We start from the raw sequence: 56,738 nt of genomic DNA, 5'->3' as shown, positions 1-56,738 counted from the left end.
ACCTGATCCGCGAGCTCAAGCGGGAAGGGCGGCACACCATCCTGCTGGTGGAGCACAAGATGGACGTGGTGCGCGAGCTGGCAGACCGGGTGATCGTGCTGCACCAGGGCGCCCTGGTGGCTGACGGAAAGCCGGCGGAGGTCATGGCCCTGCCGGTGGTGCAGGAGGCCTACCTGGGGGTGGCTGCGGATGTGGTGACGGATGGCCCCGAGGAGGTCGTGGCATGAAACCCCTGCTCGAACTGCGCGGGGTGCAGACCCACATCGGCGCGTACCACATCCTGCATGGCGTGGACCTGGTCGTGCCCGAGGGCGAGCTGACCCTGCTGCTGGGCCGCAACGGCGCCGGCAAGACCACCACGCTGCGCAGCATCATGGGCCTGTGGCAGGCGAGCCAGGGTCAGGTCTTGCTGGACGGGCAGGCCATAGGCGGCCCCGGCGCACAGTTGGCCACGCCGGAGATTGCCCGCCACAGCATCGCCTACGTGCCCGAGAACATGGGCATCTTCGGCGCACTCAGCGTGGCGGAGAACCTGCTGCTGGCGGCCCGCGAGGCCCGCCGCATCGAGCAGCTGGACGCCGAGCGCCTGGACTGGCTCTTCGGCCTTTTCCCGGCGCTGAAGAAGTTCTGGCACTACCCGGCGGGCAAGCTCTCGGGCGGGCAGAAGCAGATGCTGGCCATCGCCCGTGCCCTGATCGAGCCGCGCCGCCTGCTGCTGATCGACGAGCCCTCCAAGGGCCTGGCCCCGGCCATCGTGCAGAACCTGATCGAGTCCCTGAAGGAGCTCAAGCGCAGTCGCACCACCGTGCTGCTGGTGGAGCAGAACTTCCACATGGCCCGCCAGCTGGGCGACAGCGTGGCGGTGATGGACGACGGCCGCGTGGTGCACGCCGGCCGCATGGCCGACCTGGCCGCCGACGAGGCCCTGCAGCAGCGGCTGCTGGGGCTGTCGCTGGCGGCGCATCAATGAGGAGGGGCTCATGAGCATCCCCATGACGACTTCCGGCGTGCCCGCCCGCGCGGCCGGCCTGCGTCTGAGCCTGGACTGGCAGCCGCTGGCGCTGCTGCTGGGCCTGATGGCCCTGGCCCTGCCGCTGATGGGCAGCGCCTCCAGCTGGGCCACCCTGACCCTGGCCGGCCTGGCCATGGGCCTGATCATCTTCATCATCGCCTCGGGCCTGACCCTGGTCTTCGGCCTGATGGACGTGCTGAACTTCGGCCACGGCGTGTTCATCGCCCTGGGCGCCTTCATGGCCACCACGGTGATGGGCGGCATGAGCGCCTGGACGGGCGAGGGCAGCAGCCTGGCCGCCAACCTCGTGGCCGTGGGCCTGGCCTGCCTGGCCGGCATGGCGGTGGCCGGCGCGGTGGGCCTGGTCTTCGAGCGGGTGCTGGTGCGGCCGGTGTACGGCATGCACCTCAAGCAGATCCTCATCACCATGGGCGGCATGATCATCGGCGAGGAATGCATCAAGCTGCTGTGGGGCGCGCAGCTGGTGCCCCTGCCCGTGCCCGAGGGCCTGCGCGGCTCGCTGCTGATGGGTGACGTGGCCATCGAGAAGTTCCGCCTGCTGGCCGTGGTGCTGGGCCTGGTGGTCTTCGCGAGCCTACTGTGGGTGCTCAACCGGACCAAGCTCGGCCTGCTGATCCGAGCCGGCGTGCAGGACCGCGAGATGGTGGAGAGCCTGGGCTACCGCATCCGCCGGCTCTTCGTGGCGGTCTTCGTCGCGGGATCGGCCCTCGCCGGTCTGGGCGGGGTGATGTGGGGGCTGTACCAGCAGGGCGTCACGCCTCAGATCGGGGCGCAGGTCAACACGCTCATCTTCATCGTCATCATCATCGGCGGCCTGGGCTCCACCCTGGGCTGCTTCGTGGGCGCGCTGGCGGTGGGGCTGATGGCCAACTACTGCGGCTTCCTGTTCCCGAAGGCGGCGCTGTTCTCCAACATCGGGCTCATGGTGGCCGTCCTGATGTGGCGGCCCCAGGGTCTCTATCCCGTGGGGGCACGATGACCCACCCCCTACGCGCTTCGCGCGCCCCCTCAAGGGGGCGAGCCCGATGGCCCGGCAAAGCCGGATCCACGGACTCCGCATGGTTGCGTTGGCGCCGTGCAGATGATCGACTCGGAGTACAGGCATGAGCCTCATTCACGCGCTGCTTTCCCATGACCTGCCGCGCAGCCGCCTGCTGGCCGTGCTGCTGGCGGCCTGCGTGCTGGGCCTGCTGCTGACGCCCTTCCTCTTCCCCGGCATCAAGGCGCTGAACGTGGCGGCCAAGATCCTCGTGTTCATCGTGCTGGTGGCCAGCTACGACCTGCTGCTGGGCTATACGGGCATCGTGAGCTTCGCCCACACCATGTTCTTCGGCATTGGGGCCTATGGCGTGGCCATCGCCAGCAACCAGATGGGGCCGGGCTGGCCGGCGTTGGCCGCGGGCGTGGGCACGGCCCTGGGCCTGAGCCTCGTGCTGTCTCTGCTGATCGGGCTGTTCTCGCTGCGGGTGAAGGCGCTCTTCTTTGCCATGATCACCATGGCCGTGGCCTCGGCCTTCCTGGGCCTGGCCTCGCAGCTGTCCGAGTTCACCGGCGGCGAGGACGGGCTCAGCTTCCAGGTGCCAGAGCTGCTGCAGCCGGGCACGGAGTTCCTGGAGGAGCCCTTCCTGGGGGCCAGCATCGACGGGCGTTTCGCGGCCTACTACCTGCTGTGCATGTGCACGATGGCGCTGACCCTGCTGATGCTGCGCATCGTCAACTCGCCCTTCGGCCGCGTGCTGCAGGCCATCCGAGAGAACGATTTCCGCGCCGAGGCCATCGGCTACCGGACCGTGGTCTACCGCGTCTGCGCCAATGTGCTGGCAGCCCTCTTCGCGACCTTGGCCGGCGCCATGCTGGCCGTCTGGCTGCGCTACAACGGGCCGGACACGTCGCTGTCGATGGAGCTGATGCTGGACGTGCTGCTGATCTGCGTGATCGGCGGCATGGGCAGCCTCTACGGCGCGGTGGTGGGCAGCGTGCTCTTCATGGGTGCGCAGGCCTATCTGCAGGACCTGATGCGCCTGGGCGCCTCGGCGGTGGAGGGCGTGCCCCTGCTGGCCGCGCTGATCTCGCCGGACCGCTGGCTGCTGTGGCTGGGCCTGCTCTTCGTGCTGGCGGTCTATCACTTTCCGGCCGGCATCGTCGGTGGCCTGCGGCTGCGCGCCGCGCGCCGCGCGCTGGCGGCCCTGAGCAAGGAACAGGCATGAGCTTCACCTTCCAGGGATTCGCCTCCCACTACCTGCGCTGCGCCGGCCGCGAGATCCACTACACCGACTGGGGCCCGGCCGACGCGCCGGTGGTGATCGCCTGGCACGGCCTGGCCCGCACAGGGCGGGACATGGATGCGCTGGCGGACTTTCTCAGCGGCAGCTACCGCGTGATCTGCCCCGACACCATCGGCCGCGGCCTCTCCCAGTGGAGCCCCGACCCCGACCGCGAGTACTGCCTGGACTTCTACGTGCAGCTGGCCACCGCGCTCGTGGACCAGTTGCAGCTGCCGCGCTTCCACTGGGTGGGCACCTCCATGGGCGGCGCCATCGGGACGCTGGCCGCGGCGACCACGCTGCGCGGCCGCATCGTGCGCCTGGTGCTCAACGACATCGGTCCCTCGCTGGCCGCGCCGGCCATCGCGCGCATCCGCGCCTATGCCGGCAACCCGCAGGCCTTCGACACCATCAGCGAACTGGAGCAGTACTTCCGCCAGATCTACAAGCCCTACGGCTGGCTCAGCGACGCTCAATGGCGACTGCTGACCGAGACCTCCATGCGCCGCCTGCCCGACGGCCGCGTGACGCCGCACTACGACCCGGCCATGGTGCGCCAGTTCGTCACCCGGCCCGATGACTACGAGCGCTGGAGCGAATGGGACAGCCTCAGCCTGCCCGTGCTGTGCCTGCGCGGCGAGGACTCCGACCTGCTGCTGGCGGAGACCGCCGAGGCCATGCGGGTGCGCGGCCCCTGCGCGGCGGTGGCCAGCATCCCGGGCTGCGGCCATGCGCCCGCGCTCAACGTGCCGGCGCAGATGGAGCTGGTGCGGCGATTCCTGGAGGGCAGCTGAGGCTCAGCCGCCGTTGACGCTCACATGGCCCTCGCGCTCGCAGCGCTGCACGGGCTTGGGGAGGTCGGGCCCGAAGTCGGTTTCCCAGCATTCGTCGAAGACCGAGCAGTAGCAGCCTGCAACGCTCATCCTGCCGCGCTCACGATCCACCGCCTTGTACAGGGCTTCCACCTGCTTGTCCTGCACGTCCTCTCCGCGCCAGCTGAACAGCATCTGGCGTCGGCCTGGCGTCAGCACATCGCCGGCAATGGAGCCGCTGCGGGTGTAGACGTGCGCGTCCTTGGGCACGCTCAGCTGCTGGGTGCGCGCCACCTCGGCAGGCAGGGCATGGCTGCTCCTGAGCAGCTTGCCGTCATAGCGCATCTCCAGCCAGACCACGCGGGCCGGGCCGGTGCCGACGTTCTCCACGGCGAGCTGGAGTTCGGACTTGTCGCTCGCGTTGATGTTGGCGGCGTAGTACTGGAGGATGGGCGTGGAGCCCGCCTTCACCAGGCGCGCGTTCTGCTCGACCAGGGCCTGCATGGTGGCGCTGGTCTTGAGCGCCGACACCAGCGCGGCGCCGGCGCTCAGCAGCATGCTCAGGGCTACGGCCACATGGAACCAGCGCGGCGCCTTGTCCTCGCCCGCGGGCTTGCTCAGCTTGGGAATCTCGATCACGGCCTCTCTCCTTGGCCGCGATTATGGCGAGCCGATGGAGGGCTGGCGCGCGATCGCGACGAAACGCCTATTGCGCGGGCAGGCGGCCCAGCCAGTGGTCCAGGCGGCCGCGCAGGGCGGTGAAGTCCAGGGGCTTGGTGAGGTGCTCGTCCATGCCTGCGGCCAGGCTGGCCTTCACGTCGCTCTCCAGCGCATGGGCGGTCAGGGCCAGGATGGGGAAGTGCGGCAGCTCGGCACGGGCCTGCAGCTCGCGCAGGCGGCGGGCGCATTCCAGGCCGTCCATGCCGGGCATCTGGATGTCCATCAGCACCAGGTCGGGGGCGGCCTGCATGCAGGCGTCCACGGCCTCCAGGCCGTTGCTGGCCAGGCGGCTGCGCAGGCCCATGAGGGACAGGAATTCCAGGGCCACGACCTGGTTGATGGGGTTGTCCTCGACTAGCAGTACCTGCACGTGCGAGGACTCTGCACCGATGGCGCCTCTGGAAAGACTGTTCGTGCCCGTTGTCATCATGATGAAGTGCCCACCTGCTGTTGGCCTAGACTCACTTGCCTCGCGCTGTGCTCGGCGGATGCCCTGCCTCTGGAGCCTGACTTCCGTGTGCCGTCCAGCGCGTCGGCACCTCCCTGAGGGCAGGATGGACATCCCCGCGCCAGCAGGTGAACGACCCTCGGGTCAACCCGCATTCTTGATTTGCGGCTCGTTCGGGGCGTGATGTTGCACCCGGATTCGCGGCGGCGCAATGGTTGGCGGTGTCATTTGCGACTTTGAGCCCTCCGGGGTGGTGCCAGGTCTTGATGCATCGCAATCCATTGCTCCCGCGGCCCGCTGCCGGATGCCCCATCAGGGCCTTCGGCGCCTGCTGACAGATTCTTGTCATCGCGCTCCCTAGAATGACCGCCTCCTTCAGCCAGAGACCCGCCAAGATGTCCGACGGTCATATCAAGATTCGCGGTGCCCGCCAGCACAACCTCAAGAACCTCGATCTGGACATCGCCACCCATGAGTTGACGGTGGTCACGGGCCCCAGCGGCTCGGGCAAGTCCAGCCTGGTCTTCGACACCCTGTATGCCGAGGGCCAGCGCCGTTACGTGGAAACGTTCTCAGCCTATGCGCGCCAGTTCCTGGACCGCATGGACCGGCCGGCGGTGGACAAGGTGGAGGGTGTGCCGCCGGCCATCGCCATCGACCAGACCAACCCGGTGCGCACCTCGCGTTCCACGGTTGGCACGATGACGGAGCTGAACGACCACCTCAAGCTGCTGTTCGCCCGTGCCTCGCAGCTCTACGACCGCCAGACCGCGCAGCCGGTGCGCCATGACACGGCGCAGACCATCTTCGCGGAGCTCAAGGCGCGCACCCTGGCCGATGATCCGCGGCTGGTGCTGACCTTCCCGGTCGAGCTGCCCGCCAACACGAGTGCCGAGCAGGTGCAGCAGTGGCTGGCGGCCAGCGGCTTCACGCGGATCCAGGCGGAGCGGGAGGCCGGTGAGCGAAAGGTTCTGGATGTGGTCGCCGACCGCTTCCGCATGCAGAGGGTGGACACCCAGCGCGCCATGGAGGCCATCGAGCTGGCCCTCAAGCGCGGCAGCGGCCGCCTCAATGTCTACGCGGGCGGCAGCGAGGAACAGGCGCCGGAGATCTGGCGCTACTCCACCGGCCTGCACTGCCCTGACAGCGACCTGCGCTACCAGGACCCGCAGCCGGCGCTGTTCTCCTTCAACTCGGCCATGGGGGCCTGCGAGACTTGCCGCGGCTTCGGTCGCGTGATCGGCGTGGACCTGGGCCTCGTGATCCCCGACGACAAGAAAACCCTGCGCGCTGGCGCCATCAAGCCCTTGCAGACGCCGGCCTGGGCCGAGTGCCAGGACGACCTCATGCGCCATGCGGGCGATGCCGGCATCCCGCGCGACACCGCCTGGAGCCAGCTGACGCCTGCGCAGAAGGACTGGGTCATCAACGGCTCGCCCAACTGGAAGGGCAAGTGGAACCAGCAGTGGTACGGCGTGCACCGCTTCTTCGAGTACCTGGAGAGCAAGGCCTACAAGATGCACATCCGCGTGCTCTTGTCCAAGTACCGCAGCTACACCGAATGCCCGGACTGCCGCGGCGCGCGCCTCAAGACCGAGGCCCTGCTGTGGCGCGTGGGCTCGGCCGTCCTGGCCGACGCCGCCCTGCCGCGCGAGCAGCGCTTCCTGCCCAGCGGCACGGCCTGGAGCCGCGCGCAGCTGGAGTCCCTGCCGGGCCTGCACCTGCATGACCTGATGCAGCTGCCCATGCACCGCCTGCGCCGCTTCATGGACGAGCTGCAGCTGCCCTCCACGATGCTGGACGAGGCGCTGAAGCTGCTGCTGGAGGAGATCCGCAATCGGCTCAAGTACCTCTGCGACGTGGGCCTGGGCTACCTCACCCTGGACCGCCAGAGCCGCACGCTCTCCGGCGGCGAGGTGCAGCGCATCAACCTCACCACGGCCCTGGGCACCTCCCTGGTCAACACGCTGTTCGTGCTGGACGAGCCCAGCATCGGCCTGCACCCGCGGGACATGAACCGCATCGTGCAGGCCATGCACCGCCTGCGCGACGCGGGCAACACGCTGGTGGTGGTTGAGCACGACCCAGCCGTCATGCTGGCCGCCGACCGCCTCATCGACATGGGCCCCGGCCCCGGCGAGAAGGGCGGCAGCATCGTCTTTGATGGCACGCCCGAGGCCATCCGCACGGCGGACACGCTCACCGGCGCCTACCTGGGCGCGCGCAAGCAGGTGGGCATGGGGCTGAAGCGCCTGGTCGATGCCTCGACGCCGCGGCTCATCCTCGAAGGCGCGCGCGAGCACAACCTCAGGAACGTCAGCGTGGAGTTCCCGCTGCAGCGCATGGTGGTGGTCACCGGCGTCTCGGGATCGGGCAAGAGCACGTTGATGCAGGACGTGCTCTACCCGGCCCTGGCGCGCCACTTCGGCCAGGCCACCGAGGCTCCCGGCGCGCACGACCGCCTGCTGGGCGCGGACTGGCTGTCCGGCGCGGTCTTCGTGGACCAGTCTCCCATTGGCAAGACCGCGCGCTCCAATCCGGCCAGCTATGTGGGCGCCTTCGACGAGATCCGCAAGCTCTTCGCCGCCACGCCCATGGCGCAGGAACGCAGCTACGGCCCGGGCATGTTCAGCTTCAACGCGGGCGACGGCCGCTGCCCCACCTGCGGCGGCTCGGGCTTCGAGCATGTGGAGATGCAGTTCCTCTCCGACGTCTATCTGCGCTGCCCGGACTGCGACGGCCGACGCTTCCGCGCCGAGATCCTCGACGTGAAGATCATCCGGGACGAGCGCGAGCTCTCGGTCTCCGAGGTGCTGGAGCTGACCGTCAGCGAAGCCGTGCATCTCTTCCGCTACGACCGCGAGGTGCTGCTCAAGCTGCAGCCCATCCTCGACGTGGGCCTCGAGTACGTGCGCCTGGGCCAGCCCGTGCCTACGCTGTCCGGCGGCGAGGCCCAGCGCCTGAAGCTGGCCGGCTTCCTGGCCGAGGCGGCCACCAGCGCCAGCAAGAGCCGCCAGGCGCTCGCCAAGAAGGGCACGCTCTTCCTCTTCGACGAGCCCACCACCGGTTTGCACTTCGACGACATCGCCAAGCTCATGCGCGCCATGCGCAAGCTGCTGAGCGCGGGGCATTCGCTGATCCTGATCGAGCACAACCTCGACGTGATCCGCGCGGCCGACTGGCTGATCGACCTCGGCCCCGAGGGAGGCGAGGACGGCGGCCTGCTCGTCTGCCAGGGCACGCCGGAGGACGTGCGCGAGCATCCCACCTCCCACACGGCCGAGGCCCTGCGCGAGTACGCCCTTCACATGGACCGCCCGGCGGCCAAGGTGGAGGAGGGCCGCCCGCTGCAAAGCGTGGTGCGTGCCCGCCGCGCGCAGGCGGAGGAAGCCATCCGCATCGTCAATGCACGCGAGCACAACCTGAAGTCGGTCGATGTGGCCATCCCGCGCGGCAAGTTCAACGTCATCACCGGCGTCTCGGGCTCGGGCAAGTCCACCCTGGCCTTCGACATCCTCTTCAACGAGGGCCAGCGCCGCTATCTCGAATCGCTCAACGCCTATGCCCGCTCCATCGTGCAGCCGGCGGGGCGGCCGGAGGTCGATGCGGTGTGGGGCATCCCGCCCACCGTGGCCATCGAGCAGCGCCTCTCGCGCGGCGGCCGCAAGAGCACGGTGGCCACGACCACCGAGGTCTGGCACTTCCTGCGCCTGCTCTACGTGAAGCTGGGCGTGCAGCACTGCCGGCACGATGGCACGCCGGTCAAGCCGCAGAGCCTGGAGTCCATCCTCGCCCAGCTGATGCGCGACTACCGCGGCCGGCACATCGGGCTGCTCGCGCCCCTGGTGATGAATCGCAAGGGCCTTTACACCGACCTCGCCAAATGGGCCAAGGGCCGCGGCCACAGCCATTTGCGCGTCGATGGCGAGTTCCTGCCCACGGCGCCCTGGCCCAAGCTGGACCGCTTCAAGGAGCACACGCTGGAGCTGCCGGTGGGCGACCTCGTCGTCGCGCCGGAGAACGAGGCGACGCTGCGCGAGCTGCTGCTCAAGGCCCTGGACCATGGCAAGGGCGTGCTGCACGTGCTGAGCCCGCTGGACGGGCTGGAGCGCGCATTGAAGAGCGGCGCGTCCACGGCCGGCCTGGGCGCGGTGCGGGTCTTCTCCACCAAGCGTGCCTGCCCCACCTGCGGCGAGAGCTACCCCGAGCTGGACCCGCGCCTGTTCAGCTACAACTCCAAGCACGGCTGGTGCAGCAGCTGCGTGGGCACGGGCCTGGCGCTCAGCAAGGAGCAGCGCAAGCTGCTGGACGATTCCCAGCAGGACAAGGACAACCGCGGCCGCGAGCAGAGTTTCAACGCCGAGGTGGAGGTCGAGGGGCTGGCCGACGAGGCCTGCCCCGACTGCCACGGCGCGCGCCTGAACCCCACGGCACGCGCGGTCACCTTCGAGGGCGAGGGTATTGCGGCGGTGGCGAGCTGGAGCGTCAGCCAGGCGCGGGAATGGGTGTCAGGTCTTGCCCTGAGCGGGCGAGATGCCGAGATCGCCCGCGACGTGGTCAGCGAGATCCGCGGCCGCCTGGAGTTCCTGGAGCAGGTGGGCCTGGGCTACCTCACCCTGGAGCGCGCGGCGCCCACGCTCTCGGGTGGAGAGGCTCAGCGCATCCGGCTGGCGGCCCAACTGGGCAGCCATCTGCAGGGCGTCTGCTATGTGCTGGACGAGCCCACCATCGGCCTGCACCCGCGGGACAACCAGATCCTGCTCGATGCCCTGGCCACGCTGGGCGACAAGGGCAATACTCTGGTGGTGGTCGAGCATGACGAGGACACCATCCGCCGCGCCGACCACATCATCGACATCGGCCCGGGCGCCGGCAAGCGCGGCGGTCGCGTGATCGCCCAGGGCACGGCGGCCGAGCTGGCGCTGCATGCCGACTCGCTGACGGGCCGCTTCCTCGCCCACCCCCTGCGCCATCCGTTGCAGGAGCGCCGGCCCTGGACGGGCGATGGCCCCAGGCTGAGCGTGCACGGGGCCACGCTGCACAACCTGCAGGGCGTGACGGTGGACGTGCCGTTGCAGCGCTTGGTCGCGGTGACGGGCGTCTCGGGCTCGGGCAAGTCCACGCTGGCGCGCGACGTGCTGCTGGCCAATATGGCCATGGCCGTGCCTCTGCGCAAGTCGCCCTCGCGCTGGATCGGTTGCGAGTCAGTGAAGGGCCATGAGCAGGTGGACCGCGTGCTGGAGGTTGACCAGACCCCCATCGGCAAGACCCCGCGTTCCTGCCCGGCCACCTACATCGGCTTCTGGGACGCCATTCGCAAGCTCTTCGCCGAGACGCTGGAAGCCAAGGCGCGCGGCTACGCCGCCGGCCGCTTCAGCTTCAACACCGGCGAGGGCCGCTGCCCCGGCTGCGAGGGCCAGGGCATGAAGACCATCGAGATGAGCTTCCTGCCCGATGTGAAGGTGCTGTGCGACCAGTGCCACGGCCAGCGCTTCAACCCGGAAACCCTGGGTGTGAGCTGGCGCGGCAAGAGCATCGGCGATGTGCTGGCCATGGAGGTGGATGAAGCCGTCGAGTTCTTCGCGGCCATGCCCTCCATTGCCCACCCGCTGAAGCTGCTTCAGGACGTCGGCCTGGGCTACCTCACGCTGGGGCAGCCCAGCCCCACGCTGTCGGGTGGCGAGGCGCAGCGCATCAAGCTGGTCAGCGAGCTGGTCAAGGTGCGGGACGATGTCACGCGGCGAGGCCAGAAGGCGCCGCACACGCTCTATGTGCTGGACGAGCCCACCGTGGGCCTGCACATGGCCGATGTGGAGAAGCTGATCCGCGTGCTGCACCGGCTGGTGGCGGGCGGGCATTCGGTGGTGGTGATCGAACATGACCTCGACGTGATCGCCGAGGCCGACTGGATCCTGGACCTGGGCCCCGAGGGCGGCACCGGCGGCGGCCGTGTCGTGGTGGCGGGCACGCCGGAGGCGGTGGTGGCTTCGGGCAGCCACACGGGCCGGGCGCTGGCGCCGGTGCTCCACCGTGCTTGAGGCCTCGCTGCCGGCCGCCCTGCTGCAGCATGCGGCTGAGCTGGTCGAGCAGGCGGACCTGATCGTGGTTGCCGCTGGGGCCGGCATGGGCGTTGACTCCGGCCTGCCGGACTTTCGCGGCCGCGAGGGCTTTTGGCAGGCCTACCCGGCCCTGGCGCGCAGCGGCATCGATTTCTACGAAGCCGCCAACCCGGCGCGCTTCAGCGAAGCGCCGCGCCAGGCCTGGGGCTTTTATGGCCATCGCCTGGCGCTGTACCGGCGCACGGTCCCGCACGAGGGCTTCGCCCTGCTGCAGCGCTGGATGGCGCGGACCGATCTGGGCGGCGTGGTCTACACCAGCAATGTGGACGGGCAGTTCCAGCAGTCCGGCGTCGATGAGGCCCTGGTGTGGGAATGCCATGGCTCGCTGCGCCACCTGCAGTGCAGCCGGCCGTGCAGTGATGCGGTCTGGTCCGCGGACGACTTTCTGCCCGACATCGACGAAGCCCGCTGCGAGCTGCGCAACACCTGGCCCCTGTGCCCGCACTGCGGCGCGCTGGCACGGCCCAATGTGCTGATGTTCGGCGACGACGCCTGGATGGACACCCGCGAGCGCGTGCAGGCGAATCGCGTGGCCCCCCACCTGGCCGCCGCGCGCCGGCCCCTGGTGATCGAGCTGGGCGCCGGCACGGCGGTGCCCTCGGTGCGGATGTTCAGCCAGCACGTGCTGCAGCGGCTGAAAGGACGGCTCTTGCGCATCAACCCGCGGGAATGGCAGGTGCCGGGCCGGCTGGATGTGGGCCTGGCCTGCGGCGCGCTGGAAGGCCTGCGAGCCATCGACTCCCTCGTCACGGGAGAGCGGCAGGATCGAATCGATCAGCTTTGCTGAACTGCCGGCAGCGAGGCGCTGCGCTTCGGCGCCCCCAGCAACCGCAACCGGGCGTCAGCGCGTTGCGCCCCCGCAGGGGCCGCTGATCCGGCTCCGCCCCCCTGGGGGGCTGAGGTCGGACACCAACAGCGAGCCGTTTGTGCCTACCGAAGGGCCAGGCCTATGGCCTGGCGCGGCCTGCAAGGCCGGCGAAGCCGGTAGGGGGGGTCATTTTTTGGGTTTCTCGAATTTCTTGGGCCGGTAGACGTTGCCTTCCCAGAGGCCATCGTCATTGGCGGCCCGCTTGGCGCGCTGGATGGCGCCCAGGGCTTCCTCGCGGGCCAGGCGTCGGCGTTCGCGGGTGTTGAAGCGCCACAGCAGATAGCGCTGCAGCCAGCGCCAGCTGGCGCGGGGCCAGCGTTCCAGGGCCTGTCGCTGGCGGGCGCCGAGCATCATGTGCGCTGCCATCCACAGCACGCAGAGCAGTCCGAACGCAGCGATGATCTTCTGGAGCGTGACAGCCACGATGGGCCCCTGGTTGCCTTGCGCAAGGCTTGACCCTGGCGCACCGGTAGTCTGATGGTAGCGCAGGCCCCGTCATTGCGGTTTCGAACAAAACCCGAATTTCCGCGCATTCCTGTGCTTTTGACCGCGTGCCGCACCGCGCTTGGAGGGCCGGATTCCGCCGTCCAGCGCATCGGCGGCATCGGCGCTGACGCAAGCCCGGCCTGCCTCCCTAGAATCCCGCCGCCTCCAGTACCCGGAGGCGTTGAGGAGATCCCCTTGAAAGCCTGGAAACCCGCCTCTGTCGCCTGCGCCCTTGCGCTGGCCCTCAGTGCCGCCGCGACCAGCCTGCAGACGCAGGCCGCCCCCGCCACCCCGTCCGTGGCCGCCCCCTCGCTAAGCCTGGAAAGCCTGTTCCGCGCCCAGCCCTACCGCGGTGAATCGGCGCGTGAGCTCCAGTTCAGCCACAGCGGCCGCTACCTGGCCTATCTGTGGAATCCCTTTGGCGAACCGGGCACCGATCTCTATATCCATGACACCCAGACTGGCAAGACCGTGCGCGTGACCTCTCCGGCCGTCATGGCCGCCTTCGAGGCGCCGGAGGACCTGGCCCGCTTCGCCCGCAAGGCCCTGCAGCGCCAGACCGAATGGAACGAGCGCCAGCAGCGCGAGGAGCTGCAGCAGGCCTATCTGCGCGGCGAGAACGTGGACCTGGGCCAGTTCGAAGCCCGCGCCCTGGAGCAGCTGAAGAAGGAGCTGGCAGAGAAGAAGGCGAGAGACGAAGCCGAGAAGACCGCCGAAAAGGCCGAGGCCGAGGCCGAGAAGAAGGCTGCCGAGGCACTGGCCGCCAAGCGCAGCGGCAAGCCTGTGGCCGAGGCTGCGGCCCCTGCTGCGTCGGCGGCCTCCGCTGCGAGCGTCGCCACCAAGTCCGCAGAAAAGGACAAGGAAAAGGAACTCTGGGAGCTGCGCGACGAGCTGAAGAAGAAGGAAGCCAAACACAAGCTCAAGCCCGGCGACCTCTACCCCGGCGTGAGCCAGGTGGTCTGGGCCAACCATCGCGAGGAACTGGTCTTCCAGTACCGCGGCAGCCTGTTCCGCTGGCAGGTCGCGGACGGCAAGGTCCAGCCCCTGCTGGGCACGCAGCGATCGCTGCGCATGGTGGCCTACACGCCCGATGACCAGGGCTTCATCTACCAGGACGAGACCCGCGTGCTGCGCAGCCGCTTCAACACTGCGGGCGTGCAGGTGCTCAACCGCGAGCTGATCCATGACGATGATGCGGAGAAGAAGTACCGCATCAGCGACACCCGCCTCAGCGAGAACGGCCGCTGGATGTCCCTGCTGGCCCAGGCGCCGCTGAGCGCCGCCGACGGCAAGGGGCCGGCGCCCAAGCCTGGCCGCATGGTCGAGATCATGGACTACAACACCCGCTTTGCCACCGCCAAGAAGGTGGACCGCGAGGTCTCGGACGACAAGCGCATGGAGCAGCCGCTGGCGCTGTACATCCGCAAGGTGGCGGCCGAGGGCGCGGCGCCCACGGCCCAGCCCCAGCCGGTGTTCACGAACAAGGGCGGCGACGTCTGGTTCGAGATGAGCCCCGTGGCCTGGGCCCGCGATGGCAGCCACTACGCCTTCGTGACCTTCGAGCGCGAGAAGGAGCTGCTGCGCGTCTACCTGGGCAAGGCCGACGAGACCGCCAAGCCCGAGATGATCCTGGAGCGCCGAGGCGACCTTCACCATGAGCTGGTCAACGTCATGGCCCCGGACTTCACGCCAGACGGCAAGACCCTGGTCCTGGTCCTGGCCGACCACGACTGGCGCCAGCCCTATGCCTACGACCTCGCCAGCAAGCAGCTCAAGCGCTTGGTGACCGGCGAGTTCGAGGCCCACCGCGTGCTGGGCTTCACGCCGGACTCCAGGCAGATGTTCGTGGTCAGCAACAAGGACGACCTTGCCGCCATGAACCTCTGGCGCGTGGACATGGCCAGCGGCCGCATGCAGGCCCTGGGGCAGTCGCCCGACTACCACCGCAATGCCGTGGTCTCCGAGGACGGCCGCTGGCTGGCGGCCAATGCCGGCCACTGGTCGCAGCGCCCCGAGCTCAAGCTGATCGCGGGCCAGGGGGAGGTCAAGGCCCCCAAGGCGCTGACGCAGAGCTATGACCCGGCCCTCGACGCCGTGCATGTGCTGCGCCCTGAGCGCTTCAGCTTCAAGAACCGCCATGGCGATGTGCTCAGCGCCTACGTCTTCAAACCCAAGGGCTGGCAGGCCAGCGACCGCCGCCCGGCCGTGGTCTACGTCTACGGCGGCCCGCTGAACGACCGCCACACCATCGAGACCGACAGCTTCCAGCCCACCGGCTATATGTTCGGCATGTACATGGCGGCCAAGCATGGCTACGTGACCGTGTCCATCGACACCCGCGGCCATTCCAACTACGGCCGCCGCTTTGCCGACGCCAACTGGGAGCAGGTGGGTCTGCCCCAGACCGAGGACCTGCTGGACCTCGTGGCCCACATGAAGGCCAACTTCGGCGTGGACGCCCAGCGCATCGGCCTCAACGGCTGGAGCTTCGGCGGCTTCCAGACGCAGTACACGATGTACACCCAGCCCGATGTGTTCGCCGCCGGCATCGCCGGTGCCGGCCCCACCGAATGGGAGAACTACAACAGCTGGTACAGCGGCCGCACCATCGGCAAGGTGGACCGCAGCAAGCCCGTGCTGCGCAAGTACTCCCTGCTGCCAATGGCGAAGGGCCTTCGCAAGCCGCTGATGCTGGTGCACGGCATGATGGATCCGAACGTGCTGTACCAGGACACGGTCAACGTCTACCGCGCCCTGCTGGATTCGGGCAAGGAATCGCTGGTCGAGCTCTTCCTGGATCCGGACGGTGAGCACGGCATGGGCGGCGTGGTGAAGACTGCCGGCTGGCATCGCAAGTACGAGGCCTTCTGGCTGCAGCACCTGGGCCGTGTGCAGCAGGCGCAGTAAGCGCGTGCCACAAGAAGAAAGGCGACCCGCGGGTCGCCTTTTTTTTCGTGGAGTCGAGGCTTGCTTCAGCCGTGCCCGGCTAGGGCCAGCACGGCGTCGGGGATCTCACGGCTGAGGGCGTCCTTGAGCTGGGCGTTGGCCAGCTGTGCCAGGTCTTGCGGGTCCTGCTGGCTCTCGTCGCCACCCAGCAGGGCGATGGGGGAGAGCAGGGCGCCCTGGGTTTCGTCCTCGAAGCGCGCGGCCCATTCATCAGCGGCCAGGTCCACGCCCAGCATGAAGCCGATGCACCAGTCCTCGGCGTCGGTCATCTCCGCGCCTTCCTCATCGACGGCGATGCTGAAGATCGGCTCCCAGGCGTCGGGCCGATTCTTGAGCTGTACGGCGATGCTGTGCAGGTGGCGCAGCACCAGCATCATCACGCGCTTCTTTTGCTTGCCGCTGACGAAGGGGGCGATGCCGTCGGCGCCGTCGCCACCCCATATCTCGGGCAGCCAGGCGGCGCCGGGCTGCGCGGCCAGGGGCTGCGGGCTCAGCAGCAGGGCGGTCAGGTAGCCGTCCAGGGCCTCGATGTTCATCGCGGCGTCGCTGGGCAGCTTGCTCAGCATGTCGTCGAGCATCGACAGTTCCTCGTCGCTGAGCGGCAGGTAGTCGGAGGCGGGGTTGTAGCTGGGATATTCCATGGGGTGTCTTTGTTCAGTGCTCAGCCGTGGCGGCCGTGCCGGCTCTTGGGTTTCTTGGTGTCCAGCTCGGCGATCTGCGCCTTCAGCAGCGACATCAGCACGCGGGCGTTCGCCTCGGTCAGGCTCAGGATGGAGCTGGGCTCGATACCCTCGACATTGGACTTGGGAGCGACCAAGGCGTCCACCTTGAGCATGATCAGGCCGTGCGCGTTGCCGGCGGCCTTGAACTTCTGGACTTCGATGGTGTGTGTCTTCATGGGCTGATTGTCCCTCGTCGCGGGGCTGCAGCAGGCCCTAGACTGGCCGGATGATGCATCCTGCCCCTGCCGATGGCACCGCCGCCCTGAGTGGCTGGCGGGACCGCTGCTACACCATCATCTTCGAGGCGGACACGCGCGCCGGCAAGGCCTTTGACGTGGCCCTGGTCGTGGCCGTGCTGCTGAGCGTGGCCCTGGTGATCGCCGAGAGCGTCGCAGACTGGCGCCTGCGCCATGGCCGTGCCTTCGACGTCGCCGAGTATTTCTTCACCGCGCTGTTCACCGTCGAGTACCTGCTGCGCGTGGCCTGCGTGCCGCAGCCCTGGCGCTATGTGCGCAGCTTCTATGGAGTCGTCGATCTGCTGGCGGTGCTGCCCACCTACCTGGCGCTGTTCCTGCCAGAGGCCTATGCCCTGGTGGATGTTCGCGTGCTGCGCCTGCTGCGCATCTTCCGCATCTTCAAGCTCAGCGCCTACCTGCACGAGTTCCGCAGTCTGGGCAGCGCGCTGCAGGCCAGTGCGCGCAAGATCCTGGTCTTCCTGTCGGTGGTGATCATGGCCGTTCTGATCATGGGGACGGTGATGTATGTGGTCGAGGGGCCGGCCCATGGCTTCGTCAACATCCCCACCGCCATGTACTGGGCCGTGACCACCATGACCACGGTGGGCTTCGGCGACATCACGCCCAAGACGGACCTGGGCCGCCTGATCGCCTCGGCCATGATGCTGCTGGGCTGGGGCGTGCTGGCCGTGCCCACGGGCATCGTGACGGCCGAGATGACGGCCCAGCGTCGCAGCGGCACGCCCACCACCCGCAGCTGCCCGCAATGCCTCAGCGAAGGCCATCTGGCCGAGGCGCGCTACTGCCGCGACTGCGGCGCGCCCCTGCCGCCCTACCAGCGCGACGCGATCTGATCAGCGGCGGCGCAGCTTGGCCGTGCCCTCCACCACGGCCAGGACCAGCGCGCCGCAGGCGATGCCCACCAGCACGTCGCCCAGGGTGGCCACCAGCCAGGGCAGGACCGGTGCGCCAGGCAGGGATTGCGCCAGGTGATCGATGGCATGGTGCACCGGCTCCATGCCGTGCACCAGGATGCCGCCGCCCACCATGAACATGGCGGCGGTGCCGACCACGGCCAGCATCTTCATCAGGCGCGGCGCGGCCACCAGCAGCAGTCCGCCCAGCGACTGCTTCCACGACTCGGCCTTGCGGCTGAGGTAGAGGCCCAGGTCGTCGAGCTTCACGATGGCTCCCACGAGGCCGTAGACGCCCATCGTCATCAGCACCGCGATGCCGCTGAGCACCATCAACTGGGTGGCCAGCGGCGAGCTGGAGACCAGGCCCAGGGTGATGACGATGATCTCGGCCGAGAGAATGAAGTCGGTGCGGATGGCGCCCTTGATCTTGTCGCGCTCGAAGGCGACCAGGTCCACGGCCGGGTCGCAGAGGGCCTGGACCTGCTGGGCATGCTCGGCCGCGTCCTCGTCCCCATGCAGGAACTTGTGCGCCAGCTTCTCGACGCCCTCGAAGCACAGGTAGGCGCCGCCAAGCATCAGCAGGGGCGTGACAGCCCAGGGCGCGAAGGCGCTGATGGCCAGCGCTGCGGGCACGAGGATGGCCTTGTTGCGCAGCGAACCCTTGGCCACCGCCCACACCACCGGCAGCTCGCGCTCGGCGCGGATGCCGCTGACCTGCTGGGCATTGAGCGCGAGGTCGTCTCCCAGCACCCCCGTGGTCTTTTGGGCGGCTGCCTTGGAGAGGAGGGCGACGTCGTCCAGCAGGGTGGCGATGTCGTCAAGCAGGGCGAGAAGGGTCGAGGCCATGATGGGCGCGGAGTTGAAACCCCGCTTTGTACCCGATCTGGCATCAGGATCCCGTCAGGGCCGCATGCACATGCATTCCGGCAGGGGGAATGACTTGCGGCACACTGCGCCCCATGAACACCCTCGCCACCTTCTTCCGCAGCACGGCGCTGGCCCTGGGCCTGGCAGCCGCCATGGTCCCGGCCCTGGCCGAGGACGCGCCCAAGCCGCAGGTCTACAACGAGCAGGCCGACGCCCGTGCCGATCTCAACCAGGCCCTGGCCCAGGCCAATGCCCAGCAGCGCAATGTGCTGGTGGTCTTCGGTGCCAACTGGTGCGGAGACTGCATGGCCCTGGACCGCAAGTTCTCCGGCGGCACCCTGGCCGGACCGGTGGCCAAGCGCTTTGTGGTGCTCAAGGTCAACGTCGGCCGCTTCGACAAGAACACCGACCTCGCCGCGCAGATGGGCGTGCCGCTGAAGAAGGGCATCCCCGCGGTGGCCGTGCTGGGCCGCGATGGCCAGGTGCTCAGCGCCACCAGCGGCGGTGAGCTGGCCGATGCCCGCAACATGGGCGACGAGGCCGTGCTCAAGGTGCTGGACGGGCTCAGGCACTGAGCTTTCTCTGCCCTGGCTCCCCCCGACCCTTGGCGGGGACGCAACACCTGGCCCCATCAATGACAGAGGCCGTGCCTGGGGTGTCCCCTTTGTGTGGGGGTCAGGCCTTGCCAGGCACTTGCGTTTTGCGGGCCGCTGGCCTAAGTTGCAGCATGGCCAGACCACTGCGGATCGAGTTTGCGGGCGCCGTCTACCACCTCAGCTCCAAGGCCGAGGCGGGCGCGGTGGTGTTCCACGATGACGCGGACCGTCGAGCCCTGCTCGCGGTGATTGCGCAGGCCATGGAGCGCTTTGACGCCCAGGTCCTGGCCTACTGCCTGGAGCCCGACTCCTACGAGCTCCTGCTCTTCACCCGCCAGGCCAATCTCTCCCGCCTGATGCGGCATATCAACGGTGTCTACACGCAGGGCAGCAACCGGCGGCATGGGACCGTGGGCCATCTGTTCCAGGGCCGCTTCAAGGCCGTGCTGGTGGACCGCCAGAAGCTGCTGCTGGACGCCTGCCGCTATGTCGAGCTGGGTGGCGTGCGCCGCGGCCTGGCCGCTTCGCCGGCGCAATGGCCCTGGTCCAGCTACGCCGCCCATGCGGGCCTGGTCGAGGCTCCGGAGTGGCTGGATGTGCAAGGCCTGCATGCCTACGTGATGGGTCGGCCACTGCAGGGGGCTGCCGATCGTCGCAAGGCGGCCCAGCGTTACGAGAAGCTGGTGGCGGAGGCCAGCGGCCTGGACCTGTGGCAGCACCTGCGCCAGCAGATCTACCTGGGCGATGCCGGCTTTGTCGAGGGACTGAAGGGCCAGCTCAAGGGCGGTGCGGGCACGGCGCGCAAGGCCGGCCGTTCCGGCGCCTCGGGGGCATCGCTCAAGGCCAGGCCCTGGCGAGACTGGCTGCATGAAGCTGGCAGCCGCGAAGAGGCACTGTACCGGGCCCATACCGAGGGCGGCCTGTCCATGACTGGCCTGGCCAAGGAGCTGGGTCTGTCGGTGTCGCGGGTCAGCCGCCTGATCGCCGGGCATGAGCGCCAGCGGCACCAGCACTGAGATCCGGGCCGCGGGCGCTGCGCTGTCCCCGTCAGCTGTGGACAAGTCCGTGCACAAGCTGGCGGTAGCGTCGGCAAGTGTTTGAACGGCAAGGCCATTCCCTGGATTGATGAAAAAAAAGGCACCGCTTGGCGGTGCCTTTTGCCAGGAGAGCGACGCGCGCTCAGTGCATGGCGTGCGCAGCGCCGGTCGGGCAGGGGGCGCTGATAAAGGCCTGGGCCTCCGCTTCTTCCCAGGCTTCCTGGGTCAGTTCACGGGCGGCGGCCAGTTGGTTGCACAGTTCGAACACACCCAGGCCGTCGGCATCGCCTACGGCTTCGGGCTGGGGGGCTGCTGCAACCTCGGCCGGCAGGTCGGCCAGGGCGCCCAGCAGGTCAAAGAGCAGGTCCAGATTGGGTTCGCCAGGTTCCTGGCGGGCCAGGCCCAGGCTGCGGCAGAGGTACCAGCAGGCCTTCGCGGCGTCATCGCAGCGGGCGTGGTAGAGCGCCATGCGCTCCAGTGCCTCGGCCCTCGCCTGCTCGTCGGCCAGGGCCTGCGCCTGGGCGTCCAGCATGGGGTCCAGGCCAGCGAGCAACTGGCTGCGTTCCGCCTCGGCCAGGCTGTCGGGCTCGGCCTGCTGCGGATCGGTCATCAAAGGCTCATGATGCGTGTGTGCCATGGGGTACTGCTTTCTTCCACCTGCTGGCAATCCTAGGCAGGCTTGGCGCGTTTGGCGCCCCCAGAAGAGGGGGCCATGACGCCATCCTAGGCAGAGGGATGAAGTTTGTCACGCAAAGTGTTGCCGGATCAGCGCTTTTTGACGGGGCGCTGCCAGCCGCTGATGCCCACCTGTTTGCCGCGCGCCACGCTCAGCTCGCCTTCGGCCACGTCCTTGGTGATGGTGGATCCGCCGCCGATGGTGGCGCCGGCCCCGAGCTTGACCGGCGCCACGAGCACGCAGTTGGAGCCTACGTGAACATCGTTGCCGATCTCGGTGCGGTGCTTGTTGGCGCCGTCGTAGTTGGCGGTGATGGAGCCGGCGCCGTAGTTGACGCGCTCACCCACCGTCGCATCGCCCAGGTAGGCCAGATGGTTGGCCTTGGCGCCACGGGCCAGGGTGGAGTTCTTGACCTCGACGAAGTTGCCGATATGGACCTCGGCGCCCAACTGCGCGCCGGGGCGCAGGCGGGCGAAGGGGCCGATCAGCGCGCCTTCGCCCACGCTAGCGCCGGCGGCCTCGCCGTCGATATGGGTGAACTCATGGATGCGCGCGCCAGCCGCGATGCTGGCGTTGCGGATCACGCAGTTGGCACCGATGCGCACCCCGTCGCCCAGGCTGACCTGCCCCTCGAAGATGCAGTTGACATCGATCTCGACGTCCTGCCCGCACTGCAGCGTGCCGCGTACGTCGAAGCGGGCCGGATCGGCCAGGCGCACGCCGGCTTCCATCAGGCTTTCAGCCTGCTGGCGCTGGTAGCGACGCTCCAGGTCGGCCAACTGCAGCGGGCTGTTGACGCCCAGGACCTCGGTCTCGTTGGGCGCCTTGACGCCCAGCACCGGCACGCCCTCTGCGACGGCCATGGCAACGATGTCGGTCAGGTAGTACTCGCCCTGGGCGTTGTTGTTGGACAGGGCCATGACCCAGCGCTTCAGCAGGGCCGTGGGTGCCGCCATCATGCCGGTGTAGCCCTCGCGGATGAGGCGCTGCTCGGGGCTGGCGTCCTTGTGCTCGACGATGGCTTGCACGGCGCCGTCGGGATGGCCGCCTGTACGCATGATGCGGCCGTAGCCGGTGGGGTCGGCCAGATCGATGGTCAGCAGGACCAGGGCGCGGCCGTCACAGGCCTCGGCCAGGCGGCGGGCTGTCTCGGTGCGGATCAGGGGGACGTCACCATTGAGGATCAGGGTGGTGCCGCTTTCCGGCAGCACGGGCACCGTCTGCTGGATGGCATGGCCGGTGCCCAGCTGGGGCTCCTGGCGCACAAAGGCGGCGCCACTGGCCGCGACCGCCGATTCCACCTGGGCGGCCCCGTGGCCGGTGATGACGATGCGCCGGGCTGCCGCCAGGGGCTCGGTGCAGTCCAGCACGTGCTGGAGCAGGGAGCGGCCGGCCAGCTTGTGCAGGACCTTGGGCAGGGCCGACTTCATGCGGGTGCCCTTGCCGGCAGCCATGATGACGATGTTCAGTGCCATGTCGGATTCGCGACGCGTCTTGGAAAGAAGCCGCGATTATGGCCGCCGGCGCCCCCGGTCCCGGCCCGGGTTCAGGGGGCCTCGCGGCTGACCTGCACGCTGGTGCGGTGCGGCTTGGGCTCCGTCCGGGGGAAGTCGCTCATCGCTGCGTCGAACAAGGCCCCGGGCAGGCGCGAGTCGCCCTGGGTCATGCCCTCGTTGCTTGCGCGTGCCTCATAGAGCGGCTCGCCGCTGGCACGGTCGCGCAGCAGCAGGGCCACGCCGCGCTCGTAGCGGGGCTCCATCCACATGGGGCCCAGGCCGCCACGCCAGTAATGGCCGTAGCGCCAGCCGCCGTAGCTGCCATGCCAGCGCCACCACAGGGGATCGTCCCAGGGCGCGCGGTCGTTGGCGTTGACGCTCATGCCGATGGAGACCAGCACATCGGCGCTCTTGGCGTCGGCGGCCGGCTTGAAGCCCGCCTTGGCCAGGGCGGCCGCTGCGGCGCTCTCCAGCGCGGCCTGGCGCTCGCCTTCTTGCTGCTGCGAGGGCAGGCGGTCGAAGGCATAACTCGCCGGCTTGCGGCCCTCGGGCCAGCTGCCGAAGCTGCTGACGTCCGCGTTGACGACGTACGTGGTGCTGCACGCGCTGAGGCTCAGCAGGGCGCTGGCGGCAAATCCCAACATCCAGTGGCGACGGTCCATGGGGGCTCCTCTCTCGGCTCAGGCCGAATGGCCTCATTCTAGGGAGCAGGGCAAGTCCTGGTCCGCCCCCAGTGCAAAGCTTGGTGAAGGCCGCGGGCGAGCTCCGGACCGCGCCGGCGTCGCAGGCCCGCCACCCCGAGACCGCGCTGAGGAAAACCATGTTGACGATCAGCGTTTCCACTGAAACACTCGCTCGGCTTTTTCTGTTTTGAGTTGAGGAGAGTTCTGATGTTGGTCCGCAAGCCCCTGCTGCGTACGCTGCCCCTGCTGGGCCTGGCCCTGTGCCTGAGCCTGCCCACCCTGGCGGCCGAATCGACGCCCGGCCCGGATGCCGCGCGTGTTCAGGCCGTCCGCGAGAAGCTGCGCACGGACCGCAAGGCCGTGGTGCTGCACAACCTGAAGCTGGATGCTGCCCAGACCGCCAAGTTCAACGCCGTTTACGAGGCCTACTCCAAGGAAGCCGGCGAGCTGGCCCGCCAGCGCACCCGCATGGTCGTGGAATCCGTGAACCAGGGCGACAGGCTCACCGGCGCCCAGGCCAAGCAGGCGTCCAAGGACTCCCTGGCCCTGGCTGAGGCCGAGCTGAAGCTGCTGCGCAAGTACCACCCCAAGATGGTCAAGGCCATTGGCCAGGAAGAGGCCAACCGCTTCCTGGAAGTCGAGACCAAGATCCTGGCGCTGAACCACTACGACATCGCCTGGACCTCGCCCCTGAGCGAGTGAGCCCCGGCTGCCCGCAAGCGGGTGGGCATGCAAGACAAACGGGCCCCGCGGGGCCCGTTTTTCATGCAGGACGATGCACGGGCCGTCGCGCCCGGCGGACTAGGGCTTCGCTGCCTTGACGTCGGCCTGCCACAGCACGAGTCCGGGGCCTCCTCCGAACATGCCATTGCAGTCCGGGGCCTCATGTGCGAGGCGCAGCGCGAAGCCGGTGGCGGTCCAGACCCAGCGTCTGCCGCCGCCGCAGTCGCCCAGGCCGCGTCCCTTGTGCCAGGTGCTGAGCTCGCCGGCTTGCAGGTCGGCATTCATCAGGTCCAGCGCCGGCCCCCGGACATCCGGTAGGACCTCGGGCGCGATCTCCAGCGCGCCCTGGCGCTGCTTCAATCGCCAGAGCCGGTGGCCGGTCTGGTAGGGCGCGCGCTCGCATTCCATCAGCACCAGGTACTCCTGCGCACGGACCTGGTAGAGGCTGGTGGCGGGCAGGCGGTCCGCCTCGCCGGCTTCATCCTGCAGCAGGTAGCAATCCTGGATGACCGCCGGATGGCGCACCAGTTGCCTGACCAGGGGAAGCGCGGCGTCGGCGTCCACGATGCGGGGCGGCGTGGTGGGCACCAGCACGGGGGCGAGGACGGCGGAAGGCACCTGCGACGCGGCGCCCTGGCCCTTGGCCACCCACGCGGTCATGGTGCCCACGCGGCCCTGCACATCGTCCATCTTCAGCAGGGCGGCCTTGAGGCCCTGCAGGGACACCGTCGCCATGCTGACCGGGCCAGAGAGCTCCAGAGACTCGCCTTCGATCAGCGCCGCCAGCAGGGGGCGGACGATCGCGGGCGGCAGGTCGGCGTCCAGGGGCAGCTGCCTGAACTCGCGCCCGTCGATGCTGGCCTTGAGGCGGCTGCCGTCCGGCAGGTCCTGGCCATCCGGGCCGCTGAGATGCAGTTGGACATGCACGGCGCCCTGCGGTCCGGCATCGCGGGACAGCCACAGGCCCGCCTGCGCACCGCCCGCGTCCTGCACGTGGTAGCCCTGGGCGGCGCAGGCGCGGACGTTGTCGCAGGCGACCGTCCAGTCACCATAGCGCTGCTGGAGGGGCACTTGCGGCCGGGCAGCGCTCGCACTGCCATGGACGGCCAAAGCCAGCAGCGCTGTCAGCCAGCGGCTCATCGCAGGATGCTGATGGTGGCCGGCTTGGGTTCGGCGCAGCTCTCATCCTCGTCGAAGGCGATGTCGCCGTTGGCGTCGGGCACGCCGGTGGCCTTGATGGTCTGGAAGGGGTAAAGGTTCCGGTCCATCATGTGCGAGGTCACGATATTGCCCATGGCGGTGAACATATTGTCGACCCGTCCCGGGAACTTCCGGTCCCAGTCTTGCAGCATGGCCTTCACCGAGGCACGCTGCAGGTTCTCCTGGCTGCCGCAGAGGTTGCACGGAATGATGGGGAACTGGCGATGCTCGGCCCAGGTGACGAGATCGCTCTCGCGCACGTAGGCGAGGGGGCGGATCACCACGTTCTGGCCGTCGTCGCTGACCAGCTTGGGCGGCATGCCCTTCATGCGGCTGCCGAAGAACATGTTGAGCATCAGCGTGGTGACGATGTCGTCGCGGTGATGGCCCAGGGCGATCTTGGTGGCGCCCAGTTCCTTGGCCACGCGGTAGAGGATGCCGCGGCGCAGGCGCGAGCACAGCGAGCAGGTCGTCTTGCCCTCGGGCACCAGCTTCTTGACGATGGAGTAGGTGTCCTGCGTCTCGATGTGGAAGTCCACGCCGATGCCGCGGAGGTAGGTGGGCAGCACCTCGGCCGGGAAGCCGGGTTGCTTTTGGTCCAGATTGACGGCCACGATGTCGAACTGGATGGGCGCGCGCTGCTTCAGGTTGATCAGGATGTCCAGCAGGGCATAGCTGTCCTTGCCGCCGGAGAGGCAGACCATGACCTTGTCGCCGTCCTCGATCATGTTGAAGTCGCCGATGGCCTGGCCGACCAGCCGGTGCAGGCGCTTGGAGAGCTTGTTCATCTCGTGGGCGTGCTTCTTATCGGCAGCCAGGTCTGGGGCCAAGGGGGCGGCCTCTGCGCCGGCTGCGCTCTCGAGTTCCATCGTTTCGTTCGTCATTTCCACCTCGTCAACTCCGGGCCGTGGGTTCACCACTGCCCGCATTCGGCGCTGATCGCCACCTGGCAATCCTCAAAAATCTCAAGCTTGGTCACCTTGATGCGAACACCCACCACGCCGGCCAGCTTCATTAGCCGCGTGCAGAGCTTGCCCAGCAGGGCCTCCAGCAGGTCCGTGTGCTCGGCCGTGCATTCGTCGATGATGATCTGGCGCACGCGGCGGTAGTCCAGCACGTGGCCGATATCGGCATCCCGGGAGACGATCGTCTGTGCCCCCAGGTTCACCTCTGCATCGACCTGTATGGGCTGCGGCCCTTCGCGCTCGAAGTCCAGCACGCCCAGGTTGGCACCGAAGCGCAGGCCCTGCAGATGGATGATCTGGCGGTTGTTGCGGCGCAGGGCCAGGGTGGGCTGACCCTCCTTCAGCGGGCGCAGGAAGGCCTCGGCGGCCTTGGCGGCCACGACACCGTCGCCCAGGGCAGTCTGCACGCAGGGATGCTGGCGTCCGCTGGCGTCACCGGCCACGAAGAGGCCCAAGGGGGCGAAGCGGGGCTCATCGCGGAAAGGGTGCGAAGGCGCGGTGATGCCGGCACGTTGCAGGGCGTCGCCCACGAGCAGCCAGGCCGAGGGCTCGGCCTCGTAGCCCAGCAGGGCGGCCACGTGGTCGAAACGTTCCTCGCCGTGCTCGCGTGAGCGCACGGTGACGCCTTCGGCGTCTGCCAGCAGCGCGCTGGGCATGGGGCAGCGCGGGCGCTGCACGATGGAGGGCTGGGCCTGGATGCGGTCCACCAGCATCTGCTGGGCCCGCCAGTCCGAACGCGACCACAGCGTCACCTGGTGGCCGCGGGCCTGCAGGAACAGTGCGTTCTCGGCCGCGTTGTCGCCGCCGCCCAGCAGCAGGATGCGGCCGGGGGGCAAGGTCTCGCGCCGGGCGGTGAGGTCCATGGCGTCGAGCACGCGCAAGTGAGGGCGGCCGGGCGGGAAGAAGGGCTCGGGGCGCAGCGGCCGCAGGCCGGTCGCCAGGATCAGGGCGCGGGCGGCCAGGCAGCTGCCGTCGCCGAGCTGCAGGCGCCAGCCTTCGCCCGCTTGCCAGTCGGCATGCTGCAGGTTGCGCTCCAGCAGGATCTGGACGCCCGCTTGCGCTTGCAGCTGCCGTGCGTACTGCTGCCCGAGGGCGGCGAGGTCCTGGCCCGCATGGCCCAGCACCCAGTCCTGCGGGAACTGCAGGGCCTGCAGAGAGGCGCAGAGACGGGCCTCGCGCTCGACCACGGCCACGCGCAGGCCCAGTTGCGCCAGCCAGGACGCGGCCGAGCAGCCGGCCGGGCCGCCGCCCAGGATGGCGATGTCGGCTGCCAGATGGCGATCTGTGGAGGGGGTGACGTCTGCACTCACGTTGGGGCTCATGGAGGGCGGCCGGGGCGGCCCGGGCGCGGGCCGGGGCTTAGGCCGAACCCGCGATTATCGCCGCCCCGCCCATTTTTTGAGCAGTGGCCTTTGTTGACGGGGGTCTAGAACCTCACGCAAGCGCCGCCTGGCGACGCCAGCGGCGGCCCAGGCGCCAAGCCAGCAGGGCCGCCAGCAACAGGCCGTAGACCGCTGGTTCGGCGAAGTTGTGCTTGCCCGCTCGCATCCAGACGAAGTGCAGCAGGGCCAGCAGAGCCAGGCCGTAGACCAGCCGGTGCAGGCGTTGCCAGCGGGCGGCGCCCAGGGCCTTGATGGCGCGGTTGAAACTGGTGGCGGCCAGGGGCAGCAGGCCCAGCCAGCACAGGAAGCCCACCAGGATGAAGGGCCTCTTGGCGATGTCTCGGGCGATCTCGCCCAGGTCCAGCCCCATGTCCAGCCAGCCGTAGGCCAGCAGGTGCAGGCTGGCATAGAAGGCGGTGAAGAGGCCCAGCATGCGCCGGAAGCGGGCCAGGGCCGGCAGGCCCAGGGCCTCGCGCAGGGGTGTCACGGCCAGCGTGAGCCATAGCAGGCGCAGACTCCAGTCGCCCAGGCCGCGAATCATGGCCTCGGCCGGGTTGGCGCCCAGCCGGTCCTGGATGGCGGCCAGCAGCAACCAGGCCAGCGGCCCCAGGCCGGCCAGGAAGAGCAGGGGCTTGGCGGCGGGGTGCAGCAGGGGGTGTTGTCGTCCCACGGTCATCGCTCAGAAGAACTTGCGCAGATCCATGCCGCTGTACAGCGTGGCCACCTGCTCGCCGTAGCCATTGAACATGAGGGTGGGCCGCTTCTTGCTGAACCAGCCGTCCTCGCCGATGCGCCGCTCGCTGGCCTGGCTCCAGCGGGGATGATCGACTTGCGGATTGACGTTGGAGAAGAAGCCGTATTCCTGCTGCGCGGCGCGCGTCCATGAGCTGACGGGCTGCTTCTCGACGAAGCGGATGCGCACCAGGGACTTGGCGGACTTGAAGCCGTACTTCCAGGGCACGACCAGGCGCACGGGGGCGCCGTTCTGCTTCGGGAGCACCTCGCCATACATGCCGAAGCTCAGCAGCGTCAGCGGGTGCATGGCCTCGTCCAGGCGCAGGCCCTCGACATAGGGCCAGTCCAGCACGCCGGAGCGCAGGCCCGGCATCTGGGCCTTGTCGGCCAGGCTCACGAACTCGACGTAGCGGGCCTTGGACGTGGGCTCGACCTTGCGGATCAACTCGGCCAGGGAATAGCCGATCCAGGGGATCACCATGCTCCAGCCCTCGACGCAGCGCAGGCGGTACAGCCGTTCTTCCAGGGGGGCCAGCTTGAGCAGCGAGTCGATGTCATGGACGCCCGGCCGCGCCACTTCGCCCTCGATGCTGACAGTCCAGGGGCGGGTCTGCAGGGTGCGGGCCAGCTGTGCGGGCTCGGCCTTGTCGGTGCCGAACTCGTAGAAGTTGTTGTAGCGGGTGGCGTCCTCGTAGCGGGTGGGCTTGTCCATCACCTGAGCGCCGGGCAGCCGGCTCTTCGCGGCGGCCAGCCGGGACTTGTCGGCGGACTGTGCCAGAGCTTCGCGCGAGGCCCAACTGGCCAGGGCCGCACCGGCCACGCCGGAGGCCATCAGGCGCAGCCACTCGCGCCGACCTTCGTAAAGGGCTTGGGGCGTGACTTCGGAAGCCAGGGAGCGGCCGTGGCCGCGGTCGGGGTGGAAATGCATGGCAGCGCGTCCTTCTGAATCGGAGACGAGCATTCGTCGTCCCAGGGACGAAAAGCTTACGCCGGCTCCAATGCCCGCGTGCGGGCTCGGCTTTGCGCTGCGCCCTCAGTGCCGGCCGGCGCTCTCCTGCCAGTGCTGCGGGCAGGCGACGCCGCGCAGCAGGCGCTGGTATTCGCCGCTGGCCTGCAGTTGCTTGAGGCCGCGGTTGAAGTCCTCGAGCAGCTGCGGGCTGCCGGGCTTGTCCTTGGGGAAAATGACGTGGGTCGTGAAACTGTCTGTGAGCAGTCGCGGGTGGTAGTCGATCTGCCGGGCGTCCTCCGTGCTGAACTGGCTCAGCAGCAGGTAGCAGGCTGTACCGCGCTCCATGGGCATGGCATCCAGACGGCCCAGCAGCAACTTGCGCAGGCCCGCGAGGTCGTCGGGCGTACCGTCGGTCCTGAGCTCGCCCTTGCGGGCCATGCGCCAGAACTCCGGGGTGTAGGTGTAGCCCTTGATCACGCCCAGCATGTAGGGCTTCAGGTCTGCCAGCGAGCGCCAGGTGAGGGGCCTGTCGCGGCGATGGACGATGACCCACTGCTCGCTCATCACATTGCTGCTGAGCAGGAAGTCGCGGCGCCGTTCCTCGTTGGCGCCCCAGTAGGCCGAGGCGTCCCAGAGCCCGACGCGGGTCTCGTTTTGGGCGCGCTGCCAGGGCATGAACTGGTAGCGCACCTCGTGCCCGGCCAGTGCGAAGGCGCGACGCACGATCTGCAGCGCCGTGCCCGAGTCATTTGCCTCCGCCGTGGCATAGGGCGGCAGCTCACCGGTGGCGATGCGCACGACGGCCGCTGGCGCCGCGGAGGCCGCCAGGGCCAAGGCCAGGCCCGCGAGGCTGGACAGCTGCCTGCCGTGTGGGCTCACAGGGTGCCGTAGGAGTGGAGGCCGCTCAGGAACATATTGACCCCCAGGAAAGCGAAGGTCGTGACCAGCAGCCCGCCCAGGGCCCACCAGGCCGACACCGCGCCGCGCAGGCCCTTCATCAGGCGCATGTGCAGCCAGGCGGCGTAGTTGAGCCACACGATCAGGGCCCAGGTCTCCTTGGGGTCCCAGCTCCAGTAGCCGCCCCAGGCCTCGGCCGCCCAGAAGGCGCCCAGGATGGTGGCGATGGTGAAGAAGGCGAAGCCCAGGGCGATGGCCTTGTACATCAGGTCATCCAGGGTCTGCAGCGGCGGCAGGCGGGCTGTGAGCGGCTCACGCAGCAGCACGCAGACCACGAAGAAGGCCAGCACGCCACCCATCTTGCGAATCCAGCCGTCCAGGCCCGCCAGGGTCTCGGGCTGCAGCTCCATGCCGACGCGGGCCATCACCAGCAGGCCCACCAGCGCGGCCGGCATGGCGATCAGGCCGATCTGCAGGGCCCGTGGCGTGGCCGTCTTGAGCAGATAGGCCAAGGCCACCATGGCCGCCAGCGCGAAGGTGCCGTAGCCGACGAAATTGGCGGGCACGTGGATTTTCATCCACCAGCTCTGCAGGGCCGGCACCAGGGGCTGGATCTCGTGCGCCTCGCGGGCCACCGTGTACCAGAGCAGGAAACTGACCGCCAGGCTCACCACCAGCATTACATAGGCGCCCAGGGCGCGGGTGCGGTAACGGTCCTCGTAGTAGAGGTAGAACACGGCCGTCATCCAGGAGAAGAGGACGAAGACCTCATAGAGGTTGCTGACCGGAATGTGGCCGATGTCGGGCCCGATCTGGTGGCTTTCGAACCAACGCACCATGGTGCCCAGCAGGGCCATGAAGACGCCGCCCCAGGCCAGCTTGGAGCCGATCAGCTCGGCCGTGCCGCTGCCGCGGCGGAAGAAGCCCAGCCAGTAGAACAGGGTGCTGAGGAAGAAGAGCAGGCTCATCCACAGGATGGCGCTCTGGCTGGCCAGCATGTACTTGAGCAGGAAGACCTGGTCCACGACGCCGAGGTCCGCGCCGAAATCGTCGAGCTTGCGCAGGTAGAGGTTGATGGCCAGCAGGCTGAAGCCGCCCACCAGCACGCTCAGCAGACGCAGAGGGCGCCAGAACCAGCCCAGCAGTACCAGGGAAGGCACGGCGAAGGCCAGGATGCCCTTCTCGTAGCCGTCCATCGATGCGCCATAGCGGCTGAAGGCAAAGCCACCGCCCAGGAGGATCAAGGCGGCGAAGGCCCAGTCCAGGGGCGAGCGCTGCGCCAGCCAGCTGCGGCGGCCGACGATGAGGGTGGCGGTGGTCGTGTTCATGCGGTGTCCTTCAGCAGCTCGGACTTGAGGCGGTCGAATTCGGTGGCGGTGTCGGGCGACTCGCGGGTGGACGAGAGCGCCATGCGAACCCGCGTCTCCTCGCCCTGGCCGGGAGCGGCCTCGAGCCAGATCCACAGCCGGCGCTCCTTGACGTAGAGCATGGCAAAGACGCCGATGATCAGCAGGATCGCACCCAGGTAGACCAGGGTCTTGCCCGGCGCGCGGGCGACCTGGAAACCGCTGGCCTGGACCAGTTCGAAGTCCTCCAGCTGCAGCAGCACCGGGGCCGGGTAGAAGACGGCATCCGACAGCGACAGCACGGCCTGGGTCATGAAGGCCTGGGTGGCGGCGTCATTCACGGGCGGAGGCAGTTTGGCCTGCTCGCGGCTGAGCTTGTGCAGCTCAAAGAGGCTGCCGTTCAGGATGCGCAACAGCACCTCCGAGACTCGGGAGCGCTCGGCCTCGGGCACTTCGCGGTCCACGAACTGCGAGAGAGCCATCAGGCCGCCCCAGCCGCTGGCGGGCTTCTTGTCCTCGGGGCGCACGGTGTCAGCGCCGGCGAACAGACCCAGGGCGCGGAGCGCGGTGGCGGTCAGCTGGGGCAGCATTTGGGGCTTGTCCGTGGGCGTGGCCGCCTCGGCGTAGAGCTTGGCAGCGCGTTCGCGCAGCTCGGGCTTCTGCAGGGCCTGGCGCAGGCGCAGCCAGCCGTCCAGCGAGCCGTTCTCGTCGGCCGGGGCGCGCAGGTAGCGGAAGCCCTCGTTGAGCGACTCGCGCATGCCCAACAGGAAGACGCGCTGGCCGTCCAGCAGCACCGGGGCCATGTAGTTGTTGAACTCGCGGCGCTGGCCGCTGGCGTCCACCAGCTTGTAGTTGAAGGAGGGGCCGATGTTCTGCAACGACTTCTCGGTCCTGGTCTTGGCGCCGCTGCCCAGGTGGCCCTGCAGCGAGTCGACCAAATCGACCTTGCGCACGTCGGCGCCGCCCTCGGCATTCGGGGCGCCGGCATTGCCGCCCATGTTCTCGACGTTGATCACCCGCAGGCCGCTGAACTCGATCCCCAGGCGCTGCTCGCCCTGCTGAAGCTCGGTGCTGCTGCCCACGCGGCCCTGCAGCGTGAAAGGCTCGGCGCCGTTGAGCGGGATGGCGCGCAGCTTTAGCAGAGAGCCGCCGTCGCTGAAGTCGCTTTGGTAGATGGCGACGCCCTCGTGGATCAGGGGCTCGTTGACCTTGATGGTGGCGGCGGTGGTCTTGCCGTCGCGGTCGTGGATCAGCACGTCGCTCGCGAAGAGCTTGGGCATGCCGGTGCTGTAGTACTCGACCTTGAACTTTTTGAGCTCGACGTCGAAGGGCAGGGGCTGCAGCAGCACGCCGTCGGTCATGCTCAGCACGGCCGTGCCGTTTCGCGAGCCTTCGGTGACGGTCAGCGTGCCTCGGAAGCTGGGGTTGCGGTCCGACAGGCGGTGCTGGGCCGGCACCTCGCTGATGAAGCCGCCGCCTTGGTAGACGCTCTTGCCCTGGGCCCACATGAGGGCCTTGACCAGCAGGTCTCCGTCGAAGAGGCCGCCCAGGCAGATCAGCACGATGGCCGAGTGCGCGGCCAGGTAGCCGATCTTGTTGGCCGCGCCCTTGCGGGCCGCGACCATGATGCCGTTGGTGCGCACCTGGGCCCGGGCCTTCCAGCCACCACCGTCCAGCCATTGCGAGACCTGCTGCAGCGAGGCCTCCAGCGACAGCGGCAACTGGCCCAGGGCCTTGTGCTTGTGCGCCTGCAGGGACTGCTCGCGGACCTGCTCCTTGTAGCTCTTGAGGTCCGCCAGGATCTTGGGCGTGTTGCGGGCGATGCACAGGGTGGTCGAGACCACCAGGAAGCCCAGGATCAGCAGGAACCACCAGGCGCTGTAGACCGTGTAGAGGTCCACCTTGCCGAACACCTCGGACCAGAAGGGGCCGAACTGGTTGACGTAGTTGTTCAGCGGCTCGCGCTGGCGCACCACGGTGCCGATCACCGAGGCGATGCAAATCACCGTCAACAGGGCGATGGCGAAGCGCATCGAGGACAGCAGCTCGATGAATTCACGGCCGGCGCCGGGGCCTTGTGGACGCGCGGGTGGCGGTGCCTCGGGGGTGGTCGGGCTGAAGGAGTCGCTGTTGGAGTCGCTCATGAGCCGGATTGTCGTCGCAGCGCTTGGCAAAGACGTGGGGCCAGAAAAAAGGCCGGCGCCAAAGCGCCGGCCTCTTGCCATGGATCAATTCGGACGCTAGCGCCCGGGCCGGCTGCGATCAGCGCAGGCCGGCGATGTAGTCGGCCACGGCCTTGATCTCGCGGTCGTTCATCTTGGCGGCGATGGCCACCATTTGCGGGCTGTTGCCGCGCGTACCGGCACGGAAGCCGTTCAGCTGCAGTTCGGTGTAATCGCTGTGCTGGCCGGACAGGCGCGGGTACTGGGCGGGGATGCCGGCACCGTTGGGGCTGTGGCAGCCGGCGCAGGCGGGGATCTGGCGCTCGGCGATGCCGCCGCGGTAGATCTTCTCGCCCAGGGTCACCAGGGTCTTGTCCTTGGAGAAGCCGGGCTTGGCCTGCTTGGAGGCGTAGAAGGCGGCCACGTTCTTCATGTCTTCTTCAGACAGCGTGGAGGCCATGCCCTTCATCACCGGGTTGTCGCGCTTGCCGGACTTGAATTCGGTCAGCTGCTTGACCAGGTAGTCACCGTGCTGGCCCTGCAGGATGGGGTTGGCGGGGCTGCCGCGCGAACCATCGGCGGTGTGGCAGGCCGAGCAGACCTGGGCTGTGGCCTGGCCCTTGTTGAGATCGGGCTTGGCCGGCGCCGGAGCTTCCGATGCACTGGCGGCAGCGGTGAAGACGAGGCCCATCAACAGGAAAGCAGCATTCTTCATGAGTAAGGGGGTCTGTAAGCGCAACCGGCGGATTTTACAATGGCAATCTCAGCCCACTGGATCAACATGAGCAGCAATAACCCCAGCCAAGCGCCGCAAGCGGCCGAGACCGCCCCTTCGGACAAGACTGTGTTGGCTTGGACCCACACTGCCCGCTTCCTCACGACGGCGAGCCAGCTTCATCACCTGCCGGCCAGCGAGTTGCCCGAGATTGCCTTCGTCGGCCGCTCCAATGCCGGCAAGAGCACGGCCATCAACACACTGGCGCAGCAGAAGCGCCTGGCCTTCGCGTCCAAGACGCCGGGCCGCACCCAGCACATCAACCTCTTCCACCTGGGACCCAAGGACGCACCTGACGCGCTCTTCGCCGATCTCCCCGGCTATGGCTATGCCGCCGTGGCGCGCGACGCCAAGCTGCGTTGGCAGAAGGTCATGGCCGACTATCTCGAGGTGCGTCGCTCGCTGTCGGGCGTGGTGCTGATGGTGGACTCGCGCCTGGGCCTCACCGACCTCGACCGCCAGCTGCTGGACTTCGTCGCCACGCGCGTGGCCAATGGCGAGGTCAAGCTGCTGGTGCTGCTGACCAAGTCAGACAAGCTCAACCGCAAGGAGGCGCAGGCCGCGCTGGCGGCCACCCAGGAGGTGTTGGGCGCCATGGCCACCGAGGAGTCAGACGTCTCCATCTCCCTGTTCTCGGCACTGAAGAAGCAGGGCGTGGCTGACGTGGCCCACATCCTCTACGACTGGGTGCGCCAGGCCCCGGTGGTGCCGGCCATGCCTGATCTGGACGACCTGCCCGAGGACCCGTCCGCTGCTCTGGGCGAACCGGGCGATGACGAATCTCGCTGAGCTGGGCCTGCGCGCAGGCGGGGTCCGGTTCGCGTCTGGATCGCGTGGTCAACGCCTCCCTGGGCCCAGGTTCGGGGTCGGCGTCAGCCCGCCCTCGGCGCGCATGGCCTGCAGCGTGGCAGCCAAGCGGGGCGCAAGCGCTGCATGGCGGGCATGGAGGTAGGGATACAGCGGCATCGGCGCACCCAGCTCGAAGAGCCTGTGCAGCGGCGGTGATCCGGTCTCGCCCAGATGGGCCAGGCTCAGGCTGACGGTGCTGTCCATGTCGCAGACGAAGCGGGCCCGGCCGCGGGCCAGCATGCGCACGGCGTTGTAGGCCGCCGAGATCTCGACCAGGCGTTGCGGCGGCAGCAGCTCTCGCAGGCGCTGTTCGCAGACCACCACGCCGCGCCGGTAGATCACCACGCCTTCGGAGCGCCGCAGCTCGTCCAGCGTCTGTGGGGGGCTCGATGTGCTTGCGCCGTAGATGCCGAAGGAGGCGTGCATCAGTGGAGCGTCCACCCGCAGCAGCTCGGGGTGCATCTCGCCATAGTCCGCGGTGCGCACCATCTCGCCATCCACCTCGCCGCGCTGCAGGGCCAGCTCGGCGCGCCGGGCAGGCATCTCCTGCACTGCCAGGCGCCAGCCCAGGCGGCGCAGGGCCTCGCTGAAGACGCGGCGTAGCCAGCGGCCGTCACTGCTCTGCCCGTCGGTGCCGGTGGCCAGGGTCAGCGTGGCTTCCTGGGCTGCCACGCGCTCGGCCGGTGTGGAGGTGGGCACGGAGGCCGGCATGGAGGGTGGGGCGGAAGGCGCGCCCTGCCCGACCCGCGCGGTGCTGCTTGCGGGGGCGCCCGATGCCGATGCTCGTTGGGGCGTCCATGCCAGGGCCAGTGTCAGCAGTGCCGGTAGCAGCATTCGACTCAGAAGGTGGACGCGGGGCCGCATGCCCCGATTCTGCATCGCCCGTCGGCTTAGGGGCGGCCGATGAAGAGATAGACCGCGGTGTCCGTGGTCCGGCCCTTGCCCAGGCCCAGGTAGAGCGGGCCCAGGCCGGTGTCCGCGCCGATGAAGAGACTGCCGGCCAGCTTGAGGCCGCGCAGGCTCACACTCTGGCGCGTGTCCCAGGCATTGCCGGCCTCCAGCGAACCACCGATGAAGAAGCCCCGGGTCAGCACCGGCGTCTGCGCCAGGCGCTGGTAGTAGCTCATGCGGCCGAAGAGCAGGGTGTTGCCGGTCAGCTGCCCGGGTTGGTAGCCCGACAGCTGCTGGAACCCGCCCAGGCTGTAGGGGCCCTGGGCCGAATCCTCGGGCTGATGGGCATTGAGGCCGCGCAGGTGCAGGTTCAGGGTATGGCGGCCCCAGCTGCCCACCAGGGTGCCCTGAAGCTCGGTGCGGCTGAAGGCGTCGCTTCGGCCACCCGGCTGGGTCTGCCTGCCGGCCGTGTGCTCGAAGGTCGTGCGGTAGCCGCGCTGCGGGAAATTGGCGAAGTCCAGCTGGTCCACCCCCAGCTTGAGTCGCAGGCCGGTCTCTGTCCAAGTCTTGTTGAGGCGCTGCTGGTCGCTGGCGCCCAGCTGGCTGGGGTCCACCGTGATGAGGTCCGGGTGCACGCGCCAGTGCTCGCGCACCAGGCCCAGCCGCACCTCGCCCAGACGGCCCCAGGGCTGGCCGAAGTCCAGGCCGTAGCGCAGGCTCTTGCGACCCAGCCGCGCCAGGCCCTGGCCGGTCTCCGCGTTGTAGAGGGTCAGGTTGTGCCTCTCGACCTCTCCCCAGCTGGAGACGAACCAGTCATTGCTGGTGCCGAGCTTCTGGATCAACGGGTGATACAGCTCGGTGAAGAGGCGTGGGCTCTGGCCAATGGTCAGCTGGTTGCGCCACTCGGTGCCGTGCGGAGTCAGCCAGTGCCTGTTGTGGCTGATGCGCAGGTTGAAGGCGCTCTCGCCGTTGAAGTCGGTGCTGAGGTCGATGCCGGCGCGGAAGTAGTTGGGGCCCCAGGGCTTGTCTTCCATCATGAAGACCAGCTGGTTGCCTTCGCTGTGTTCCTCGACGTGGTAGTCAACGCGCACGAAGTCGCCGGAGGAGGCCAGGAAGCGGGCGTCGCGCTCGGCACGCTCCGCGTCGAAGATTTGGCCGGGTCGGGCCTCCAACTGGTCCTTGAAGCGTTCCGGATTGGCCACATCGCTGCCCACGAAGCTGATGCCCGCCAGCACCGGGGCCGCAGGCTGGGTCTGCGTGCGGGCTAGCAGCCAGTCGGCGTAGACCTCGGGGCTCACCGCGAAGGCACGCAGCTGCGGCAGGGCCTGCTCGGCGGCGGCCTCGCCCAGGGCGATGAAGTCCTTGCTGCGCTCGAAGCTGCCCGAACCCATGCCCTTGAGCTGCGGCGTGATCAGCAGGTCCTCCTGCCAGAGGCTGGCAATGGAGCGCTGCACGTTCTGTTCGGTGAGGATGTTGATCATCTGGGCCGTGACGCCCACCAGCGAATTCAGCGAGTCGCGACCGGATAGCGGCGTGCCCACGTTGATGGCGATGACGCGCTCCGCGCCCATGCGCCTGGCCACGTCCACCGGCAGGTTGTTGACCAGGCCGCCGTCGCCGAGGATGCGGCCGTCGTCGCTCTCCACCGGGGCGAAGACACCGGGCACGCTCATGCTGGAGCGCAAGGCCTGGGCCAGGTCGCCGGACTCGGCCACCACCTGGGCGCCGCTTTCCATGTCGGTCGCGACAGCGCGGAAGGGCGTGGGCAGCTGATCGAAATGGTCCACGCCGCGCACGGGCAGGGTCAGGCGGCGCAGCAGGGCATCCAGGCCCCGGCTGGACAGGGTGCTTTGCGGCACTCGCACCTCGCCATCGCGCAGGCCCAGTTCCAGTACGGCGGAGAACTCGAAGTCCTCCTCCTTGCGCCGCTGCGAAAGCTGCTGGCGCTCGACGCGGCTGGCAAACATGCGGTCCCAGGCGATCTGCTGCATCTCGCGCTCCAGCTCGCGGGCGTTCATGCCGCTGGCATAGAGGCCGCCGATGATGGCGCCCATAGAGGTGCCGGCGATCACGTCCACAGGGATGTGTTCGCGTTCCAGCACCTTCAGAATGCCCACATGGGCCAGGCCGCGGGCTCCACCGCCGGACAGCACCAGGCCCAGGCGCGGCCGGGCGGCCTGGGGCTGCAGCAAGCCGGTGACGGCCTGCTCGGCCGGGCGGGGCGGGGGCAGGGACTCGGCCTGGACCTGCAGCAGGGGCAGGGCCACGGCCAGCAGCAGCAGGGGGCGCCCCAGAGTGAGAACCGCGGAGCGCGCGCGCGAGGCGCAGCCTGCGGCCCGCCTGGGCTCCGAAGGGGCGGCGCGGCCGGGGCGGCGGGGCTGCATGCGGGGCTTCACCGGCTCAAGGGGCGTCGTCCAGGTCCTGCATGAGCGAGGAGACGGCCCGCTGCACCAGGGTGTCTTCCTCCAGCGCCGTGATCAGGCCGTTGGCCAGCAGCTGCTCGATGGCGCCGCGCGTCAGCGAGTGGCGCTCGTCGGCATCCTGGCCTACGAAGAGGAAGAACTGGCGGCTCTCGCTGATCCAGGCGATCTGGGCGGTGATCCACTGGCTCTGCACGAACATGTGATACCAGTTGCCCACCTGCAGATTGCCCATCCAGGCCTGCAGGGCGGCGCGTGAATCCGGCGAGCTCGACTCGGAATAGAGACCCACCGGCACCGTGGGCAGCTCGCCTCGGTTGACCTGGTCATGGGCCCAGCGCGAGGGCATCTGCGACTCGCGCTCGTTGAGCAGCTGCTGCAGCAGTTCCTCGGGGCTGAGGTCGCGGCGCGGCATGGGCGCGCGCTCCTGCGGTGCCGCATGGTGGTGCGCCGGCAGGCCGCTGAGCACGCGGCCATGTTGGTTCATCAGGTCCTGCAGCACGACCTGGCGCTTGTCCGCGGGGAAGGCGATGAGGTCCATGCCGGCCTCGATCCGCTTGATCAGGCCGGGCAGGCGGCTGCGCAGCTGGGTTCGGGCGAGCTCGCTTTGGCGCTGCTGGAGGCTGTCCAGCAGCTCGTCCACCAGCTCGATGCTGGCCTCTGCCTCGGGCGCCTCGCGGCCATGCAGCACCATGTTCTGCACGATCACCTCGACCCAGGGCTTGAGCAGGAACTTGCGCAGGGTGGGGCTCAGGGCGGTGTCGGAGAGCTGCTCCTTCAGCTGGCCCTGCAACAGCTCCAGCCATTCCACGCGCTGGCCTTCGCGCTCCAGCGCGGCCAGGGCCGAAGCGCTGCGCTCGCCATGGCGGCTGGCCTGCTCGCGGATGTGCTGATCGATCAAGCCAAGGGCTTGCTGGAACTGCAGGCCGGTCAGCAGCTGGGCTTCCACCAACTGCTGGACGATGCCGTTCATGAAGCCGAGGAACTGACGCAGGCGTTCGTCGTCGGCGCGCTGGAAGCCGGCGCCGTGGCCGGCCACGCGGTTGAGCAGGCTCCACACGGGATGGTCCTGACGCCGCAGCAGGCTGGGATCGGTGCGGGACAGGCGGGCCACGGCCACCTGCAGGCGTGACATCAGGGCCTTGACCGGCGGCAGCAGCTTGGGGTCGGCCAGGATCTGGTCGTAGAGGCGCGTCAGCAAGTCGCCGCCGCCGCGCAGCAGGGTGCTGGGGCCCAGGGCCAGGGAATCGCCCGACCCGCCGCGCAGGGCCTGGGGCCGGGAATTGATGGCATCGACGCGCCGCGCCAGGGTGTCCAGAGTCGGGTTGACGCCGGGCACGGCGGCCTGGCGCAGGCGGGTCTCGATGTCGCGCGTGCTGCCGATGCCGTAGCCTTCCACCAGGGGGGCCAACTGGGCACTGCGCATCTGGTCGCACAGGCGCTGGTAGATCAGGCCCAGGGCCTGCGCCATGTGCGGCGTGGCCACCTTGGTCATGGCGTAGCAGCCCTCTCCGTCAAGCTGCATGTTCTGGATGGCCGTGACCAGGGCGTTGGCAAAGACGGCCGGGCGCAGCGGATTGTCCTGCTTCATGGGCCGGGCGATGCCCCGCAGCGCCGCGAAGAAATTGACCAGCTGGTGCAGCTCGGGCCGCGAATGCTCCTCGACGGCCGAGACCACGTGCGCGATGGACACGTCCTGCAGGGCCTGCTTCTCGTCCACGAGGCTCAGCGTTTGCAGGCCCAGCGAGGGGAGGCGCCGCTGCAGGGGGTCCTCGCCGCGCCGCGCGGATTCCAGCAGCGGCTGGACGGCGGCCTGGAAATCGGTGGCGAAGCGACCCTTGTTGACGGCCCAGGCGTACTGCAGCCCGTGGAGCAGCGGGTCGGACTTCAGGTCGTCCTGGATCTGGTGGGCCACGGTGTGGCTCATCGAGGGCATTTGGACGATGACCTCGTCAACCAGGGATTGCAGGCTCGGGGCGTTGGACATGATGTTCCGCATTATGAAGCCGGCATGACACAGGAACCTGGGACGGACGGTCAGCCCCTTGCCATTTGAGAGACAGAGTACGCACCCGGGCGGCAAGGCCCCTTCATGTGAGGGGGATTGGCAACAGAAGACCCGGGGCGGCACATGAAAAAACCCGCGAGGCCGGGTGGCCGTCGCGGGTTTCAGGGAGGCTCCGGCAGGGACTGCCGGGGGCTTGGACTTACATGTCCATGCCCATGCCGCCCATGCCGCCGGGCATGGCCGGGGCAGCGGACTCGTCCTTCGGTGCTTCAGCGACCATGCACTCGGTGGTCAGCATCAGCGAAGCGACGGAAGCGGCGTTCTGCAGCGCGGTGCGGGTGACCTTGGTCGGGTCCAGGATGCCCATCTCGATCATGTCGCCATAGGTGTCGTTGGCGGCATTGAAACCGAAGTTGCCCTTGCCTTCCAGGACCTTGTTGATCACGACGCTGGGCTCGCCACCGGCGTTGGACACGATCTCGCGCAGCGGGGCTTCGATGGCCTTCAGGATCAGCTTGATGCCGGCGTCCTGGTCAGCGTTGTCACCCTTGATCTCGCCAGCGGTCTGGCGGGCGCGCAGCAGGGCCACGCCACCGCCGGCCACGATGCCTTCTTCCACAGCAGCGCGGGTGGCGTGCAGGGCGTCTTCCACGCGGGCCTTCTTTTCCTTCATCTCGACTTCGGTGGCAGCACCGACCTTGATGACGGCCACGCCGCCGGCCAGCTTGGCCACGCGCTCTTGCAGCTTTTCGCGGTCGTAGTCGGAGGTGGCTTCCTCGATCTGGATGCGGATCTGCTTGACGCGGGCTTCGATGTCAGCAGCAGCGCCGTTGCCGTCGATGATGGTGGTGTTTTCCTTGCCCACTTCGACGCGCTTGGCCTGGCCCAGATCGGCCAGGGTCACCTTCTCGAGGCTCAGGCCGACTTCTTCAGCGATGACCTTGCCGCCAGTCAGGATGGCGATGTCTTCCAGCATGGCCTTGCGACGGTCGCCGAAGCCCGGAGCCTTGACGGCCACGACCTTCAGGATGCCGCGGATGGTGTTCACCACCAGGGTGGCCAGGGCTTCGCCCTCGACGTCCTCGGCGATGATCAGCAGCGGACGGCCGGCCTTGGCCACGGCTTCCAGCGTGGGCAGCAGGTCACGGATGTTGCTGATCTTCTTGTCGAACAGCAGGACAAACGGGTTGTCCAGGATCGCGGCTTGCTTTTCCGGGTTGTTGATGAAGTAGGGCGACAGGTAGCCGCGGTCGAACTGCATGCCTTCGACGACGTCCAGCTCGTTGTTCAGGCTCTTGCCGTCTTCAACGGTGATCACGCCTTCCTTGCCAACCTTGTCCATGGCGGAGGCGATGATCTCGCCCACGTCGGAGTCGCTGTTGGCGGAGATGGTGCCGACCTGGGCGATTTCCTTGGAGGTGGTGGTGGCCTTGGATGCAGCCTTCAGCTGCACGACCAGGGCGGCAACGGCACGGTCGATGCCGCGCTTCAGGTCCATCGGGTTCATGCCGGCGGCCACGTACTTCATGCCTTCGCGCACGATGGCCTGGGCCAGCACGGTGGCGGTGGTGGTGCCGTCACCGGCGTTGTCCGAGGTCTTGGAAGCGACTTCCTTGACCATCTGGGCGCCCATGTTCTGGAGCTTGTCCTTCAGCTCGATTTCCTTGGCCACGGACACACCGTCCTTGGTCACGGTGGGGGCGCCGAAGGAGCGCTCCAGCACCACATTGCGACCCTTGGGGCCCAGGGTGACCTTGACGGCGTTAGCCAGGACATTCACGCCTTCGACCATGCGGGCGCGGGCGTCGGAACCAAAGACCACGTCTTTTGCTGCCATAGTGATTTCTCCGAAATTCTTGAATTGGGGGCTGCCACGCTTCCAGGCCGCTCGGGCGGCGCCAAGGAAAGCGTAGCGAGCGGCGCGCTGGCTAGGCGGACGGAGCGCAGAAACCGGAACGACCTAGCGGGTCGTGAGGATTTCGAGCACCGTCCAACGACGCCAGCGTGACGCGCAGTAGCTTTACTTGGCGACGACGGCGAAGAGGTCTTCTTCGCGCATCACGAGCAGTTCCTCGCCATCGACCTTGACGGACTGGCCCGAGTACTTGCCGAACAGCACGCGGTCGCCCACGGCCACGTTCAGGGCCACGAAGTCGCCCTTGTCATTGCGCTTGCCAGGACCCACGGCCAGCACTTCACCCTGGTCGGGCTTTTCAGCGGCGTTGTCGGGCAGGACGATGCCGGAGGCCGTCTTGGTTTCGTTTTCGAGGCGCTTAACGATCACGCGATCGTGCAGAGGACGCAGTTTCATCACTTCTCCTTGCTGAGAGTCTTGGGTCGTTGCAGGCCGAACGCCAGGAGGGCGGCAGGCCATCACATCAGGACAAACCGGCTGCAGCTGAACTTCGGCCGGGTTGTTAGCACTCGACGTGCAAGAGTGCTAGCAGGAAAGGATTATAGGGATGACCCGCGGCGTTTCAAGAGGTGGGCTCGCCAGCGTGCTGACAACGCCCCCGGTTGCAGGCCCAGGAGCGCGGGTCGCAGGGGCGCCGCCCCAGCCGGCAGCGGCCGGTGGCTCAGCGGGGCGGTGTGCCCGGCGCGGCCTTGCAGCCGCTGAGTCCCTGGCAGGCCGGCACGAGGCAGGCCTCACTCCTGCGTAAAAAATAGGCAAAGTCTGTCCGAGCCTTGTGAATCAAGGGCTTGGCACCGCCCTCACCGCACAGCCCACACACTTGTCCACAGCTGGCGTGGATGAGCTTGCCTGCGGCGGTGCGGAGGCTGATACGTCTGCTTTCGAGTGTTTCCGGGCGCTCAAACTGCGCGCAACGTCCCTGCAATGTGGGCCTCCGAGCATGCGGTCTCGCATTCAATGAGGAGACGGACCATGAGACAAGGCAAGACCTGGCCCCGCCGGGCGATGATGGTGACCTGGCTGTACCTGGTCGCGGGCAGCGCGCTGGCGGGCACCGCCTGCATCCAGGTGCCGCTGCAGGCCAACGGCCACTATGACTTCGCCGCCTACCTGAAGCCCGCGCCCGGCGCCTACAGCGCCTCGATGTGGCAGTCGCGAGGCCTGTGCTATGCCGACGGGGCGGCCTGGATCGAGCGCAAGTACGGCACCGATCAGGACACGGCCTATGACCAGCGCTACGAGATGTACCGCAGCAGCACCCTGCCCAAGCGGCAAGCCCTGCCGCTGATCATCTGGGCGCATCCCAGCGGCCCCTCGCAGGTGATGATTGAGGGCAATGCGCAGCCGGGCGAGACTTCGCCGCTGATGGAGAAACTGGTGGTGCCGGCGGTCAATGCCGGCTTCGCCTTCATGTCCGTCCAGTTCCGCCACCCGCGGGCCAGCCAGTCGGTGAAGCCGGAGAACTTCAATCCTCGCGTGCCTCACACGGACATCGCGCAGGCCGTGCAATGGGTACGCTCGCGGGCGACCGACCTGGGCGTGGATGCCGACAACATCTTTCTGCTGGGGCAGTCCCGCGGCTCCCTGGCCCTGCTCAACGCCTTCATGCCGGACCAGCGGGACCGCAGCAGTGCCGATTGGCATGCGCGGTCCTCCAAGCCCCGGGCAGTCTTCGTGGCCCAGGCCCAGACCACCTATGAGCATGCGGAACTGCGGGACGGCTTCATCCTGCCCCGCGCCACCGTGCCCGTGCCGCCGCTCACCCAGCCGGGTTTCGACTACCGCGCCTACCTGGACCGCATCGACCCGCCCTTCATCGATCCCGGCAGCGCCCTCGCGGCCCTCGACCTCACGGATCCGCCGTTCTGGATGCGCTACGAGCGTGCTCCCACGGACCATGGCAACGTGACTGTGCTGCCACTGGGCATGCGTGTGGCGCCCGAGGGGCGGGATCCGATGAAGGATGGGGTCTGCTACGAGCCGCCGGCGGCCGACTATCCGGCCTTGGCCGACAGCGGCTGCTTCGACGAGCACCACCCCAACTTCGGGGCGGCGCTGGCGGCACGCTTCCTGGCCCTGCAGCCCACGGCGGAGCAACTGCGCTCTGTGGGCATCCAGTACGGGCCGCGGCAGGCGACGCAGCGCCAGCTGGACAAGGTGTCGGCCCAGTTCTACGACCACTACACCTGCTTCTTCATCCAGAACCTGACCCCAGCGGGTGCCGTGCTGCGAGCGCAGGCGGTGCCGGAATGGCAGTCACCCAGCTGCCGCATCACGGACTGGCCCTGGCCGCCCACGCCCTGATCGGAGTCGGCTCAGGCCTGCAGCTGGGACGGGGCCAGGTATTGCTGCCTGAACTCCTCGAAGGACAGCGTGTCCGCTGCCTCGACCTCGGCCTGCTCGGCCAGGGACTGGCGCGCGGCCTCCGCAAAGGCAGCCTGCCGTTCGGCGCTGAGGGGCTGGGCCCGCAGATGGGCCCGTGCCTGCTGCGAGCAGTGGGCGATGAAGCGGAGGTGGGAGTGGTCGTACTCGCGGGCCATGGCCTCCAGCACGCGGGCGGAGGGCAGTTGCTCGGGATGCGCGAAGCGCTCGCGCGCCTGCGCCAGGGCCTGGGCATAGGCCTCGCCACCCAACTGGCGGTCCAGGTGGGCGCTGATCGGGCCCAGCTCTTCCAACAGCTCGGCCGCCCAGTCGCGCAGGGGTACGGCCTGGCCGTTGCGCTCCAGCTGCAGGCCGGGCTCGCGGCCGCGGGAGGCCGTCAGCTGCTGGTTGCGGGCCAGGGCGGCGATCTCGGCCGGGGTGTCCGGCGGGCTGTCCGAGAGCAGACAGTGCAGCAGGAACAGGTCGATGAAGCGCATGGTCGATGCGTTGATGCCCACGGGCTCGAAGGGGTCCAGGTCCATGCAGCGGACCTCCACGTACTCCACGCCACGTTCGCGCAGTGCATGCAGGGGGCGTTCGCCGCTGCGGATCACGCGCTTGGGGCGGATGGTGCCGTAGAACTCGTTCTCGATCTGCAGCAGGCTGGTGGAGAGCTGGTTGTACTCGCCGCCAGGGTTCATGATGCCGATGGCCTCGTAGGCCGGATAGGGTCGCAGCAGGGCGTCCTGCAGTGAGGCGGCATAGCCCTCCAGGCTGTTGTAGCTGACGGCCAGCGACGACTGGGCATCGCTCTGGTAGCCCAGCCGGCCCATGCGCAGCGAGGTGGCAAAGGGAAGGTGCAGCGTGCCGCAGGGCGCCTTGCCCTGGACCGGCGTGGGGAAGGGCTGAAGGCCGTGGTCGCGACCCTCGACGAAGCTCGAACACAGGGCCGGCGAGGCCCCGAAGAGCAGCAGCAGCAGGAAGCTGTGGCGGCGGAAGTTGCGGATCAGGTCGAAGTACTGTTCGCTGGTGATGCCGGGCAGGGACCAGTTGTAGTGGATGCCCGAGATGGTCTGCATGCGCCGGCCGTAGCGGTGGCCCAGGCCCATGCGGTAGACGCTCTTGGCCCGACCGATGTTGGAGTAGCCGTAGCGCCCGATGGGGATGGTCTCGTCGGTGGGCAGGAAGCAGGGCATGCTGGAGGCCCACATGGTCTCCTCGCCCAGCAGGGCATCGACCGCCTGATGAATCTCGGTGAGCTCGGCCTCGCAAGCCTCTGCGCTGGCATGGACGCCGGTGATCAGCTCCAGCTGGCTTTCGCTGAAGTCGGTGGTGACATTCGGATGCGTCAGCGCCGAGCCCAGGCCCAGCGGGTGCGGTGTCGCCGCCAGGGAGCCTTCCGGCGCCGTGCGCAGGCTTTCCTTTTCCACGCCGCGACGCATGCCTTGCAGTCGCTCGCGGTCCAGTGCTTCCAGTCGCTGCGGCCAGTTGTTCAAGGGGGGCTCCTCTGATTGTTGTGGTTCGCCAAGTTAACAGATGGCGATGGCGCCTGCTTGACTACGGGCATGGCACTTTGTGCTAGTTGACCTGGGCGCGCTCAATGCGCCAGCGCGCGCCGGGTCCGCCGCCACTGCTGCTCGGAGCTGAAGCCGGCCAGGCGGGCGGCCTCCGAGAGGCTGGCCCCTTTCTGACGGGCCCGCTCGGCCAGCTCCAGGCGGATGGACTGGAGGTAGCGCAGGGGCGTGGTGCCCGCATGTTCGCTGAACAGCCGCCCCAGGTGGCGCGGGGTCACATGGGCCACGGCCGCCATGCGTTCCAGGCTCCAGTCCTCGGCGGGGCGGGCGCTGATGGCGTCCTGCACCCGGTGCAAGGCCGGATGCAGGTGGTGGCGGTGGGCCAGCAAGGGCGAGAGCTCGGGGTCCTGGGGATTGCGGCGCAGGTAGACCACCATGGTCTGGGCCACGCCGGCGGCGATGGCATCCCCGCAGCGGGCCTGGATCAGGTGCAGGGTGAGGTCGATGCCGGCGGTGATGCCCGCGCTGCTGGCCAGGGGCCCATCCAGCACGAAGACGCGGTTGTCCACGACCTCGGCGGCAGGGGCCCGCTCGCGCAGCTCGTCCAGCAGTTCGTGGTGGGTGGTGCAGCGCCGCTGCAGCAGCAGGCCGGCTTCGGCCGCCAGCAGGGCGCCCGAGCAGATGCTGATCACACGGCCGGCCGTGCCCTCCAGCAGGGGGCCGCCCACCTCGTGCAGCCAGCGCAGGGTGCGCAGCTGGTCTGCACGCTCGGCGCTGCCGGCGGCGGCCTCGCCTGGCTGCATGTGGCGGCAGCCGAGCAGGAAGAGCCAGCTGTCCGGCGCCAGGGCCTCGGGCAGCGGTTCGAGGCCGCTCACCGTCAGCCCCACCGAGCTCGCGGCCTGCGGCTGAGCGGCCACGTAGCGCAGGCGGAAAGCCGGCGCCAGGCCCTGGCGCTGCAGGGCCTGGTTGGCCAGGCGCAAGGCTTCGGCCGGGCCCGCCAGGTCCAGCAGCAGGGCGCGAGGCTGGAGCAGGAAGACGGCGTCGATTGGCGGGTCGGGTGAGCGCATGGAGTCGAGTATGCCTGTCAGATCAGGACATGGACCGGGCGCGCTCCAGGGCCTGCTCCACCGTGCAGATGTGGGCGAAGCGGTCCTTCAGCACGGTCTCGGTGCGCAGCTTGATGTCGGCGGGGCTCAGCACCGTGCCGCTGTCGTGCTGCATGGCGAAGGTCAGGGTGGCCTCGGTGACGTAGTCCACCAGCCAGCCCTCGTCGCTGGCATGGCGGGTGGTAGTTTCGCAGCACTGCTCGGTGCGGATGCCGGCGATGATCAGGCGCTGGATGCCCTGCTGGTGCAGCCAGATGGCCAGGCCCGTGCCGGCCAGGGCGCTGTGGCGGTGCTTGACGAACTCGACCGCCGCCTCATAGGGCAGAAGACCGTCCAGCGGGCGCACATGGCCGGACTTCAGCGCAAAGGCGTTGTCGGCGGTCTCGGGCCCGTCGCTGTGCAGGATGCGCACGATGGGGATGCCTGCGGCCTGCGCACCCTGCAGCAGGGCGTTGCTGCGTTCCAGGTAGGCGGGCAGCTCGGTCTCGCTCCAGTAGGGGCGGTGGCGGAAGGATTCCTGGACGTCAATGAAGATCAGGGCGGTTTTCATGAGTGCATTCCTGGGTGGTTGGGAATGTGCTCATGGTGCCGGCCAGGCGGGTCTGCGTCGCGCCGCATGTGGACCGGTTTCGGTCAAATCCGGACATAGGCAGGCGATGTCCGGATTCGGTCGTGGCGCTCAGCCGCGCGTTTTCAGGCCCAGGGCCTTCCAGCCCTCGATGCCCAGCTTCTCCAGCGTGGCGATATTGGCCTCGTAGATGGCGTCGGTGTCTGGCATGGACGCCACGGCGCGCTCGATGCTTTCCTCGCGCAGCAGGTGCAGTGTGGGGTAGGGCGAGCGGTTGGTGAAGTTGCTGATGTCGTCCAGCTCGGTGCCCTCGAACTGGAAGTCCGGGTGGAAGCTGGCTACCTGCAGCAGGCCGTCCAGCTCCAGGTCCTCCACCAGCGCGTCGGCCGCGCCCTGGAAGTCGTTGAAGTCCAGGAAGTCGGTCAGCACCAGGGGGTGGATGAGCACCGTGGTCTCGGTCTCTTCCGGATCTGTGCGGCGCAGCAGCAGCAGCTCATGCGCCAGCTCCTTGAGCAGGTCTTCGGGCGTCGAGGCCTCGCTGACCACGTAGCGCAGCTGCTTCTTCACCTCGACCGCCTTGGCGAAGGGGCAGAGGTTGAGGCCGATGACGGCCTTCTGGACCCAGTCACGGGTCTCGTTGATCACTTGTTCTTTGTCCATGTCAGGGTCTCAAGGCTTGAACCAGGCTTCCACCAGGCGCACCCACATGGAGCCACCCAGTGGGATCAGCTCGTCGTTGAAGTCGTAGCTGGGGTTGTGCAGGGTGCAGGGCCCCAGGCCGTGGCCGCCCAGGCGGTGGGTGCCGTCGCCATTGCCGATCAGGAAATAGCAGCCTGGAATCTGCTGCAGGTAGTAGCTGAAGTCCTCGGCGCCCATGGTGGGCTCGAATTCCTGCACGTTGGCGGGACCCACAAGCGCCTCCAGCACGCCGCGCACGAAGCCCGTTTCGGCGGGGTGGTTGATGGTGGGTGGGTAGTTGCGGCGGAATTGGAACTCCACCTCGCAGTCGAAGGCCTCGGCCGTGGCGCGGGCCACCTTCTCCATGCGTTGCTCGATCAGGTCCAGCAACTCCAGCGTGAAGGTGCGCACCGTGCCCTGCAGCTCGGCGTGGTCGGGCACGACATTGGTGGCCTCGCCGGCCCGCAGCATGGTGACCGAGATCACGCCGGCGTCCAGCGGCTTCTTGTTGCGGCTGATGATGGCCTGGAAGGCGTTGACCATCTGGCAGGCCACGGGCACCGGATCGATGCCCAGGTGCGGCATGGCGGCATGGCAGCCCTTGCCGCGAATGGTGATCTTGAACTCATTGCTGGACGCGAAGACCGGGCCGGACTTGAGCGCGAACTCGCCGGCCTTCATGCCTGGCCAGTTGTGGATGCCGAAGATGGCCTCCATGGGGAACTGCTCGAAGAGGCCGTCCTTGATCATCTCGCGGGCACCGCCGCCGCCTTCCTCCGCGGGCTGGAACACGAGGTAGACGGTGCCGTCGAAGTTGCGATGGCGGGCCAGGTGCTGGGCCGCCGCGAGCAGCATGGCCGTGTGGCCGTCATGGCCGCAGGCATGCATCTTCCCCGCATGCTGGCTGGCATGGGCGAAGGTGTTGCGCTCGGTCATGGGCAGGGCGTCGATGTCTGCCCGCAGGCCCAGCGTGCGCGTGCTGCTGCCGTTCTTCAGGATGCCCACGACGCCGGTCTTGCCCAGGCCGCGGTGCACCGGGATGCCCCAGGCCGTCAGCTGCTGCGCGATCAGCTCCGAGGTGCGTTCTTCCTGGAAGCAGAGCTCGGGGTGGGCGTGGATGTCGCGGCGCAGGGCGGTGAGGGCCGCGGCGCCCGCGAGAATGTCGGGGATGAGTTTCATGGACAGGCTCCAGGAGCCGGTGCGGGACCGGTCCTGGGGCAGTGTACCTGCCGTGCCAACGCCGCCGCCTGCTCAGCGCTTGACCTTGCCGTCCCCCGTGAGCATGGAGAGCTCGACGAAGTTGGAGGCCACATGCCGGCCCGGACCGAACTTCACCGGGAAGCCGCCGGCGTTGTAGTTCTGCAGGCTCTCCAGTGCGCTGACCAGGGCTTCGCGGCTGCCCTTGCCATTGATGCGACGCAGGCCCTCGCTGAGGACCTTGGCGGCCAGGAAGCCCTCCATCGCCGTGTAGTTCAGCACATGGCTGCCGCCGGCCTTCTGCGCGGCGGCCTGGTACTCCGCAACCACGCCCGTGGCGACGCCGAAGGGATAGGGCATGACCTGGCTGACCAGGATGCCGTTGGCCTCCCGGCCCAGTTCATCCAGCAGGGCCTGGGTGCCCACGAAGCTCACATTGAAGAACTGGCCGGAGTAGCCCGCACGGCGCGATTCGCGGATGAAGGCCGCACAGCTCTTGTAGGCGCTGATCAGCACGACCGCCTCGGGCTGGGAGGCCGCCAGCTTGCGCGCCGCCTCGGCCACGTCCACGCTGTTGCGCTGCACGGTGGCGGTGGCATGCACGGTCAGCTTGCGCTGCGTCAGGGCGCGCACCACGCCGTCCAGGCCGGCCTTGCCATAGGCGTCGTCCTGGTGGAAGACGGCGATCTTGCTGAGGCCCAACTGGGTCAGTTGCCGGACGATCAGGGCTGTCTCGTCGTTGTAGGACGCGCGCAGGTGAAAGACCCAGGGATTGGCCGGATCGCGCAAGGCCTCGGCGCCGGTCAGGGGCGCGAAGAAGGGGATCTTGGACTGCTGCACCAGGGGCAGGGCGGCCAGGCAGGTGGGCGTGCCCACGTAGCCGAAGAGGGCGAACACGTGGCTGGAGATCAGTTGCTCGGTATTGGCCTTGCAGCGTTCGGGCTCGTAGCCGTCGTCCAGGGTGCGCAGCTCCACGGGCAGCCCGCCGATGCCGCCGCTGGCGTTGACGCCGTCGAAGTAGAGCTTTGCGCCTGCCTGCATCTGCAGGCCCAGTTGGGCTGCGGGGCCGCTCAGCGGTGCCGATTGGCCCAGCACGATCTTCTTTTGGTCCTGGGCCCGGCTCCACAGGGGCAGGGCGGACAGGCTGGCGAGTTGGGCAAGGGCAAGGCGGCGGTTCATGGGCGGAGGGGGGACTGCAAAAAGCCGCGAAGCGTATCGCAAATCTAGGGTTTACCCTGTAACGAATTGCCGATCTTCGCCCCTGCGGTTCTTCCAGGTGGACCGCTTGTGCAATAGTGCTCGCATGAACGCCCCCGAGCCCGCCATCGCCAGCCGCGTCGTCCACGGCGCCTGCCCCCACGACTGCCCCGACACCTGCGCCCTCAAGATCACCGTCGAGAACGAGCGGGTGGTCAAGGTCCAGGGGCGGGCCGAACACCCCTCCACCCACGGCGCCCTGTGTACCAAGGTTTCGCGCTACCCTGAGCGCACCTACCACCCGGAGCGCCTGCTGCAGCCGATGAAGCGGGTCAGCGCCAAGAACGAGGCCCCACGCTTCGAGCCCGTCAGCTGGGACCAGGCCCTGGACGACATCGCCGCCCGCCTCAGCGCCATCGCCGCCCGCGACCCCCAGGCCATTCAGCCCTACAGCTACGCCGGCACCATGGGCCTGGTCCAGGGTGAGAGCATGGCTGCGCGCTTTTTCAACGCGCTCGGCGCCGCACGGCTGGACCGCACCATCTGCGCCTCCGCCGGGGCCGAGGCGCTCAATGCGACCTATGGCAGCCGCGTGGGCATGCACCTGCGCTTTTTCGCCGAGAGCCGGCTGATCCTGATCTGGGGCAGCAACTCCATCGCCTCCAACCTGCATTTCTGGACCTATGCCAACCAGGCCAAGCGCAATGGCGCCAAGCTGATCTGCATCGATCCCCGCAAGACGGAGACGGCCGACAAGTGCCACCAGCACATCGCCCTGCTGCCCGGCACCGATGGCGCCCTGGCCCTGGGCCTGATGCACGAACTGATCCTGAACCGGTGGCTGGACCAGGACTACCTGGACCGCCACGTCGAGGATTGGCATGCCCTGCGCGAGCGCGCCCTGCAGTGGCCGCCCGAGCGCGTGGCCGAGGTCTGCGGGATCACGGTCGAGGAAGTGCGCCAACTGGCCCGCGACTACGGCACGACGGTGCCCGCCGCCATCCGCCTTAATTACGGCATGCAGCGGGTGCATGGTGGCGGCAACGCGGTGCGGCTGGTCGCGCTACTGCCCTGCCTGATCGGCGCCTGGAAGCACCGGGCCGGCGGCCTGCTGCTGTCGGCCTCGGGCTGGGCCGCGCGGGTCAAGAACACCAAGGCCCTGGAGCGCCCGGACCTGCTGGCGGGCCGCCGGCCGCGCATGGTCAACATGAGCGCCATCGGCGAAGCTCTGTTGCGTGAGGACTCGCCCGACTTCGGTCCGCGCATCGAGGCCCTGGTCGTCTACAACAGCAATCCCGTGGCCGTGGCGCCGTACACCGCGCAGGTCCTGCGCGGTTTCCAGCGGCCGGGCCTCTTCACCGTGGTGCTGGAGCACTTCATGACCGACACGGCCGACCAGGCCGACTACGTGCTGCCCGCCACCACGCAGCTGGAGCACCTGGACGTGCATACGAGCTACGGCCACACCGATGTGCTGCGCAACGAGCCGGCCGTCGCGCCGCTGGGCGAGGCCAAGCCCAACACACAGATCTTCCGCGAGCTGGCCGCGCGCATGGGCCTGGACCATCCCTGCTTGCGCGAGACCGACGAAGAGCTGGCCGCCCAGGCCTTCACCGACGCCATCGACCAGGACCTGCTCAAGGCCCAGGGTTTCGTCAGCCTGGACCTGCCCGAGGCGCCGTTCGCCGAGGGCGGCTGGCCCACGTCCACAGGCAAGGTGCAGTGCATCTCGCCGCTCTATGGCCTGCCCGACCACGTGCCCAACCGCGAGAGCCGGCTGAGCAGCCCGCAGCTCGCGGCGCGCTACCCGCTGGCCATGATCTCGCCGCCAGCGCGCAACTTCCTCAACAGCAGCTTCGTCAACGTGAAGAGCCTGCGCGACATCGAAGGCGAGCCCCTGGTCGAGATGCATGCGGACGACGCCGCGGCGCGTCACCTGACCCATGGCGGCATGGTGCGCATCTTCAATGACCGCGGCAGCCTGCGGTGCCGGCTGCACATCAGCGAGCGCGCGCGGCCGGGCGTGGTCAACGGCCTGGGCGTGTGGTGGCGCAAGCTCTCGCCGGGCGGCGAGAACGTCAATGCCGTGACCCACCAAGGGCTGACCGACATCGGCGGTGGCGCCACCTTCTACGACTGCCTGGTCGAGATCGCGGCTGCCTGATGCGAGCCGTGGGCCGTGCCGTTCTGTGGGCGGCCGCGCTGCTGCCCTGGTTGGCTGGCTGCGCCCAATTGGGCTATCTCGGGCAGGCCGTGGGTGGGCATCTGCAGCTGGTGCAGGCGGCCCGGCCGGTAGCTCAGTGGCTGAGCCAGCCGGATCTCGATCCCGCCCTGCGCGAGCGCCTGCTGCTCAGCCAGCGCCTGCGGGACTACGCCACCACTGCGCTGGCCCTGCCGGACAACGCCAGCTACCGCCGCTATGCCGAGCTGGACCGGCCCGCCGCGGTCTGGAACGTGGTCGCGGCGCCGCCCTTCAGCCTTCAGCTCAAGACCTGGTGCTACCCGCTGATGGGCTGTGCCGGCTACCGGGGCTACTTCGACCGCCGCGCCGCGCTGGCGCTGGCCGATCGTCTGAAGGGGGAGGGCTGGGAGGTGCAGGTCTATCCCGTGCCGGCCTATTCGACCTTGGGCTGGGGCAACTGGCTGGGCGGCGATCCCCTGCTCAGCACCTTCATCCGGGACGGCGAAGGCGAGCTCGCGGGCCTGATCTTCCACGAGTTGGCCCACCAGCAGGCCTACGCGGCGGACGACACCGAGTTCAACGAGAGCTACGCCACCGCAGTGGAGCGCATGGGCGCCCGACGCTGGCTGGCCGAGTACGCCGGCGCCGAGGCTGCGGTGGCCTACGAGCGCCAGCGCCGTCGTCGTGACGAGTTCCTGGCCCTGGCCCTGCGCGGACGCGAGCGCCTGGCCCTTGCCTACGGGCAAGACCTGGCCCCCGAGGCCCGCGAGGCGGCCAAGCGCGAGGCCCTGATGGCCATCCAGGCCGACTATCGCCAGTGGCGCGACGGCCCCTGGCAGGGCTGGGCCGGCTACGACGGCTGGTTCGCCCGCGCCAACAACGCCGCCTTCGGCGTGCTGGCGGCTTACCACGGCCTGGTGCCCGCCTTCGAGCGGCTCTTCGTGGCCCTGGGCTCGGACTGGGGGCGCTTCCATGCCGAGGTGAAGCGCCTGGCGGCCTTGCCCCGGGCCCGGCGTCGGCTAGAGTTGGGCTCTCCCGAATGACGCTGCTGCGACACCGACACCATGGCTGACATCCACATCCACCGCGACCATCAACTGGGCCTCGAGAAGGCCCGTGAAGTGGCCTGGGCCTGGGCCGAGCAGGTCGAGCAGAAGTTCGACATGGAATGCACCGTGATCGAGGGCGACACCAGCGACACGGTGGAATTCGAGCGCTCCGGCGTCAAGGGACAGTTGATCGTCACCGGCGACCATTTCGAGCTCGAGGCCAAGCTCGGCTTCCTGCTGGGCGCCTTCAAGAACACCATTGAGGCCGAGGTCCAGAAGGAACTCGACGCCCTGCTGGCCAAGTCCCAAAGCGGCAAGAAGGCCACAAAGAAAAAGCCAGGCTAACGCCTGGCACCTCAGCGGTCGCTGTCGCCTACGCCACAGGGTTTGACCTGCGCGGCGCAGCCCGCGCCTCCAACGGATCGTGCGGATCCGGCTCCGCCGGTCCGCCACGATCGCCCCCCTGGGGGGCTCGCGAAGCGAGCAGGGGGGGGTTACTTCAAGCCTTCGATGAGGTCGATGTACTGCTGCATCGCCTCATCATTGCTGGTGCCCTTCAGGGCGGCCCAGGCGTCGTACTTGGCTCGGCCGACCATGTCGGTGAAGCCGGGGCGCGAGCCTTCCACGTCACCGCTGCTGGCCTGCTTGAACAGGGCATAGATCTTGAGCAGGGTCATGTTGTCGGGGCGCTCGGGCAGGTTCTTGGAATCGGCCACTGCGGCGTCGAATTGCTCTTTGAGGCTCATCTCGTCTCCTTGGGTTTTGCGGCACCAAAGTTTGGTGACAATCGGGATGGACACCGAGCATATTACCCAGCAATGTCTGGGTCAGACACTCTAGAACGAGGAGCACGCCTTGGCCGCAGCAGAACGCATGTCCCGGGTCGATACCGCCTGGTTGCGGATGGATACCGAGCAGAACCTGATGATGATTGTCGGGGTCTGGACCTTGCGGCCGCGGCTCTCGCTGCAGGACCTGCGCCAGCGGGTCGAGGAGCGCCTGCTGCAGTATCGGCGCTTCCGCCAGAAGGTGGTGGAGGACGCACTGGGCGCGCAGTGGGTCGATGATGAAGAATTCGACATCGCCCGCCACGTCGTGCCTGGCACGCTCAAGCCCGCCCGCGGCCAGACGCTTCAGCAGGCCTTGCAGGACCGCATCGGCGCGCTGTGCGCCGAGCCGCTGGACCCGGCCCATCCCCTGTGGCAGTTCGAGCTGGTCGAGGACATGGACGGCGAGAGTGCGCTGATCGCCCGCATCCACCACTGCATCGCCGACGGCGTCGCGCTGATCGCGGTGATGCTGTCCATCACCGATGGCGGCAAGCCGCCGCCCAAGCGCCGGCGCAGCGAGCCCGTGGTCGAGGAGGACCACGACTGGCTCACCGATGCCTTGCTCAAGCCCATCACCGACCTCACCATCAAGGCCATCGGCGTCTCGGGCGCGGCCATGTCCAAGGGCGTGGACCTGATGATGGCGGCCGACCATCCCATCGACCATTCCCTGCATGCTGCCAAGCTGGGCTACCAGGCGGTCAGCGATGTCGCGGCCTTCGCGCTGATGTCGGATGACTCGCCGACCAGCCTCAAGGGCAAGCCCGGCACCGTCAAGCGCGTGGCCTGGGACGAAGGCCTGCCGCTGGATGCGGTCAAGGCCGTGGGCAAGGGTTTCAACTGCTCGGTCAACGATGTGTTGCTGTCCTGCGTGGCCGGCGCCATCGGCCGCTACTTGCGCTCGCGGGGCGAAGAAGTCGAGGGCAAGGAGATCCGCGCCATGGTGCCGGTCAACCTGCGGCCGCTGGAGAAGGCCTACCAACTGGGCAACCGCTTCGGCCTGGTGCCCCTGGTGCTGCCCATCGGCATTGCCAATCCGGTGGAGCGGCTCTACGCGGTGCGTGCGCGCATGCGGGAACTCAAGGGCAGCTTCCAGCCCATCATGGCCTTCGGCCTGCTCTCGGTGGCGGGCCTGCTGATCAAGCCGGTGCAGCACGCCATGCTCAACATCTTCGCGAAGAAGGCGACGGCGGTGATGACCAATGTCCCCGGCCCGGCGCAGGCCCTGACGTTCTGCGGTGCCACCGTGGACCGGGTGATGTTCTGGGTGCCGCAGTCCGGCGACATGGGCGTGGGCGTGTCCATCCTGACCTACGCCGGCAAGGTGCAGTTCGGCCTGATCACGGACGAGAAACTGTGCCCGCATCCGCAGGCCGTGATCGATCAGTTTGCGCCCGAGTTCAACCAGCTGCTGATGCTGGCCCTGATGCTGCCCTGGGGCGATGAGCAGCTGACCGAGGTGGACGGCGCCTGAGCCGCGCGGCGCGTGCGGCCATGAGAAAAGCCAGGCTGCGGCCTGGCTTTGTCCTGCCTGGAAGCCTGGGCTGGCGTGGGCCAGCCCCATGCATCACTTGGTCTTCTGGGCCTTGGGGCGGCCGGCGGCAGTGGGGTAGGCCGACATCACGCGGGCCGGGTCGGCGTTGTCCAGGTAGGCGACGTACTGGGCTTCGGTGCACTTCAGGGCCTTGCCTTCGGTGTGCTCGCCGCGCAGTTGGCCTCGGGCGTAGACGAAGCGGTATTCGTTGTCGTCGCGAGCGGTGTCGAAGCTCACGGCGTGCTGGGCGGCGCATTCCGCACGCAGGGCCTGCACTTCGCGGCTTTCAACCGGCTTTGCGGCCTGGGCCAGGGAGGTGCCCAGCAGGGCGGCCAGGGCGATCAGGTGGAACTTCTTCATGATGCAACCTTTGCGAGTGCGG

49 protein-coding genes and 1 pseudogene (1 of these 50 running past the window's edge) are annotated in these 56,738 nt (G+C 68.4%); 18 read left to right on the top strand and 32 right to left on the bottom strand.

What is annotated here, in order from left to right:
• From H5407_RS07860 to H5407_RS07840, 5 genes are all read left to right on the top strand, one after another.
• Positions 1-227 carry the final stretch of an ABC transporter ATP-binding protein gene (locus H5407_RS07860; RefSeq protein WP_183103886.1) on the top strand. Its footprint begins 553 nt before the window's first position, so the window shows 227 of its 780 coding nt (coding positions 554-780); its start codon lies off the left edge, out of view; its stop codon occupies positions 225-227.
• Entirely contained in the window at positions 224-970 is a 747-nt protein-coding gene (locus H5407_RS07855) for an ABC transporter ATP-binding protein (protein ID WP_183103885.1), read from the top strand. The genes H5407_RS07860 and H5407_RS07855 overlap by 4 nt, the downstream gene beginning before the upstream one ends.
• A 106-nt stretch (positions 971-1,076) precedes the next feature.
• A complete protein-coding gene (locus H5407_RS07850) occupies positions 1,077-2,012 on the top strand; it encodes a branched-chain amino acid ABC transporter permease (RefSeq protein ID WP_404935606.1) in 936 nt (311 codons plus the stop codon).
• A gap of 124 nt (positions 2,013-2,136) precedes the next feature.
• Entirely contained in the window at positions 2,137-3,240 is a 1,104-nt protein-coding gene (locus tag H5407_RS07845) for a branched-chain amino acid ABC transporter permease (protein WP_183103884.1), read from the top strand.
• Positions 3,237-4,091, top strand: coding sequence for an alpha/beta fold hydrolase (locus tag H5407_RS07840; RefSeq protein WP_183103883.1), 855 nt, complete (start codon positions 3,237-3,239; stop codon positions 4,089-4,091). Before H5407_RS07845 ends, H5407_RS07840 begins: the two co-directional genes overlap by 4 nt.
• Before the next feature lie 3 nt (positions 4,092-4,094).
• Here the strand turns inward: H5407_RS07840 and H5407_RS07835 are convergent, their stop codons facing one another.
• Together H5407_RS07835 and H5407_RS07830 are read right to left on the bottom strand one after the other, a co-directional pair.
• On the bottom strand, positions 4,095-4,748 hold the full coding sequence (locus H5407_RS07835) for a hypothetical protein (RefSeq protein ID WP_183103882.1): 654 nt from the start codon (positions 4,746-4,748) through the stop codon (positions 4,095-4,097).
• A gap of 67 nt (positions 4,749-4,815) precedes the next feature.
• Positions 4,816-5,199, bottom strand: a complete 384-nt coding sequence (locus H5407_RS07830; protein WP_183103881.1) for a response regulator — start codon at positions 5,197-5,199, stop codon at positions 4,816-4,818.
• A 473-nt stretch (positions 5,200-5,672) separates the two neighbouring features.
• On the opposite strand from H5407_RS07830, the gene uvrA reads away from it, so the two are divergent.
• Together uvrA and H5407_RS07820 are read left to right on the top strand one after the other, a co-directional pair.
• Positions 5,673-11,315 carry an excinuclease ABC subunit UvrA gene (gene uvrA / locus H5407_RS07825; RefSeq protein WP_183103880.1) on the top strand — a complete coding sequence of 1,881 codons (5,643 nt, stop codon included), beginning with the start codon at positions 5,673-5,675 and terminating at the stop codon, positions 11,313-11,315.
• Complete coding sequence (locus H5407_RS07820) at positions 11,308-12,183, top strand: Sir2 family NAD-dependent protein deacetylase (protein ID WP_310737630.1); 876 nt, start codon at positions 11,308-11,310, stop codon at positions 12,181-12,183. Before uvrA ends, H5407_RS07820 begins: the two co-directional genes overlap by 8 nt.
• Before the next feature lie 207 nt (positions 12,184-12,390).
• Here H5407_RS07820 and H5407_RS07815 read toward each other — a convergent pair whose 3' ends face one another.
• Positions 12,391-12,687, bottom strand: a complete 297-nt coding sequence (locus H5407_RS07815; RefSeq protein ID WP_183103879.1) for a hypothetical protein — start codon at positions 12,685-12,687, stop codon at positions 12,391-12,393.
• Between the two features lie 258 nt (positions 12,688-12,945).
• Between H5407_RS07815 and H5407_RS07810 the strand changes: the two genes are divergently transcribed.
• Entirely contained in the window at positions 12,946-15,657 is a 2,712-nt protein-coding gene (locus H5407_RS07810) for a prolyl oligopeptidase family serine peptidase (RefSeq protein WP_183103878.1), read from the top strand.
• Positions 15,658-15,722: 65 nt separating this feature from the next.
• Here the strand turns inward: H5407_RS07810 and H5407_RS07805 are convergent, their stop codons facing one another.
• Both H5407_RS07805 and H5407_RS07800 read right to left on the bottom strand, forming a co-directional pair.
• A complete protein-coding gene (locus tag H5407_RS07805) occupies positions 15,723-16,337 on the bottom strand; it encodes a UPF0149 family protein (RefSeq protein ID WP_183103877.1) in 615 nt (204 codons plus the stop codon).
• Between the two features lie 20 nt (positions 16,338-16,357).
• On the bottom strand, positions 16,358-16,594 hold the full coding sequence (locus tag H5407_RS07800; RefSeq protein WP_183103876.1) for a hypothetical protein: 237 nt from the start codon (positions 16,592-16,594) through the stop codon (positions 16,358-16,360).
• 50 nt (positions 16,595-16,644) lie between these two features.
• On the opposite strand from H5407_RS07800, the gene H5407_RS07795 reads away from it, so the two are divergent.
• A complete protein-coding gene (locus H5407_RS07795; RefSeq protein ID WP_220800517.1) occupies positions 16,645-17,508 on the top strand; it encodes an ion transporter in 864 nt (287 codons plus the stop codon).
• On the opposite strand, the gene H5407_RS07790 is transcribed toward H5407_RS07795, so the two are convergent.
• A complete protein-coding gene (locus H5407_RS07790) occupies positions 17,509-18,417 on the bottom strand; it encodes a DUF808 domain-containing protein (protein ID WP_220800516.1) in 909 nt (302 codons plus the stop codon).
• 113 nt (positions 18,418-18,530) lie between these two features.
• Here H5407_RS07790 and H5407_RS07785 point away from each other — a divergent pair, with 113 nt between their 5' ends.
• On the top strand, positions 18,531-19,013 hold the full coding sequence (locus tag H5407_RS07785) for a co-chaperone YbbN (protein ID WP_183103875.1): 483 nt from the start codon (positions 18,531-18,533) through the stop codon (positions 19,011-19,013).
• Positions 19,014-19,165: 152 nt separating this feature from the next.
• Positions 19,166-20,050, top strand: a complete 885-nt coding sequence (locus H5407_RS07780) for a transposase (protein ID WP_183103874.1) — start codon at positions 19,166-19,168, stop codon at positions 20,048-20,050.
• A 163-nt stretch (positions 20,051-20,213) separates the two neighbouring features.
• Here the strand turns inward: H5407_RS07780 and H5407_RS07775 are convergent, their stop codons facing one another.
• The 3 genes from H5407_RS07775 to H5407_RS07765 all read right to left on the bottom strand — a co-directional run bounded on the left by H5407_RS07775 (position 20,214) and on the right by H5407_RS07765 (position 22,905).
• Entirely contained in the window at positions 20,214-20,708 is a 495-nt protein-coding gene (locus tag H5407_RS07775; protein WP_183103873.1) for a hypothetical protein, read from the bottom strand.
• 128 nt (positions 20,709-20,836) lie between these two features.
• A complete protein-coding gene (glmU, locus tag H5407_RS07770; protein ID WP_183103872.1) occupies positions 20,837-22,222 on the bottom strand; it encodes a bifunctional UDP-N-acetylglucosamine diphosphorylase/glucosamine-1-phosphate N-acetyltransferase GlmU in 1,386 nt (461 codons plus the stop codon).
• A gap of 71 nt (positions 22,223-22,293) precedes the next feature.
• Positions 22,294-22,905 (bottom strand): DUF4136 domain-containing protein, encoded by a 612-nt coding sequence (locus H5407_RS07765; protein WP_183103871.1) that lies wholly within the window; start codon positions 22,903-22,905, stop codon positions 22,294-22,296.
• A gap of 228 nt (positions 22,906-23,133) precedes the next feature.
• Here H5407_RS07765 and H5407_RS07760 point away from each other — a divergent pair, with 228 nt between their 5' ends.
• Complete coding sequence (locus H5407_RS07760; RefSeq protein WP_183103870.1) at positions 23,134-23,628, top strand: hypothetical protein; 495 nt, start codon at positions 23,134-23,136, stop codon at positions 23,626-23,628.
• A 99-nt stretch (positions 23,629-23,727) separates the two neighbouring features.
• On the opposite strand, the gene H5407_RS07755 is transcribed toward H5407_RS07760, so the two are convergent.
• The 10 genes and pseudogenes from H5407_RS07755 to H5407_RS07715 all read right to left on the bottom strand — a co-directional run bounded on the left by H5407_RS07755 (position 23,728) and on the right by H5407_RS07715 (position 34,000).
• The gene (locus H5407_RS07755) at positions 23,728-24,789 is read right to left on the bottom strand and encodes a DUF1176 domain-containing protein (RefSeq protein ID WP_183103869.1); all 1,062 of its coding nucleotides are present in this window, start codon (positions 24,787-24,789) and stop codon (positions 23,728-23,730) included.
• Positions 24,786-25,733 carry a tRNA 2-thiocytidine(32) synthetase TtcA gene (ttcA, locus tag H5407_RS07750; RefSeq protein ID WP_183103868.1) on the bottom strand — a complete coding sequence of 316 codons (948 nt, stop codon included), beginning with the start codon at positions 25,731-25,733 and terminating at the stop codon, positions 24,786-24,788. Before ttcA ends, H5407_RS07755 begins: the two co-directional genes overlap by 4 nt.
• Positions 25,734-25,762: 29 nt before the next feature.
• Positions 25,763-26,131, bottom strand: coding sequence for a dihydroneopterin aldolase (locus H5407_RS24235; RefSeq protein ID WP_255501137.1), 369 nt, complete (start codon positions 26,129-26,131; stop codon positions 25,763-25,765).
• Positions 26,132-26,536: 405 nt separating this feature from the next.
• Positions 26,537-27,136 (bottom strand): annotated as a pseudogene (locus H5407_RS24230) (NAD(P)/FAD-dependent oxidoreductase); the annotation flags it as partial.
• 112 nt (positions 27,137-27,248) lie between these two features.
• Positions 27,249-27,872: a protein-methionine-sulfoxide reductase heme-binding subunit MsrQ gene (locus H5407_RS07740; protein ID WP_183103866.1), complete on the bottom strand. Its 624-nt coding sequence runs from the start codon at positions 27,870-27,872 to the stop codon at positions 27,249-27,251.
• 3 nt (positions 27,873-27,875) lie between these two features.
• A complete protein-coding gene (gene msrP, locus H5407_RS07735; RefSeq protein ID WP_183103865.1) occupies positions 27,876-28,859 on the bottom strand; it encodes a protein-methionine-sulfoxide reductase catalytic subunit MsrP in 984 nt (327 codons plus the stop codon).
• Between the two features lie 105 nt (positions 28,860-28,964).
• Positions 28,965-29,759, bottom strand: a complete 795-nt coding sequence (locus H5407_RS07730; RefSeq protein ID WP_183103864.1) for an ABC transporter substrate-binding protein — start codon at positions 29,757-29,759, stop codon at positions 28,965-28,967.
• Positions 29,756-31,105 carry a c-type cytochrome biogenesis protein CcsB gene (gene ccsB, locus H5407_RS07725; protein ID WP_183103863.1) on the bottom strand — a complete coding sequence of 450 codons (1,350 nt, stop codon included), beginning with the start codon at positions 31,103-31,105 and terminating at the stop codon, positions 29,756-29,758. Before ccsB ends, H5407_RS07730 begins: the two co-directional genes overlap by 4 nt.
• A complete protein-coding gene (locus H5407_RS07720) occupies positions 31,102-33,267 on the bottom strand; it encodes a cytochrome c biogenesis protein ResB (RefSeq protein ID WP_404935604.1) in 2,166 nt (721 codons plus the stop codon). The genes ccsB and H5407_RS07720 overlap by 4 nt, the downstream gene beginning before the upstream one ends.
• 118 nt (positions 33,268-33,385) lie before the next feature.
• The gene (locus H5407_RS07715; protein WP_183103862.1) at positions 33,386-34,000 is read right to left on the bottom strand and encodes a c-type cytochrome; all 615 of its coding nucleotides are present in this window, start codon (positions 33,998-34,000) and stop codon (positions 33,386-33,388) included.
• A gap of 39 nt (positions 34,001-34,039) precedes the next feature.
• Here H5407_RS07715 and yihA point away from each other — a divergent pair, with 39 nt between their 5' ends.
• Positions 34,040-34,849, top strand: coding sequence for a ribosome biogenesis GTP-binding protein YihA/YsxC (gene yihA, locus H5407_RS07710; RefSeq protein WP_404935603.1), 810 nt, complete (start codon positions 34,040-34,042; stop codon positions 34,847-34,849).
• A 48-nt stretch (positions 34,850-34,897) separates the two neighbouring features.
• Here yihA and H5407_RS07705 read toward each other — a convergent pair whose 3' ends face one another.
• The 5 genes from H5407_RS07705 to groES form a co-directional block, all read right to left on the bottom strand.
• Positions 34,898-35,608, bottom strand: coding sequence for an ABC transporter substrate-binding protein (locus tag H5407_RS07705; protein WP_183103861.1), 711 nt, complete (start codon positions 35,606-35,608; stop codon positions 34,898-34,900).
• A gap of 191 nt (positions 35,609-35,799) precedes the next feature.
• Entirely contained in the window at positions 35,800-38,184 is a 2,385-nt protein-coding gene (locus H5407_RS07700; RefSeq protein ID WP_183103860.1) for a patatin-like phospholipase family protein, read from the bottom strand.
• Between the two features lie 16 nt (positions 38,185-38,200).
• A complete protein-coding gene (locus H5407_RS07695; protein WP_183103859.1) occupies positions 38,201-40,207 on the bottom strand; it encodes a DUF1631 family protein in 2,007 nt (668 codons plus the stop codon).
• 220 nt (positions 40,208-40,427) lie between these two features.
• Positions 40,428-42,065: a chaperonin GroEL gene (gene groL / locus H5407_RS07690; RefSeq protein ID WP_183103858.1), complete on the bottom strand. Its 1,638-nt coding sequence runs from the start codon at positions 42,063-42,065 to the stop codon at positions 40,428-40,430.
• A 183-nt stretch (positions 42,066-42,248) separates the two neighbouring features.
• Entirely contained in the window at positions 42,249-42,539 is a 291-nt protein-coding gene (gene groES, locus H5407_RS07685) for a co-chaperone GroES (RefSeq protein WP_183103857.1), read from the bottom strand.
• Between the two features lie 573 nt (positions 42,540-43,112).
• Here groES and H5407_RS07680 point away from each other — a divergent pair.
• Positions 43,113-44,444, top strand: a complete 1,332-nt coding sequence (locus tag H5407_RS07680) for an alpha/beta hydrolase (protein ID WP_183103856.1) — start codon at positions 43,113-43,115, stop codon at positions 44,442-44,444.
• An 11-nt stretch (positions 44,445-44,455) separates the two neighbouring features.
• On the opposite strand, the gene gshA is transcribed toward H5407_RS07680, so the two are convergent.
• From gshA to H5407_RS07650, 6 genes are all read right to left on the bottom strand, one after another.
• On the bottom strand, positions 44,456-45,997 hold the full coding sequence (gene gshA, locus H5407_RS07675) for a glutamate--cysteine ligase (RefSeq protein ID WP_183103855.1): 1,542 nt from the start codon (positions 45,995-45,997) through the stop codon (positions 44,456-44,458).
• A 101-nt stretch (positions 45,998-46,098) separates the two neighbouring features.
• Positions 46,099-47,082, bottom strand: coding sequence for a GlxA family transcriptional regulator (locus tag H5407_RS07670; RefSeq protein ID WP_183103854.1), 984 nt, complete (start codon positions 47,080-47,082; stop codon positions 46,099-46,101).
• Between the two features lie 22 nt (positions 47,083-47,104).
• The gene (locus H5407_RS07665; RefSeq protein WP_183103853.1) at positions 47,105-47,671 is read right to left on the bottom strand and encodes an isochorismatase family protein; all 567 of its coding nucleotides are present in this window, start codon (positions 47,669-47,671) and stop codon (positions 47,105-47,107) included.
• Between the two features lie 129 nt (positions 47,672-47,800).
• Positions 47,801-48,349 carry a DUF1415 domain-containing protein gene (locus H5407_RS07660; RefSeq protein WP_183103852.1) on the bottom strand — a complete coding sequence of 183 codons (549 nt, stop codon included), beginning with the start codon at positions 48,347-48,349 and terminating at the stop codon, positions 47,801-47,803.
• 9 nt (positions 48,350-48,358) lie between these two features.
• Positions 48,359-49,546 (bottom strand): M20 aminoacylase family protein, encoded by a 1,188-nt coding sequence (locus H5407_RS07655; RefSeq protein WP_183103851.1) that lies wholly within the window; start codon positions 49,544-49,546, stop codon positions 48,359-48,361.
• 72 nt (positions 49,547-49,618) lie between these two features.
• Positions 49,619-50,743, bottom strand: a complete 1,125-nt coding sequence (locus H5407_RS07650; RefSeq protein WP_183103850.1) for an ABC transporter substrate-binding protein — start codon at positions 50,741-50,743, stop codon at positions 49,619-49,621.
• A 124-nt stretch (positions 50,744-50,867) separates the two neighbouring features.
• Between H5407_RS07650 and H5407_RS07645 the strand changes: the two genes are divergently transcribed.
• Genes H5407_RS07645 through H5407_RS07635 form a run of 3 tightly spaced genes read left to right on the top strand, consistent with a single transcriptional unit; the run spans position 50,868 to position 54,337 of the window.
• Entirely contained in the window at positions 50,868-52,925 is a 2,058-nt protein-coding gene (locus H5407_RS07645) for a molybdopterin-dependent oxidoreductase (RefSeq protein WP_183103849.1), read from the top strand.
• On the top strand, positions 52,925-53,986 hold the full coding sequence (locus H5407_RS07640) for an aminopeptidase (RefSeq protein ID WP_183103848.1): 1,062 nt from the start codon (positions 52,925-52,927) through the stop codon (positions 53,984-53,986). Before H5407_RS07645 ends, H5407_RS07640 begins: the two co-directional genes overlap by 1 nt.
• 21 nt (positions 53,987-54,007) lie before the next feature.
• Positions 54,008-54,337, top strand: a complete 330-nt coding sequence (locus H5407_RS07635; protein WP_183103847.1) for a polyhydroxyalkanoic acid system family protein — start codon at positions 54,008-54,010, stop codon at positions 54,335-54,337.
• A 149-nt stretch (positions 54,338-54,486) separates the two neighbouring features.
• Here H5407_RS07635 and H5407_RS07630 read toward each other — a convergent pair whose 3' ends face one another.
• Complete coding sequence (locus H5407_RS07630) at positions 54,487-54,738, bottom strand: acyl-CoA-binding protein (RefSeq protein WP_183103846.1); 252 nt, start codon at positions 54,736-54,738, stop codon at positions 54,487-54,489.
• Between the two features lie 127 nt (positions 54,739-54,865).
• Here H5407_RS07630 and H5407_RS07625 point away from each other — a divergent pair, with 127 nt between their 5' ends.
• Positions 54,866-56,296, top strand: coding sequence for a wax ester/triacylglycerol synthase family O-acyltransferase (locus H5407_RS07625; protein ID WP_183103914.1), 1,431 nt, complete (start codon positions 54,866-54,868; stop codon positions 56,294-56,296).
• Positions 56,297-56,389: 93 nt separating this feature from the next.
• On the opposite strand, the gene H5407_RS07620 is transcribed toward H5407_RS07625, so the two are convergent.
• Complete coding sequence (locus H5407_RS07620; RefSeq protein ID WP_183103845.1) at positions 56,390-56,716, bottom strand: hypothetical protein; 327 nt, start codon at positions 56,714-56,716, stop codon at positions 56,390-56,392.
• Between the last annotated feature and the right edge of the window lie 22 nt (positions 56,717-56,738).

The sequence above is a fragment of the Mitsuaria sp. WAJ17 genome (genome assembly GCF_014174515.1).
Classification (GTDB): domain Bacteria; phylum Pseudomonadota; class Gammaproteobacteria; order Burkholderiales; family Burkholderiaceae_C; genus Roseateles_B.
The sequence above is the reverse complement of the archived record's forward strand: the minus strand, read 5'-3'. Positions and strand labels throughout refer to the sequence as shown.

Coding starts and splice junctions, on each gene's coding strand:
- H5407_RS07855 (WP_183103885.1), top strand. CDS start 224: ATGAAACCCCTGCTCGAACTGCGCGGGGTGCAGACCCACATCGGCGCG.
- H5407_RS07850 (WP_404935606.1), top strand. CDS start 1,077: ATGGCCCTGGCCCTGCCGCTGATGGGCAGCGCCTCCAGCTGGGCCACC.
- H5407_RS07845 (WP_183103884.1), top strand. CDS start 2,137: ATGAGCCTCATTCACGCGCTGCTTTCCCATGACCTGCCGCGCAGCCGC.
- H5407_RS07840 (WP_183103883.1), top strand. CDS start 3,237: ATGAGCTTCACCTTCCAGGGATTCGCCTCCCACTACCTGCGCTGCGCC.
- uvrA (WP_183103880.1), top strand. CDS start 5,673: ATGTCCGACGGTCATATCAAGATTCGCGGTGCCCGCCAGCACAACCTC.
- H5407_RS07805 (WP_183103877.1), bottom strand. CDS start 16,337: ATGGAATATCCCAGCTACAACCCCGCCTCCGACTACCTGCCGCTCAGC.
- H5407_RS07800 (WP_183103876.1), bottom strand. CDS start 16,594: ATGAAGACACACACCATCGAAGTCCAGAAGTTCAAGGCCGCCGGCAAC.
- H5407_RS07795 (WP_220800517.1), top strand. CDS start 16,645: ATGATGCATCCTGCCCCTGCCGATGGCACCGCCGCCCTGAGTGGCTGG.
- H5407_RS07790 (WP_220800516.1), bottom strand. CDS start 18,417: ATGGCCTCGACCCTTCTCGCCCTGCTTGACGACATCGCCACCCTGCTG.
- H5407_RS07785 (WP_183103875.1), top strand. CDS start 18,531: ATGAACACCCTCGCCACCTTCTTCCGCAGCACGGCGCTGGCCCTGGGC.
- H5407_RS07780 (WP_183103874.1), top strand. CDS start 19,166: ATGGCCAGACCACTGCGGATCGAGTTTGCGGGCGCCGTCTACCACCTC.
- H5407_RS07775 (WP_183103873.1), bottom strand. CDS start 20,708: ATGGCACACACGCATCATGAGCCTTTGATGACCGATCCGCAGCAGGCC.
- glmU (WP_183103872.1), bottom strand. CDS start 22,222: ATGGCACTGAACATCGTCATCATGGCTGCCGGCAAGGGCACCCGCATG.
- H5407_RS07765 (WP_183103871.1), bottom strand. CDS start 22,905: ATGGACCGTCGCCACTGGATGTTGGGATTTGCCGCCAGCGCCCTGCTG.
- H5407_RS07760 (WP_183103870.1), top strand. CDS start 23,134: ATGTTGGTCCGCAAGCCCCTGCTGCGTACGCTGCCCCTGCTGGGCCTG.
- H5407_RS07755 (WP_183103869.1), bottom strand. CDS start 24,789: ATGAGCCGCTGGCTGACAGCGCTGCTGGCTTTGGCCGTCCATGGCAGT.
- ttcA (WP_183103868.1), bottom strand. CDS start 25,733: ATGACGAACGAAACGATGGAACTCGAGAGCGCAGCCGGCGCAGAGGCC.
- H5407_RS07740 (WP_183103866.1), bottom strand. CDS start 27,872: ATGACCGTGGGACGACAACACCCCCTGCTGCACCCCGCCGCCAAGCCC.
- msrP (WP_183103865.1), bottom strand. CDS start 28,859: ATGCATTTCCACCCCGACCGCGGCCACGGCCGCTCCCTGGCTTCCGAA.
- ccsB (WP_183103863.1), bottom strand. CDS start 31,105: ATGAACACGACCACCGCCACCCTCATCGTCGGCCGCCGCAGCTGGCTG.
- H5407_RS07720 (WP_404935604.1), bottom strand. CDS start 33,267: ATGAGCGACTCCAACAGCGACTCCTTCAGCCCGACCACCCCCGAGGCA.
- H5407_RS07715 (WP_183103862.1), bottom strand. CDS start 34,000: ATGAAGAATGCTGCTTTCCTGTTGATGGGCCTCGTCTTCACCGCTGCC.
- yihA (WP_404935603.1), top strand. CDS start 34,040: ATGGCAATCTCAGCCCACTGGATCAACATGAGCAGCAATAACCCCAGC.
- H5407_RS07700 (WP_183103860.1), bottom strand. CDS start 38,184: ATGCAGCCCCGCCGCCCCGGCCGCGCCGCCCCTTCGGAGCCCAGGCGG.
- H5407_RS07695 (WP_183103859.1), bottom strand. CDS start 40,207: ATGTCCAACGCCCCGAGCCTGCAATCCCTGGTTGACGAGGTCATCGTC.
- groL (WP_183103858.1), bottom strand. CDS start 42,065: ATGGCAGCAAAAGACGTGGTCTTTGGTTCCGACGCCCGCGCCCGCATG.
- groES (WP_183103857.1), bottom strand. CDS start 42,539: ATGAAACTGCGTCCTCTGCACGATCGCGTGATCGTTAAGCGCCTCGAA.
- H5407_RS07680 (WP_183103856.1), top strand. CDS start 43,113: ATGAGACAAGGCAAGACCTGGCCCCGCCGGGCGATGATGGTGACCTGG.
- H5407_RS07670 (WP_183103854.1), bottom strand. CDS start 47,082: ATGCGCTCACCCGACCCGCCAATCGACGCCGTCTTCCTGCTCCAGCCT.
- H5407_RS07665 (WP_183103853.1), bottom strand. CDS start 47,671: ATGAAAACCGCCCTGATCTTCATTGACGTCCAGGAATCCTTCCGCCAC.
- H5407_RS07660 (WP_183103852.1), bottom strand. CDS start 48,349: ATGGACAAAGAACAAGTGATCAACGAGACCCGTGACTGGGTCCAGAAG.
- H5407_RS07655 (WP_183103851.1), bottom strand. CDS start 49,546: ATGAAACTCATCCCCGACATTCTCGCGGGCGCCGCGGCCCTCACCGCC.
- H5407_RS07650 (WP_183103850.1), bottom strand. CDS start 50,743: ATGAACCGCCGCCTTGCCCTTGCCCAACTCGCCAGCCTGTCCGCCCTG.
- H5407_RS07645 (WP_183103849.1), top strand. CDS start 50,868: ATGAACGCCCCCGAGCCCGCCATCGCCAGCCGCGTCGTCCACGGCGCC.
- H5407_RS07640 (WP_183103848.1), top strand. CDS start 52,925: ATGCGAGCCGTGGGCCGTGCCGTTCTGTGGGCGGCCGCGCTGCTGCCC.
- H5407_RS07635 (WP_183103847.1), top strand. CDS start 54,008: ATGGCTGACATCCACATCCACCGCGACCATCAACTGGGCCTCGAGAAG.
- H5407_RS07630 (WP_183103846.1), bottom strand. CDS start 54,738: ATGAGCCTCAAAGAGCAATTCGACGCCGCAGTGGCCGATTCCAAGAAC.
- H5407_RS07625 (WP_183103914.1), top strand. CDS start 54,866: ATGTCCCGGGTCGATACCGCCTGGTTGCGGATGGATACCGAGCAGAAC.
- H5407_RS07620 (WP_183103845.1), bottom strand. CDS start 56,716: ATGAAGAAGTTCCACCTGATCGCCCTGGCCGCCCTGCTGGGCACCTCC.